The sequence below is a fragment of the Kitasatospora sp. NPDC086009 genome (assembly GCF_044540385.1).
Taxonomy (GTDB): Bacteria; Actinomycetota; Actinomycetes; order Streptomycetales; family Streptomycetaceae; genus Kitasatospora.
The window spans coordinates 1,137,523-1,194,384 of record NZ_JBITSA010000001.1 but is presented as its reverse complement, the minus strand read 5'-3'; the positions used below and the strand labels follow the sequence as shown (position 1 = coordinate 1,194,384).

Below are 56,862 nucleotides of genomic sequence, written 5' to 3'. Positions count from 1 at the left end.
GATCACCAGCGGTGCGGGGCCGGGCCCGGCCGGGCGGCGGAGCCAGCCCACGAAGGACTCGCCCTCGATCCGCTCGGCCGTCGGTTCGAGGTGGGCCAGCGCGGCCCGCATCGCCTCGTCCGCCTCGGTGGCGGTCGCGCCGGCCGCCGCGCGGTCGGGGTGCGGGAGCAGGCCGGCGAAGTGGAACCAGCGGGCGGCCCTCCGGTAGGCCTCGCCGGCCGAGACCGACCGGCCCTCGGCGGCGGCGCGGTCGGCGGCGACGCGGTGCCGCCGGCCGGCCGCCCGGAACGCCTCGGGCCACTCCTGTGCGGAGCGCAGCGCCGAGGTGACCCGGGTGTACTCGTGCGGGTCCAGGCCGGCGCCGGTGGCCCGCGGGCGGTTCTCCTCGACGAGGGCGGCCGGCAGGTCGGGGTGGTCGAGGAAGGACAGGTCGGGGGAGCCGGTCATCGGGGAGCACGCTCATCTCATGGTCGGTGGTGCACGGTCGGGCGGAGTCAGGACGGGCGGTCAGGGCTCTCGGGGCGCGCTCAGGGCGCTCAGGGCGCTCAGGGCTCTCAAGGGTGCTCAGGGCAGGGTGAGGACGGCCTTGCCCCGGATCCGCCGCTCCCGCAGATCGGTGAGCACGGCGGCGGTCCGCGCCCAGGGCGCGACCCGGCCGACCTCCGGGGTCAGCCGCCCCTCCCCCACCAGGCGGACCAGGGTGGCGAGGTCCTCACCGTCGGGTACGTCGGAGTCCGTGTAGTGGAAGTGCCGGAGCGTGGCGGACTCCGGCCCGGCGAAGAAGTCGAAGAAGTCGAGCGTCACCGGGGTCCGGGAGGCCTGGCCGAACCAGATCAGCGTGCCCCGGCGGGCCAGCCGGGCGAGCGCGAGCGGCAGGTCGGCGCCGCCCGTCGACTCCAGCACCAGGTCGTACGGGCCGCGGGCCGCGCCCACCGAGTGGACCACCTCCGCCGCACCCAGCTCGACCAGCCGCCGCCCGCGCTCCGCCGAGGCGGTGACCGCGGTCAGCTCCGCACCCGCCGCCGAGGCCAGCTCGGTGACGTAGTGGCCGACGCCCCCGGAGGCGCCGGTGAGCAGCACCCGGCGGCCGGCCAGCGCACCGGCGGTGCGCAGCAGCCGCAGCGCGGTGAGACCGGCCAGCGGCAGGGCGGCGGCGCGGACGGCGTCCAGCCCGTCCGGGATCTCGGCGAGCGAGCCGACCGGCACGCACACGTACTCGGCCCAGCCGCCGGCCGGCGGGTGGCCGACGACGCGGCGGCAGACGGCCGGCCCGGAGCCGTCGGCGGCGGCCTGCACGACCAGGCCCGCGATGTCCTTGCCGGGGCGCCAGCCCGGCCGGGGCGCCTCCAGCTGGAACGTCTCGCCGCGGTTCACCGCGAACGCCTCGACCTTCACCAGGGCCTCGCCCGGTCCCGGTCGCGGCTGCGTCACCTCCGTGAACGCCACCGTCGCGTCCGCCCGTCCGGTCGGTGTCAGCGCCCTCATGGCCTTCGCCCTCCCTCTCCCCTCGCCGGCCGGTCCGGCCGAGCTCGTGGTCCCAGCAGACCGCGACCGCCCGGAGCCGGTCCAACAACCGCTCGGCGATCCCGACAACCGACCGTTGTCGGGGCCTTCCGGGCAGCGGCAGGCCGTGGGCGGGCCGGGAGGCCCTAGGGTGGGCGGCCATGGATCTCGATCTCTCCCAGGTCCGCGCCTTCACCACGGCGGCCGAGGAACTGCACTTCGGCCGCGCCGCCGCCCGGCTGGCGATCAGCCAGCAGGCCCTGTCCAAGCGGATCGCCCGGCTGGAGGCGGCGCTCGGCGCCCGGCTGCTCGACCGCGACCCGCGCGGCGTCGGGCTCACCGGGGCCGGGCACCGGTTCCTGGAGCCCGCCCGGCGGCTGCTCGCCCAGGGCGACCGCGCCGTGGCGGCGGTGGCCCGTACCCGGCGCCCGCTGCGCGTCGACGTCTGGGGGCACCTGTACGCGCCGATGCGGACGGTCGCCCGGGCCGTCGACGGGGTGCCCGGGCTGGAGGTGGAGCCCGTCCCGGGGCGGGACCTCCCCTCGGTGGCGGCGGCTCTGCTGCGCGGCGAGTCGGACGCGGGCTTCGGCCGGGTACACCCGCTGCCCGACGGCCGGGACGCGGGGCTGGCGCACCGGCTGGTCCGGCTGGAGCCGGTGGACGCGCTGCTGAGCACCGACCACCCGCTGGCCGACCGCGACGTGCTGCGCCCGGAGGACCTGCGCTCCGGCGTGCTGCGCTACCCGGCCGCGGTGGACCGGCTGGACTTCCTGACCCGGTTCGCGGACCGCTTCGGCATCGCGGAGCGGGCCGGCTCGACCAATCTGGGCCTGGAGAGCTTCGCCGAACGGATCCGCACCGACCCGTCCTGCTTCTCGCTGCTCCCCGCCGACTGCCCGCTGCCCGGCCCCGCGGGCGGCCCCGGCCGCCCCGGCATCCGGACCGTCCCGCTGGTCGACCCCACCCCGCTCTACGCCTGGTCGCTGCTCTGGCGCGACGGCGACGAACCGGCGGCCCGGCTGGACCCGCTGCTCGGGGCGTTCACCGAGGCGGCCCGGCGCAACCGCTGGCTGGAGTACGACCCGGCCCGTGACTGGCTGCCCGGCCCGGACGAGGCGGCCCTGGACGGCTGACGGCCTCCGGGCGGGCCGTCCTCGGCGCCCGGCGCCCGGAGCACCGACCGCCGCCCCGGTCCGCCGCGGTTCTCCGGGCGCCGCCCCGGGCGGGGTTCGCCCGGAGGCCGTGGCGGCTGTGACACTGGAGGGGCTCGAAAACCGAGGTGCGCGCCGCCGCATCTCCTTGCGAACCTAGAGGGATGCCCGCAGTGAGTTCTCCCGCAGTCCAGTCCGCCGACGCGTCCACGGAGGGCGGCGGCCCCGGTATCGGCGAGCTGGCCGCCCGTCTGCCCGAACTGACCCTGCGCGACCAGGTGCGGATCGGGCGGCGGCTGGAGGGCGCCCGGCGGGTCCGCAAGCCCGAGGCCCGGCAGAAGGTCGCCGCCGAGATCGCCCGCGACGTCGAGCGCGCCGAGCTGCTGGTCGCGCAGCGCCGGGCCGCCGTCCCCGAGATCACCTATCCCGCCGAGCTGCCGGTCAGCCAGAAGAAGGACGAGATCCTCGCCGCCATCCGCGACCACCAGGTGGTGATCGTGGCGGGTGAGACCGGCTCCGGCAAGACCACCCAGATCCCGAAGATCTGTCTGGAGCTGGGCCGCGGGGTCCGCGGCCTGGTCGGGCACACCCAGCCCCGCCGGATCGCCGCCCGGACGGTGGCCGAGCGCGTCGCGGAGGAGATGCGCACGCCGCTCGGCGAGGCGGTCGGCTGGAAGGTCCGGTTCACCGACCAGGTCGGCCCGGACACCCTGGTCAAGCTGATGACCGACGGCATCCTGCTCGCCGAGATCCAGACCGACCGTGAGCTGCGCCAGTACGACACCCTGATCATCGACGAGGCGCACGAGCGCAGCCTCAACATCGACTTCATCCTCGGCTACATCAAGCAGCTGCTGCCCCGCCGGCCCGACCTCAAGGTCGTCATCACCTCGGCGACCATCGACCCCGAGCGCTTCGCCCACCACTTCGGCGACGCCCCGATCGTCGAGGTCTCCGGCCGCACCTACCCGGTCGAGGTCCGCTACCGGCCGATCGTCGAGGACGCCGACGACGCGGACGGCGACCACGGCCCCAGCGACGCCGACCGGGACCGCGACCAGATCCAGGCGATCTGCGAGGCCGCCGAGGAGCTCCAGGCCGAGGGCCCCGGCGACATCCTGGTCTTCCTCTCCGGCGAGCGCGAGATCCGCGACACCGCCGACGCCCTCAACAAGCTGAAGCTGAAGTTCACCGAGGTCCTCCCGCTCTACGCGCGGCTGAGTTCGGCGGAGCAGCACAAGGTCTTCCAGCGCTCCAGCTCCCGCCGGATCGTCCTGGCGACCAACGTCGCCGAGACCAGCCTCACCGTCCCGGGCATCAAGTACGTGATCGACCCGGGCACCGCGCGCATCTCCCGCTACAGCCACCGCACCAAGGTGCAGCGGCTGCCGATCGAGGCGATCAGCCAGGCCAGCGCCAACCAGCGCAAGGGCCGCTGCGGCCGTACCTCGGACGGCATCTGCATCCGGCTGTACTCGGAGGAGGACTTCCTCTCCCGCCCCGAGTTCACCGACGCCGAGATCCTGCGCACCAACCTGGCCTCGGTCATCCTCCAGATGACCGCCGCCGGTCTCGGCGACATCGCCGCCTTCCCGTTCCTGGACCCGCCGGACTCCCGCAACATCAAGGACGGCGTCAACCTCCTCCACGAACTCGGCGCCCTCGACCCCGACGAGAAGGACGTCCGCAAGCGCCTCACCCCGCTCGGCCGCCAGCTGGCGCAGCTCCCGGTGGACCCGCGGATGGCCCGGATGGTCCTGGAGGCCGACAAGAACGGCTGTGTCCGCGACGTCATGGTGATCGCCGCCGCGCTCTCCATCCAGGACCCGCGCGAACGCCCCACCGAGAAGCGCCAGGCCGCCGACGACCGGCACCGCCGCTTCCAGTCCGAGACCTCCGACTTCCTCTCCTACCTCGCCATGTGGCGCTACGTGCGGGAGCAGCAGAAGGAGCTCTCCTCCTCGGCCTTCCGCCGGATGTGCAAGGCCGAGTTCCTCAACTACCTGCGGATACGGGAGTGGCAGGACATCTACTCGCAGCTCCGCACGGTCGCCAAACAGCTCGGCGTCACCATCGAGGAGCCCCATCCCGACGCCGAACCGGACGCCGACCGGATCCACCAGTCGCTGCTGGCCGGCCTGCTCTCGCACCTGGGCCTCTACGACGTCGAGAAGCGCGAGTACGGCGGCGCCCGCGGCGCCCGGTTCGCGGTCTTCCCCGGCTCCGGCCTGTTCAAGAAGCCGCCGCGTTGGGTGATGTCCGCCGAGCTGGTCGAGACGTCCCGGCTCTGGGCGCGGATCAACGCGAAGATCGAGCCCGAGTGGGTGGAGCCGCTGGCCGGCCACCTGATCAAGCGCAGCTACAGCGAGCCGCACTGGGAGAAGAAGGCCGGCGCGGTGCTGGCCTACGAGAAGGTGACCCTCTACGGGATGCCGATCGTCGCCCAGCGCAAGGTCAACTACGGCCGGATCGACGCGGAGCTCTGCCGCGAGCTGTTCATCCGCAACGCGCTGGTCGAGGGCGACTGGGAGACCCACCACCGCTTCTTCGCCGAGAACCGCAAGCTGCTCAGCGAGGTCGAGGAGCTGGAGAACCGGGCCCGCCGCCGGGACATCATGGTCGACGACCAGACCCTGTTCGACTTCTACGACAGCCGGCTGCCCGAGGACATCGTCTCCACCCGGCACTTCGACTCCTGGTGGAAGAAGACCCGGCACGACCAGCCGGACCTGCTCAGCTTCGAGAAGTCGATGCTGATCAACGACTCGGCGGACGGCGTCACCGAGGCGGACTACCCGGACTACTGGCAGCAGGGCAAGCTCCGCTTCAAGCTGACCTACCAGTTCGAGCCGGGCAGCGACGCGGACGGCGTGACCGTCCACATCCCGCTCCCGGTGCTCAACCAGGTCACCGCCGAGGGCTTCGACTGGCAGATCCCCGGCCTGCGCGAGGAGCTGGTCACCGCCTACATCCGGGCGCTGCCGAAGGCGATCCGCCGCAACTTCGTCCCGGCCCCGGACTACGCCAAGGCGGCCCTGCGCCAGGTGAAGGACCGCCAGGAGCCCCTGCTGCCCACCCTGGAGCACGTCCTGAAGCGGATGACGGCGATCACCGTCCCGCCGGAGGCCTGGGACGACGAGCGGGTGCCGGACCACCTCAAGGTCACCTTCCGGGTGGTCGACGGCCGCAAGAAGCTCGCCGAGTCCAAGGACCTGGAGGACCTCCGGCTGCAGCTGAAGCCCAAGCTCAAGGAGACCCTCTCCTCGGCCGCCTCGGGCCAGGGCATCGAGCAGTCCGGGCTGACCGCCTGGCCGGCCTCGCTGCCGGTGCTCCAGCGCACCTTCGAGCAGCGCTCGCGCGGCCATTCGCTGCGCGCCTACCCGGCCCTGGTGGACGAGCGGGACACGGTCGGGATCAAGCTCTTCGACACCCCGCAGGCGCAGGCCCAGGCGATGTGGGAGGGCACCCGGCGGCTGCTGATGCTGACCACCAACTCGCCCGCCAAGTCGATCCAGGGGCGGCTGGGCAACCAGGCGAAGCTCGCCCTGTCGTACAACCCGCACGGGTCGATCCCGGCCCTGTTCGAGGACGTGGTGGCCTGCGCCACCGACCGGCTGATGACCTCGGCCGGCGGACCGGCCTGGGACGAGGCCGCCTTCGGCAAGCTGCACGAGAAGGTCCGCACCGACCTCTACGAACTGTCGGCGGACACCACGCTGAAGACGGCCACCGCGCTGATCGCCTTCCACCGGGCCTCGACCCGGCTGAAGGCGGTGAGCAGCCCGGTGCTGCTGACGGCGGTCAACGACATCCGGCTGCACCTGGCCTCGCTGGTGCACCCGGGGTTCGTCACCGAGGCCGGCTGGCAGCGGCTGCCGGACCTCAAGCGCTACCTGCTGGCGGTGGACCGCCGGCTGGAGGCGCTGCCCAACCATCCGCAGCGGGACGCCCAGCAGCTGCTGAAGGTGCAGCAGGTGCAGCAGGAGTACGGGGAGCTGCTGGCGGCCGTGCCGGCCGGGCAGCAGCCGTCCCCGGCGGTGCTGGCGATCCGCTGGATGATCGAGGAGTTGCGGGTCAGCTTCTTCGCCCAGTCACTGGGTACGCCGACCCCGGTCTCGGAGAAGCGGATCTCCAAGGCGATGGAGGCGGCCAGGGCCACGCTCTGAGCTGGGAGGGGCCCTCAGGAGCCAGTTCGACCTGGGGGCCCACCATGGGCTACAGTCTGTCTTGTTCGCAGCGCAGCAAAGCGAGTGAACAAGATCAGAACACTCTGGTCCTGTGGAGCAGTTGGTTAGCTCGCCACCCTGTCAAGGTGGAGGTCGCGGGTTCAAGTCCCGTCAGGATCGCCGTAGCCGAGAGGCCCGGAACCGTTTGGTTCCGGGCCTCTCGCGTTTGCCCCGGGAGGGATCCTTACCCCGGACTAGGTCTAGACCACAAGCAACGACCCGCGTGATCGTCGTCACTTATCTTTTCCCGAGACCGGACACATGGCACCCCTTCCCCAGGGGTGCCAATTTAATATGTAAAATTGCACAGCTATGAACTGTATATCCCCCCCGCCCCAGGGGCCTCGAATCGTTATCCGGAGTTCAACATTCCGGCCGCCCGGCACGATCTCCGGGAGCGCCCGCGGGCATGCAAAGGGGCTGCTTACCGGACCCGGCGGAGTCCGGTAAGCAGCCCCTTTGAAAGAGCCTTCGGCCTATCAGGCCTCGGTTCGCTGGGCGGGAATACCGGCCAGCAGGGCGCGCACCTCCGCCTCGCGGTAACGACGGTGCCCGCCAAGCGTGCGAATGGACGTGAGCTTGCCTGCCTTGGCCCAGCGGGTAACCGTCTTCGGGTCCACGCGGAACATGGTGGCGACCTCTGCCGGCGTCAGCAGGGGTTCAGCATCAGGGGTACGAGCGGTCATGAGCGGCCTCCTCGGGAGAACCGAACCAGGGCGGTTCTATCCTTCAAATTCTGCACCTTGGCCCGCGATGCCCGAAATGGCATAGACGGGCCGAGTCGGTTATAGGACGAACGGCTTGTCCTGGTGTCTACAACTACACCATCCGTCCAGCCCTATCGACCAAACCGCCAAAATTGACCCCTCACGGGTTCAAGGCTGACGGATGGCGATGGACCACCCCATAACGGGCAGTCACCTTATAGTGACATCCGGTTACGAGGAGACCAGACCCGCTGTTTCCTCGCAAGGTACGCATCGGTTCCAGAACCACCCAAAAGTGGGCACGCTCATGTGAAGTTGGGCTGGTTGTCCCATTTTTGCACATAGGGGTAAGTTCGCGTCAACGGTGAGTAGTGTCACGTTCGATAGCTATTGACCCGAACCAGGACCTTGGTCATACGGCCCGGGCCGTAGGACTCTTCCAGTCTTACAAGTACCACCGACACCCCGCCCCGCCAGCACTGACGCCCCGTCGACCGGGCCCCCGCGGCACCGCGCACCCCTCCTCGCACCCCTCCCCGTGGCCCTCCGACGCCTCCCCCGGGCCGGACCGACCCCCCTCCCCTACCCGCTGACTCAGTTCGCGTACCGCAGTGCCAGGACCCGCCGCCAGCGCACCGTCAGTTCCTCGTACACCCGCAGCGCCTCCGCCGCCTCGCCGGCCCGCAGCGCCCGCAGCCCGTCCTCCAGCTCCCCCGCCGAACGGTCCGCCAGCAACTGCTCCGGCCCCAGCAGGTGCACCAGCCCCCCGTAGTCCAGCTCCACCAGGGAACGCGGGTGGAACTCCTCCAGCCACCGCCCCACCAGCTCCGCCCCGCGCACCAGGTCCCCCTCCGGCACGGCCTCGCGCAGCGCCCGGTAGGCCCGGGCCACCCGGCGGCGCGCCTGCGCCATCGGCGTCAGGTAGAACAGCGCCGCCTGCTCCCCCTTCTCCCCGCGGTCGAACCCGGCGCCGCCCGCCGAGGCCGCACCCGGCCGCCCGGCCGCGCCACCGGGCTCCGCGGCGCCCCCGGCCGGCTCCTGATCGCCCGTCCCGCCCGGGCCGCCCGCCGGCACGAAGCAGCGGTCCTCCTCCCCGAACGGCAGGAACCAGCGCACCGGCACCTCCCATCGGCTGGTCACGATCCACGGCCGGGCGTCCGGGTGCTCGGCCCGCCAGCGCTCCCGGTCGGCCTCGGCGGCCGCCCGGGTGGCCGGCGGCAGCGCGGTGTCCAGCAGCGCCACGGGCGCCGCCGCCCGCAGTTCGTCCAGCGCCTGCCAGGTGCGCAGCCGGGTCGCCCAGGGGCAGACGTACAGCACCCCGTCCACCGACCGCACGAAGGCCCGCTCGCTCTCCCGCTCCGGCAGGGCGCGGGGGGTCCGGCCGACCAGCTCCGCCAGCGCCGCCCGCTGCTCCTCCAGCGCCGCCACCGCGACCGGACGGCCGGCCTCCGCGGCATCCGGCCCGTGCGCCGCGGCGTAGGCCTGCCAGCGCGCGCGCTCGGGCTCCGGGTAGGCGGCCAGCGGCTCGTAGACCCGCAGGTGGGCGGCGTAGGGCGGCAGTACGGAAGTGCGCACGACGGTCACGTTCTGCATCGTCGCACGCACCGGCCCCCGCCCGGGAGGCCTTCGGCCGGGAGCCGTGCGGGAACGCGCTCCGCCCGCCCCCGTCTCAGTACGCGGACAACCCGCGCAAGCTCGTACAAGAGGGCAGATCGAGGACGACCGCGCGACTACGCTTCGCCTTAGGCGCCCGCACCACAGCAGCGGGCCTCGGATACTGGAGTCACCACAGTGACCGACGTACAGACCGCATCCGCCGCGTACCCCGCACCCGGAGTGCTCAGCAGGATCTTCCGTACCGACCAGGACGGCGCCGCTCCCGGCGACGGCCACGAGCAGGTCGTCCTCTGCCACGACCGCAGCTCCGGCCTCAAGGCCATCATCGCCATCCACTCCACCGCCCTGGGCCCGGCCCTCGGCGGCACCCGCTTCTTCCCGTACGCCTCGGAGGAAGCGGCCCTGGAGGACGCGCTGAACCTCTCGCGCGGCATGTCGTACAAGAACGCGCTGGCCGGGCTCGACCTCGGCGGCGGCAAGGCCGTCATCATCGGCGACCCGAACAAGGACAAGAACGAGGCGATGCTGCGGGCCTACGGCCGCTTCGTCGAGTCCCTGCGCGGGCGCTACATCACCGCCTGCGACGTCGGCACCTACGTGCAGGACATGGACGTCATCGCCCGCGAGACCGGGTTCGTCACCGGCCGCTCGCCCGAGAACGGCGGCGCCGGCGACTCCTCCATCCTGACCGCCTTCGGCGTCTTCCAGGGCATGCGCGCCAGCGCCCAGGCCCGCTGGGGCCAGCCCACCCTGCGCGGCAAGCGGGTCGGTGTGGCCGGCGTCGGCAAGGTCGGCCACTACCTGGTCGGCCACCTGGTCGCGGACGGCGCCACCGTCGTCATCACCGATGTCTCCGAGGCCGCCGTGAACCGCGTGCGCGCCGCTCACCCGGAGGTCGAGGTGGTGGCCGACAGCGCCGCCCTGCTCCAGAGCAAGCTGGACGTCTACGCCCCCTGCGCCCTCGGCGGCGCCCTCACCGACGACACCGTGGGCACCCTCGGCGAGTTCGGCACCTCCGTCGTGTGCGGCGCGGCCAACAACCAGCTCGCCCACCCCGGCGTCGAGAAGGACCTGGCCGACCGCGGCATCCTCTACGCCCCGGACTACCTGGTGAACTCCGGTGGCGTGATCCAGGTCGCCGACGAGATCGAGGGCTTCAACTTCGACCGGGCCAAGAACAAGGCCACCCGGATCTTCGACACCACCCTGGAGATCTTCACCCGGGCCGCCGCCGACGGCGTGCCGCCGGCCGTCGCCGCCGACCGGCTCGCCGAGAAGCGGATGCGCGAGATCAGCGCGCTCCGCTCGGTGCTGCTGCCGGGTGCCCGCCGGGGCTGACCCCCGAGCGGCCGGAGCCGCTCCCCGGCGCGTCGCGGACTCCGTGACGCGCCCGGGGGGCGGCTCCTCCGTCTCCGGCCCGCCACGGGGCCCCGAAGGCCCTCCCGGCCCCGCCGCGGGGGCCCGGGCCGACTCGTCCCGCGCGCATCACGATGTGGAACCGGATTCTCACTTCTGCGCCCGATCGGGTGATCCACCACCCCCCTTGGGGGGATAATCGATCCCGGAACGACGGACCTCAGCTACCTCCGGACAGCGCGCAAACTGCCGCAAAACCTCCCGTGACCTGGGAAGACCTGGTCTCGGGTGCGGCCGGTGCGCGCCACGTCACACCGACGACGTACCGTCCAGCGGCAGAAACAGGTACCGTTAATGCTCCAAGGGACGGTTCTCCCCATTCGGGCAGGCCGCTCTTGATCATGAACACGTGTCAGACTCGGGGCCGTGAGCCCCATCGTTGAGGGGGTCGACCCATGGGGCGCGGCCGGGCCAAGGCCAAGCAGACGAAGGTCGCCCGCGAGCTGAAGTACAACAGCGGCGGGTTCGACGCCAATCGTCTGTCCAACGAGCTGGGCGTATCGCCCTCTACCGCCTCGATCGAGCCTGAGCCGATCGAGGAAGAAGAGGACGACGACCCCTACGCGGAATACGCGGCTCGGTACGCCGACGACGACGAGGACGATGACAGCACGTCGGGGACCGGGCCTTCGCAGGCCCGCCGCCGCGCGTAGTCACAGTCTGGCCTGACCGGCCCGTGCGCCCAGAGCGCCGGGCCGGTTTTCGGCGTTCCCCGAGTGCGGGCGCTCCGCTCCGGCCCTGCCGGTCCCGTCACGGCTCTCCAGACACGTGAAGGGCCCCTCCCGCGGTCTCCCGCCGGAAGGGGCCCTTCGTCATGCCGCTCAGCCCGCGGTGAAGGCCTCGTAGGCGTTGTAGAGCGCCGCGCCGCCCTCGTGCTCGCCGGAGCGCTCGACGATGTCGCCGAGCAGCCAGGACTCGACGCCGCGGTCCTCCAGGATCGACAGCACGACGTCCACCGAGTGCGGCGGGACGACCGCGACCATGCCGACGCCCATGTTCAGGGTCTTCTCGATCTCCAGGGTGGCCACCTTGCCGACCTCGGCGACGGTCTGGAACACCGGCAGCGGCGTCCAGGTACCGCGGTCCAGGCGGGCGTGCAGGCCGTCCGGGATCACCCGTGCCAGGTTGGCCGCCAGGCCGCCGCCGGTCACGTGCGAGAAGGCGTGCACCTCGGTGGCCCGGGTGAGCGCCAGGCAGTCCAGCGAGTAGATCCGGGTCGGCTCCAGCAGCTCCTCGCCGAGCGTGCGGCCGAACTCCTCGACCTTGCGGTCCAGCTTCCAGCCGGCCTCGTTCAGCAGCACGTGGCGCACCAGCGAGTAGCCGTTGGAGTGCAGGCCGGAGGCGGCCATCGCGATCACCACGTCGCCCGCGCGGACGCGGTCGGCGCCCAGCAGGGCGTCCGCCTCGACCACACCGGTGCCGGCGCCCGCCACGTCGTACTCGTCCGGGCCGAGCAGGCCCGGGTGCTCGGCGGTCTCGCCGCCGACCAGGGCGCAGCCGGCCAGCGCGCAGCCCTCCGCGATGCCCTTGACGATCGCGGCGACCCGCTCCGGCACGACCTTGCCGACGCAGATGTAGTCGGTCATGAACAGCGGCTCGGCGCCGCAGACCACCAGGTCGTCCACGACCATGCCGACCAGGTCGTGGCCGATGGTGTCGTGCTTGTCCATGGCGGCGGCGATGGCGACCTTCGTCCCCACGCCGTCGGTGGCCGAGGCCAGCAGCGGCCGCTCGTAGCGCTTGAAGGCGGACGCGTCGAAGAGCCCGGCGAAACCGCCGATGCCGCCGACCACCTCGGGGCGGCTGGCCTTCTTCACCCACTGCTTCATGAGCTCGACGGCGCGGTCGCCCGCCTCGATGTCGACGCCGGCGGCGGCGTAGGTGGCGCCGTTCTGGTTCGTGGTCACTGCGGTGCGGCCCTTTCGGGTCAGTGGGGGTTGGAACAGCGGTGGGGCCCCGGGTTCCGGGACCCCACCGTCAGGTCGTTACGGGCGGCGCAGGGCGTCGGCCGCGCCCGCTCCGCCGAGCAGGGACTGGACGCCGTCCAGGTCGCTGCCGCTGGTCGGCTTGCCGCGGACCGCGGGCGGCTGCTGGCCGCCCTTGATCTCGGCCTCCAGCAGGAGCTTCCCGAGCAGCGCCGGGTCGGGCAGCTCCATCGGGTACTCGCCGTCGAAGCAGGCCCGGCAGAGCCGGTCCTTCGGCTGCTTGGTGGCCTCGATCATGCCGTCGATCGAGATGTAGGAGAGCGAGTCCGCACCGAGCGTGCGGCCGATCTCCTCGATGGTCATGCCGTTGGCGATCAGCTCCGCGCGGGTGGCGAAGTCGATGCCGAAGAAGCAGGGCCACTTGACCGGCGGCGAGGAGATCCGGATGTGGACCTCGGCCGCGCCGGCCTCGCGGAGCATCTTCACCAGCGCGCGCTGGGTGTTGCCGCGGACGATCGAGTCGTCCACGACCACCAGGCGCTTGCCCTGGATGACCTCGCGCAGCGGGTTGAGCTTCAGCCGGATGCCGAGCTGGCGGATGGTCTGGCTGGGCTGGATGAAGGTGCGGCCCACGTAGGCGTTCTTCACCAGGCCCGAGCCGTACGGGATCCCGCTGGCCTCGGCGTAGCCGATGGCGGCCGGGGTGCCGGACTCCGGGGTCGCTATCACCAGGTCGGCCTCGACGGGCGCCTCGGCGGCCAGCCTGCGACCCATCTCCACGCGGGAGAGGTGCACGTTGCGGCCGGCGATGGAGGTGTCGGGGCGGGCCAGGTAGACGTACTCGAAGACGCAGCCCTTGGGCTTGGCCTCGGCGAAGCGGGAGGTCCGCATGCCGTTCTCGTCGATGGCGATGAGTTCGCCGGGCTCGACCTCGCGGATAAAGGAGGCGCCGCAGATGTCCAGCGCCGCCGTCTCGGAGGCGACCACCCAGCCGCGCTCCAGCCGGCCGAGCACCAGCGGGCGGATGCCCTGCGGGTCGCGGGCGGCGTAGAGCGTGTGCTCGTCCATGAAGACGAGCGAGAACGCGCCCTTGACCTTGGGCAGGACGAGCTTGGCCGTCTCCTCGATGGAGAGGTCCGGGTGGCCCGCGAGGAGGGCGGTCACCAGGTCGGTGTCGTTGGTCGCGGCGGACCGGCCCGAGCGGGAGACGTGCTCCTCACCGGGCAGTTCGGCGACCATGGCCGCCAGTTCGGCGGTGTTCACCAGGTTTCCGTTGTGCCCGAGGGCCAGCGAACCGTGAACGGTCGCGCGGAAGGTCGGCTGGGCGTTCTCCCAGACCGAGGAACCGGTGGTCGAGTAGCGGGCGTGTCCGACGGCGATATGCCCGTGCAACGACCCCAGGGAGGCCTCGTCGAAGACCTGGGAGACGAGTCCCATGTCCTTGAAGACGAGAATCTGGGAGCCGTTGCTCACTGCGATGCCCGCGGATTCCTGACCGCGGTGCTGCAGGGCGTAAAGGCCGAAGAACGTGAGCTTGGCGACCTCCTCGCCGGGAGCCCAGACACCGAAGACGCCGCAAGCGTCCTGGGGGCCTTTCTCGCCGGGAAGAAGATCGTGGTTGAGTCTTCCGTCACCACGTGGCACGCCTTCGAGTCTAGGGCAGTTGGCACAGGCTTCCGGAACCAGGGCGGCGCGGATTCTTGGGCGATCGCTCGGCAACGCGCGTAGACAAAACCCCTTACCGGGGGCGGATTTCGAGGGCGCGGAATTCGGTCGAGGGGCGCTTGGCCTTGTGGGTCGCGCCCGTTGGGGCCTTTCCGCCCGCGGACGGCCCGGAGGTTAACGGCGGGCAACGTGAGCCTGCTCACCCAGGGGCCGACGGGGGCCGGGCGGGGCCGCCGGGCCTCGCGGGGCCGTCTTCGGCCCTCCGCTTCGACCCCTTCGGGCCTCGGTTCAGTCCTCGGTTCAGTCCTCGGTTCAGTCCTCGGTTCAGTCCTCGGTTCGGCTCTCCCCTGGCCTCCCCCGGCCTCAGGCGCTCGGGAGCAGGAGCCCCCAGGCGCCCGGGTGCACCGTCCAGGTCCGGTCCCGGACCGGACCCACCGGCTGGCCGTCCGCCTCGTAGCCGAACCCGCGCCCCGTCACCGCGAGGGTCGCCGCCCGGGCGCGCACGAGTGCGCCGGGCGTGCGGACCACGATCTCCATCACGCCGCCGATCGCCTCCCCGCCCGGCAGGGTCACCTCGACCACCCGGACCGGCTGGTGGACGTCGGCCAGCAGCCGGCCGTCCGCCTCGACCCGGAGCAGCGCGCTGTGCTCGCCCCGGCCGGCCTCGACCGTGAGTGAGGTCCCCTGCTCGGCCGCAGCCAGTTTCGCCCATAGCGAACGCCAGCCACCCGTACGGCCCGCTATCCGGCGCGCTCCGCTGCCGGAGATCCGCACCTTGCCGAGCGCCACTCCGCCACCGTCGTCCACCAGCAGGTCCAGCTTGCGCGGCACGCCGCCGAGCACCGCCCGCGCGGCCGGCACCGGCTCGCCCGGCACACCGAGCGCGCGGGCCGCCACCAGCTCGTCGGCCCGGCCCACCGGGACCATGCCGACCGGGTCCGCACCCAGCTCACGCTGGCGGTAGAGGGCTTGGAGCACCCGTTGCATCGCCAGGTCGGAGCCGATCACCACCGGTCGGCGGCGGCCCCGGTGCGAAAGCACCCGGTCGAGTTCGGAAGGGCTCTCCGGGTAGGCCACCTTGGCGTCCGCCCCTCCGCACAGGACGTCCCTCGCGATCCGCACCGACTCGCCGTCGGTCTGCCGGGCCGCCGGGTCGAGGAGCAGGAGGAGCGGTTCGGGGCCGCCGGTTGCGGGCGTGGACAGGGACGACACGACCGGTCCTTCCTCAGGTAATCTCTCGGTGCAAGAGCCCCTTGCGCTATTGCGCCAGGGGCTTCGTCTATCTCGGGGCAGACTGCGGCCTTCGCAGGATGCCCCAACCGGAAGGGGTGTACGCCTGTGCCGGCACTCGTGCTCGTTGGCGCTCAGTGGGGGGACGAGGGCAAGGGGAAGGCGACCGACCTCCTCGGCGGCTCCGTCGACTACGTCGTTCGCTACCAGGGCGGCAACAACGCCGGTCACACGGTGGTCATCGGCGACCAGAAGTATGCCCTGCACCTGCTGCCTTCCGGCATCCTCAGCCCGAATGTGACGCCGGTGATCGGCAACGGCGTCGTCATCGACCCGGGCGTGCTGCTCTCCGAGCTCAGCGGGCTGAACGAGCGCGGCATCGACACCTCCAAGCTGCTGATCTCGGGCAACGCCCACCTGATCACGCCGTACCACCGCACCCTGGACAAGGTCACCGAGCGCTTCCTCGGCAAGCGCCGGATCGGCACCACCGGCCGCGGCATCGGCCCGACCTACGCGGACAAGATCAACCGCGTCGGCATCCGGGTCCAGGACCTCTTCGACGAGTCGATCCTGCAGCAGAAGATCGAAGCCGCGCTGCACGACAAGAACCAGCTGCTGGTGAAGCTCTACAACCGCCGCGCCATCCCGGCCGAGCTGGTCCTGGAGGAGTACCTCGGCTACGCGGACAAGATCAAGCCGTTCCTGGCCGACACCACCCTGGTGCTCGACGAGGCGCTGAAGGCCAACAAGGTCGTGCTGCTGGAGGGCGGCCAGGGCACCCTGCTCGACGTCGACCACGGCACGTACCCCTTCGTGACCTCGTCGAACCCGACCGCCGGCGGTGCCTGCACCGGCGCCGGCATCGGTCCGACCAAGATCGACCGGGTCATCGGCATCCTGAAGGCGTACACCACCCGCGTCGGCTCGGGCCCGTTCCCGACCGAGCTGCTGGACGCCGACGGCGAGGCGCTGCGCCGGATCGGCGGCGAGCGCGGTGTGACCACCGGCCGCGACCGGCGCTGCGGCTGGTTCGACGCCGTGATCGCGCGCTACGCGACCCGGGTCAACGGCCTGACCGACTTCTTCCTCACCAAGCTGGACGTGCTGACCGGCTGGGAGCAGATCCCGGTCTGCGTCGCGTACGAGATCGACGGCAAGCGTGTCGAGGAGCTCCCGTACAACCAGTCCGACTTCCACCACGCCAAGCCGATCTACGAGACGCTGCCGGGCTGGACCGAGGACCTCAGCAAGGCCCAGACCTTCGCCGACCTGCCGAAGAACGCGCAGGCCTACGTGAAGGCGCTGGAGGAGATGTCGGGCGCCCCGATCTCCGCCATCGGCGTCGGCCCGGGCCGGTACGAGACGATCCAGATCAACTCGTTCGTCTGAGCCTGAGCATGTGAGGCCCTGCGGGACACTGCGTCCCGCAGGGCCTTCTTCTTGGCATTTCGGATCTGCACTAGTGCAATAATCTCTTGCATCTAGTGCAGAGTTTGGCTACTTTCGGGATCATGACTGCGAAACTGCCTGCCCCCGTCACCCTGACCGGCCGCCACGTCCGCCTGGAGCCGCTGAGCCGGGACCACGCGTCCGACCTGTGGGCCACCGTCGGCCCCGACCCGGACGTCTGGCGCTGGATCCCGTTCCACCCGCCGACGACGGAGGAGGAGCTGGGCGAGGTCCTCGACATCCGCCTGGCCGAGGTGGCGGCCGGCACCGCCGTGAAGTTCGCCGTGATCGACCTCGCGAGCGAGCGGGCCGTCGGCATCACCGGGTACTACGACTTCAGCGCCCAGAACGAGCTGGTCGAGATCGGCGGCACCTGGTACGCCCGGTCGGCCTGGCGGACGGCGATCAACACCGAGGCCAAGCTGCTGCTGCTCGTCCACGCCTTCGAGGACCTGGGCATGGGCCGGGTGTTCTGGAAGACGGACGCGCTCAACGACCGCTCCCGCAACGCGATCCTGCGGCTGGGGGCTCAGTACGAGGGCATTCACCGCCGGGAGAAGCTGCGGGCCAACGGGGTCTGGCGCGACAGCGCCTACTTCTCGATGCTGGCGGACGAGTGGCCGGCGGCCAAGTCCCGCCTGGTGGAGCGCCTTTCCCGCGGCTGACGGTGCGCGATGAGCTGCGCGACGACGCCGACGAAGAGCACCGACGCCAGCAGTCCGGCCAGCAGGACGACGCCCATCAGCCGCCGACCGCCACCACGGCCCACACCGCTTTGCCGTACGACCCGATGAGTTTCACACCCCACTCATCGGCAAGCCCGGCCACGAGGTCAAGCCCCCGTCCGCTTGTACGGGAGTCGTTCGGATCCGGGCGGACGACGGGGGCGGCGGAGGCATCCGAGACGGCGATGTAGAGCCTGCCGCACCGGAGTTCGAGCACGACGGTCGGCGGGCCGTCACCGTGGACCAGGGCATTGGCGACCAGCTCGGAGAGGACGAGGCAGGGGGCGTCGGAGTCGAGGCCGATGCTGCGGAGGGTGTCGCGCAGGAGGCGGCGGAGCGCCCCGACGATCTCCGGCAGGGCCGGCGGGAAGAGGTCGAGCCTGAACTCGACAGCCGGGTCGGAGGCCGGCGGGCGAAGGAGCGGGAGCAACATCGACTGTCTCCAGTCCAGTTGAGGTGAGGGTGCGGAGGAGAGGGCCACCCCCCGTGGCTTGCCCCCGCCGACGATGAGGAGGGCAGGCGTCGGCAGCCTGCACGCCCACCCGGGGTGCACTTCGGAGTTCCTGTCAGTTCGTCAGGCCCTCTAGGAGTGAAGGTAGGCTCAGAGGGTCAAGATTTGCTACTGAAGCTCGCTCTCTTCACTCCAACGAGGGACCCTCCTTGGCCCGACACCCCCACAGGTGGACCCGCTGAGAGTGGGGCGGCAGACTGCACCGGAAGCAGCGACCGAGGGGAGAAAAGCGTGCCACCCCGCCTGTCCCCGACCGTGCGCCAGCAGCGGCTCGGAATCGAGTTGCGCAAGATGCGCGAGCACGCGGGCATGACCCCCAAAGCCATGGCAGCAGCCCTCGGCACCGACGTACCCAAGATCTCCCAGATAGAGAACGGCAAGTCCGGGATCAGCGCGGACCGCCTCAACTCCTGGGCTGTCAACAGCAAGTGCAGCAACACCGCGCTCATTGAGGCATTGACGCTGATGACCCACGATCGCGGCAGGCACTGGTGGCACAGCTTCCGCGGCAGGGTACCCAATGGCATGCTCGACATCGCCGAACTTGAGCACCACGCCGAGTCCTTGCTGGTGCTGAACACGGTCTCGATTCCAGGACTGCTTCAGACCGACCGATACTCCGCCGCCATGTTCACCCGGCTCCGTCCGCCACTTCCCCGCCATGACGCCGAGGTACGGACGGCCTTCCGTGCCCAGCGCCAGCGGATCCTCGCCGACGGTGCCAGCCCGTTCACCGCCTTCATCCATGAGGCCGCTCTCCGGATGCAGTTCGGCGGGCCCGCTGTCCTCCGCGGCCAGCTCGCGAGGCTGCTCGCTGACGCCGACCGCCCCGGAATCACCATCCGGGCGATCCCCTTCAGCGTCGACACCTACCCCGGATCGGGCGAGGACCTGTTCTTCGCGCAGGGCGCGGTACCCGAACTGGACACGGTACAGATCGACCTCACACAGGGTCCGCAATTCATTCACGCGGAGGCAGAGTTGGACTCGTACCGCGCCATCGTCGCCGAATCCGAGACCATCGCGCTCGGCCCGTCGGAGACCAGCGAGTTCATCCGCCACATAATGACCGACCTGAAGGGCTAGCGGGCCATGAGCGACTGGCAGAAGTCCTCCGCAAGCGGGAACAGCAACCAGTGTGTCGAGGTCCGCGTGGCAGGCAACGGCCTGATCGAGATCCGCGAGTCCGACGACCCCGACTCGATCGTCGTCACCACGCCCAGGAAGTTCGCCCTCTGGCTCGAAGGCGTCAAGCGCGGCGAGTTCGACCACTTCGGCCGCGCCTAGACGAATCGTTCCGGCGGCCCCTCGCAGGCCGCGAGGGGCCGCCGGGTCAAGTCCACCGATCTGAAGGGTTGAGGAGTATGAACGACTGGAAGAAGGCCTCACTCGGCGGCGAGGCCCACGAGTCCCTCGAAGTCCGCACCGCCGACGACATGGTCGAAATCCGTGATCCCGGCACCGGCGACATCATCGTCCGCACCACCCCACGCAAGTGGGCCGCCTTCCTCCTCGGCGTGAAGGCCGGCGAGTTCGACCACTTCGTCGCCTGAGCGAATCGTTCCGGTGGCCCCTTGCGCGCGCAAGGGGCCACCGGAACAGCCCGTGATCAGGCGGTCGCCTCAATGTGTTCGAAGATGTCCGCGTCCGTCTTCTGCTGCCACTCCGGCAGCGCGTCCCAGTCCGCGACATAGCCCGGCTTCGGATTCTCGATGTGCTTGTGGATCTGGGCAATCCAGCAGAGCGCGACGAACCTGCCCTTCTGCTCGCGGCTGAGCTTCGCCGTATTGCCGGCGCTCACCTCGCCCGCAGCCTCGTCGTCACTTCTCGATGAGCCGGTCCATGGGGCCGAGGAGCTGCGCCCGTCGCTGCATTCCGACGACGGGCCGGCCCTGGAACTCCCGGACGCGGACCACATCAAAGCCCTGGGACTTGTCATACCGGACCAGGCCCTCTTCGGAGGTGACGCGCCGCACCCACGCCTTGCCCTCACGGCCGGCCCGGTCCACCGCCCACCAGGCGATACGGGAGCCCAACCCTTCTCCGATCGTGGCCGGGTCCGTGAGCGTGCTCACGAGGACCAGCGATTCCTCGGCGCGCTCCTCGTCGGTGAATACGGCCCGCCCCAGGCTGTCCAGAACGATGGTGCACCCCAGGGCGATGTCGTCGGCTCCGGTGATGACCCACATCGGGGCGACCCCGTCACCGGCCCTGCTGGCGATCAGCTCCGCAGTCTGTGGCCACGGCTCGTGTCCGGCCCGCTTCATCCAGACGAAGCGGCGCGAGGCAAACTCCTCGATCCGTCCTCGATCGCTGAGAGCTGCGGGGCGCATGCGATACACGAGTGCTCCGATGGCCTCGGGGAGCACCCAGGCTAGACGATCCACACCCCACGCAGGGGGAAGCATGAGCGACACCAACGGCCTTGCCACTACGTACTTGTTGCACTACTGCGCGGTCCGCAGGAGTTGGCCGTGTTCGGGGAACGGACAAGGACGACCGGGCTACGAACTAGGTGGTTGAAGCGTCATCGTGGGCGCCGGGCCCGGCTGCACAGGAAGTCGGGCCGGCCGACTTCCTGGGCAGCGAGCAGGGACGCTGGTCACCCGGCGGGCCCGGATGGTCCGGGGCCGCCGGACTCGGCAGGACGGCGGCCAACGACGTCGGCTCCTGCGAGCGCCGCGCGGTTCCTCCGGTGGGAGCGGGCCCCGCCCGCCAGGGCTACATCCGATCCGGGGCCTGGAGGCCGAACAGGTCCAGGCCCCGGGCCGACGTCCGCGCGGTCAGCCGGCACAGGGCCAACCGGTTCGCCCGCACGGCCGAAGTCTCTGCCCGGTGTGCTCCCGTAGAAGTCGGTGGAGCCGGTTCCGGGACCCGGACTACGCTCGGGCGAACGACGTACTCGAAGCCGGGAAGGCGCTGTGGCCTCGAACGATCTCTACTCCCGTACCTCCGTGCGGCCATCGTGGGAGGCGCTTCCGGCGGCCGTCCGGGACTCCGTCGAGTCCGTGCTCGGCTCGCCCGTCGCCGCGGCCGTGACGCAGGCGGGCGGGTTCAGCCCGGGGCTCGCCGTGCGGGCCGGGCTCGCGGACGGGCGGGCGGTGTTCCTCAAGGGCGTCGCCGCCGACCACCCCGTCCACCCGACGTACGCCACCGAGGCGACCGTCAACCGCAGCTTCGGGCCCCGGGTGCCCGCGCCGCGGATGATCGACTCCTGGGAGGGCGGCGGCTGGCTGCTGATGGCCTTCGAGGACGTGGCCGGGGGCCACCCCGACCTCGGGCCCGGCTCGCCCGACCTCCCGGCGGTACTGAAGCTCCTCGACCTGCTCCCCGCGACCGTCGACCCGTCCCCCGTACCCGACGGGCCGACCGTCGCCGCCTCCCTCGGGGACCGCTTCCACGGCTGGCGGCTCCTGGCCGAGGAGCAGGCCGAGCTCGATCCGTGGTCCGCGCGCCACGTCGAGCGGTTGGCGGCCGTCGAGCACGACTGGTTCGACCACTCCGGCGGCGCTTGCCTCCTCCATGTGGACCTGCGCGCCGACAACATGCTGATGCGCGACGGGGCTGCCCTCGCCGTCGACTGGACCTACCTCCACCAGGGCGCCGCCTGGATCGACCCGGCCTTCCTCGTCCCGCAGCTGATCCGGGCCGGCCACACCGCCGGCCGGGCGGAGGAGCTGATCGGGCGCGCCGCCTCCTGGCACGGCGCCCCGCCGGAGGCGGTCACCTCGTTCGCGGTCGCCCAGGCCGGATACTGGGAGCGCAACTCCCGCCTCCCGGCCCCGCCCGGTGTGCCGTACCTGCGCGACTACCAGGCCCGCATGGCGGCGGTCGGACGGGCCTGGATCGCCCACCGGACCGGGTGGCGCTGACCGATCGACAGAGACGAGCCGCCCGTGCCGACCAGCGCGCCCCTGATCCGCAGTGACGTCCCCGGCTCCTTCCCCTGGAGCGTGTTCCACGAGCGCCACCCGAAGCTCCTGGGCCAGGTCCTCGACGCGCTGCCGTACGGTCCCGGCGAGCGGGCGGCGGTGGAGCGGCTGCTGGTGGAGAGCACCGCGGGCGTCCTGACGCCGCCGGGCGCGGGCGTCCACGACCGGGAGCGGTGGCTGGCGTGGGGCGAGGGGCTCTGGGGCCGGCCGTGGGGCGAGGCGCCGTTCCTGTGGGCGGAGAACTGGTTCTACCACCGTCTGCTCGACGCCACCGGCTACTTCCGCCCCGGGGCCTGGCAGGGCATCGACCCGTTCGGCCCGTTCAAGGCCGCCGAACTGGCGGGCCCGGCGGTGGACGACGAGCTGGCCGCGCTGGAGCCGCTGGGCGAACTGCCACCCCGGCAGCGGGCGCGCGCCCTGGTGACGTCGGCCCTGTGGGGCAACCGCGCGGACCTGAGCTTCGGGCTGACGGCGGCCGACGACGGCCCCGTCGCCGAGCTGGTCGCCGACGACAGCGCACTGTTCTGGACCGAGCTGGAGCGGACCCGCGGCGGCCGGGTCTGCGTCGTCGCGGATAACGCCGGCCGGGAGCTGCTGCCGGACCTGGTGCTGATCGACCACCTGCTCGACGACGGCCTGGCCGCCGAGGTGGCGCTGTACGTGAAGCCCCGGCCGTACTTCGTGTCGGACGCGACCCCGGCCGACCTGCTCGCCACCGTCGAGCGCCTGCGGGCGGCGCCCACGCCCCGGGCGGCGGCGATCGGCCGGCGGCTGTGGCGGGCCCTCGGCACGGGTGAACTCACCGTCCGCGCCGACGCGTTCTTCTGCGCGCCGCTGACCTTCCACGACCTGCCCGCCGGCCTCCGGGCGGAGTTCGCCGGGGCGGCCATGACGGTCTTCAAGGGCGACCTCAACTACCGCCGCCTGGTGGGCGACCGGCTCTGGCCGCCGACCACGCCGTTCGCGGCGGCGGTGGCGCACTTCCCGTCCTCCGTCGCGGCGCTGCGGACGCTCAAGTCGGACGTGGTCGTCGGCGTCGAACCCGCCGTCCTCGCCCGGTTGGAGGCCACCGGCGCTCCGTGGCGCACCACCGGCCGGCACGCGGTCGTCCAGGTGCACCGCCGGGCGGCCGCGGGCTGACGGCGGCCGCGCGCCGTCCGAGCGGTGAAAAGGGCGGGAGGAGGTCGCCCGGGCTTCGATACACTGCGCACGCCCACAGTGGACCTTCGCTCTGTGTGGCAGCCCGGAGTCCGGCCGCGCGTGCCGGGACTCCGTTGCGGCCCCCAGACCCTGCGCCTGTCACGGCACTCCGGGCTGGGGTGCGTGCGGGAGAAATTGGAGCATCCGAGGATGGCTCGGCACCTGATCACCAGCGCCCTTCCGTACATCAACGGGATCAAGCACCTGGGCAACATGGTCGGGTCCATGCTCCCGGCGGACGTCTACTCCCGGTACCTGCGCCAGCGCGGGCACGAGGTGCTGTACATCTGCGCCACCGACGAGCACGGGACGCCGGCCGAGCTGGCCGCGCAGGAGGCCGGGCTGCCGGTCGCCGAGTTCTGCGCGCAGGCGCACGACCAGCAGAAGGCCGTCTACGACGGGTTCCGGCTGTCGTTCGACCACTTCGGGCGCAGCTCCTCGCAGCAGAACCGGGAGATCACCCAGGAGATCGCCCGTGAGCTGCACGCCAACGGGTTCATCGAGGAGCGGGCGATCCGCCAGGTGTACTCGGTCACCGACGGGCGGTTCCTGCCGGACCGGTACATCGTCGGCACCTGCCCGCACTGCGGCTACGACAAGGCGCGCGGCGACCAGTGCGAGAACTGCACCCGGGTGCTCGACCCGACGGACCTGCTGGAGCCGCGCTCGGCGATCAGCGGCAGCTCGGACCTGGAGGTGCGCGAGACGAAGCACCTCTTCCTGCTCCAGTCGAAGCTGACCGACCAGGTCGAGGAGTGGGTCGACGCGCACGGCGACCAGTGGCCCGTCCTGGCGTCCTCGATCGCCCGCAAGTGGCTGACCGAGGGGCTGCAGGACCGCGCCATCACCCGTGACCTGGAGTGGGGCGTTCCGGTGCCGGCCGACGTGTGGCCGGAGCTGGCGGCCGCGGGCAAGGTCTTCTACGTCTGGTTCGACGCCCCGATCGAGTACATCGGCGCGACCAAGGAGTGGGCGGACTCGGCGGTCGGCGGCGAGACCCGGGACTGGAAGTCCTGGTGGTACGAGGCCGACGACACCGTCCGGTACACGGAGTTCATGGCCAAGGACAACGTCCCGTTCCACACGGTGATGTTCCCGGCCACCCTGCTCGGCTCGCGCAAGCCGTGGAAGAAGGTCGACTACGTCAAGGCCTTCAACTGGCTGACGTACTACGGCGGCAAGTTCTCGACCAGCCAGAAGCGGGGCATCTTCACCGATGTCGCGCTGGAGCTGCTGCCGGCCGACTACTGGCGCTACTTCCTGATGGCGCACGCCCCCGAGTCGGACGACTCCAGCTTCACCTGGGACCTCTTCTCCTCGGTCGTCAACAAGGACCTCGCCGACACCCTCGGCAACTTCGTGAACCGTGTGCTCTCCTTCAGCCGCAAGCGGTTCGGCGGCGACGTCCCGGCCGGGCACGCGGCGGGCGAGGCGGAGCAGCGGCTGGGCGCGCAGATCGCCGACCTGCTGGCCGAGTACGAGACCCAGCTGGAGGCGCTGAACTTCCGCAAGGCCGCGCAGAGCCTGCGCACGCTGTGGAGCGCCGGCAACGCCTACCTGGACGAGAAGGCGCCCTGGCTCCAGGTGAAGACCGACCCCGAGGCCGCCGCGCTGACCCTGCGGACGGCGATGAACCTGATCCACCTCTACGCCGTCGTCTCCGAGCCGTTCATCCCGGCGGCGGCGCAGGCCATGCGCGAGGCGTTCGCGCTCGCGGACGACGCCCCGGCCCGCACCCGGGCGTGGGTGAGCGCCGAGGAGGCGCGCGCGCTGGACTTCGTGCCGGCGGGCACCGCGTTCACCGTGCCGCCGGTGCTGTTCGCCAAGATCACCGACGAGGACCTGGCCGCCTGGACCGCCCGCTTCGGCGGCGGTGAGTAGCGGCACACCGTAGGCGTGGTGGCCCCCGTCGCCGGTCGGCGACGGGGGCCGCTCCTGCGAGGACGGCCGGTCAGGGGCCCGTTTCGGCGGCCACCCAGGCGAGGTAGTCGCCGCTGCCGGAGACCACCGGGACGGCGACGACCTCGGGGGTGTCGTAGTCGTGGTGCTCGGTGATGAACGCGGTGAGCCGGGTGGTGAGCCCGGCGCGGGTCTTGAGGTCGACGCGCCACTCGGCGCTCTCCCGCACCTCGCCGTCCCAGCGGTAGACCGACCGGACCGGGTAGAGCTGCGCGCACGCGGCCAGCCGCTCGCGCACCGCGGCGGCGGCCAGGGCGCGGGCCTTGGACTCGTCGTCGTGGGTGGTGGTGACCACGACGACATCGGGGTTCGAAGCTGCCATGCGGCGACCGTACCGCCCGGCGTTCGGCACCGGGCCGCGCGGCGTGTGGCACCGTCGCGCCCGGCGTTCGGCACCGGGCCGCGCAGGAAGTCGGCCGGGCCGACTTCCTGCGCGCGAGGGTGAGCGGGGTGCGGGTGCGGGAGCGGCCGGGTGGTGCGCTCAGCCGAGGGAGCGGCGCGCCGTACCGAGGAGCGGGGCGAGGTCGGGGGCGGCGGCGGCCTCCTCGTCCAGGGCGGCGCCGAGGGTCTCCTCGTAGGTGGCGCGGGCCTCCTGGTGACGGGCGCGGCCGGCGGTGGTGATCACCGTGTAGACGCCGCGCTTGTCGTCCGGACAGAGGTCCCGGTAGGTGAAGTCCGCGGTGTGCAGGCGGGCGACCAGTCGGGTGACCGAACTCTGGTTGAGGCCGAGGACGGCGGCGAGGTCCTGCATGCGCAGCTCGCCCTTGGGGGCCTCGGAGAGGAAGCCGAGGGCGCGGTACTCGGACAGGCCGAGCCCGTGCCGGCGCTGGAGGGCGGTGGCGAGCCGGCCCTCGACATGGGCGTGGAGGGCGGTGAGCCGGCTCCACATCCGGGAATCCGACGGCCCGGCGTCCGGGTCGCCGCTGGTGGGGCTGGGTTCCGGGTCCATGGGCTGCTCCTGGCACAGGCGGGGCGGATTGACACAGGTTACTTGTACATGCATGCTCTTGCCCAGTCGACATCAATTTGCACATACATGCAATCACTTATCCGCGACGAACCCGGGGGTTCTCCCATGGCCTGGATCTACTTGCTGATCGCCTCGCTCTTCGAGGTCGTCTTCGCCCTCGCGACGAACGCCACCCACGGCTTCACCGTGCTGGTCCCGTCCCTGCTGACCGCCGGGGCGGCGGCGGGCGGGATCTTCTTCCTCAGCCTCGCCCTGAAGACCCTGGACGTCGGGGTCGGCTACACGGTGTGGACCGGGATCGGCTCGGTCGGCACCGTCGTCCTCGGCTCGGTGATCTTCCACGAGTCGATGAACCCCGGGAAGGCGGCGGCCTTCGTCCTGATCATCGGCGGGGTGCTCGGCCTCAAGCTCTCCGACCGCCCCGGCGGCGCGGAGCAGCCGGCGGGGAGCGCCGGGCAGCCGACCGGGGGCACCGGCCGGCCGGCCGGGAAGGCCGAGCGGCCGGCCACCGCCTGAGCCCGCGCAGCCGACCGACCCCGCCCTCCCCCGCCGCCCCACCACCCAAGGAGCCCACCGTCATGGCCTGGACCTTCCTCGCGATCGCCGTCGTCTTCGAGATCGTCTTCGCCCTCGGCACCAACGCCACCCACGGCTTCACCAAGCTCTGGCCGTCCGTCCTCACCCTGCTGGCCGCCGCGGGCGGCATCTTCACACTCAGCCTGGCGCTCAGGACGCTGGACGTCAGCGTCGGCTACACCATCTGGACCGGCCTCGGCTCGATCGGCACGGTCGTCCTCGGCGCCGTGCTCTACAAGGAGCGGATCACGCTCCCCAAGCTGCTCTCCTTCGCTGCGATCATCGCCGGCGCCGTCACCCTGAAGCTGGCCTCCGGCCTCTGACCGGCGGCGGGCGCGCCGTCCGCGCGCCCGCCCGGGCGGTCCCCGTCAGGCCGTGCCGGCCGCCCGGGCGGTGTGGACGGTGATGGCGGTGAGGTAGAAGGCGTCGGGGCGGTTCAGGATGCCGGTCGGCGCCTCGCGGTCGAGCAGGGCGTCCAGAGTGGCCAGGTCCTCCGCGTCCAGGCCCGCGTCCACCTGGGCGCGGCGGCGCTCCACATGGGCGTACAGGTGCTCGCGCCCCGGGGCGGCGAGCGGGGCCGGCCACTCCGCCAGGAAGGTACGCGAGCCGGCCGGGGTGAGGCCCGCGCGGGACAGCATGCCCGGCCAGTCCTCCACCTCCGCAACGGAGCCCGGGAGTTGGGCGCGCATCGCGGCGAAGACGTCCTCATGGGTCGCGTCCAACCGGGCCTGCAGGCCGGGGCGGCCGAGGCCGAGGTCACGCGGCAGGAAGCGCAGCGGCAGGCCGCGCTCGGCGACGGCGAGCAGACCGCCCGGACGCAGCGAGCCGGCCAGCTCGGTCAACGCCGCCTGCTGGTCGCCGAGATGGTGGATCGCCTGGGAGGACCAGATCAGATCGGCCGTGCCCAGCCCGCCGAACTCGGCGGGCAGCTCGGCCTGCCGGGCGGTGACACGGCCGGACGAACGGGCCACCGCGCGCTCCAGCAGGGCGGCGGACTGGTCGACGGCGACCACCTCGGCGGCCGGGAAGGCATCGGCGAGCACGGTCGCGACGACCCCCGGGCCGCTGCCGATGTCGAGCACCCGCCCCACGGGGATGCCGTCCATCAGCTCGCCCAGCCACCCGGCGGCCCCGACGAACGCGGGGGTGTTCAGCTCGCCCTCGCGCTCCAGGTAGGTGACGAGCGCCGCCCAGTCCGGGTCGGACCCGGAGCCGTGGTGGCCGTGATCGTGGCTGTGGCCATGGCCGTGCGCGTCGGCGTTCGCCGACTCGGGAGCGGGGGCGGGGGCGGGAGCGGGGGCGTCGTGGTGGTGCGGGCGGTGCATGGGGTGCTCCGTTCAGGTCGGTGGCGGCTTCGGCGTCGGCGTCGGGTCCGGCGAGCCCGGCAGCGGGTCCGGTGGCGGGCCCCGGCGGCGGACCCCGGCGGCGGCCCCACCGGTGCGGTCGCCGGCACCGCCAGCCTGCGACGGGCCCCGCATCATCGGCAAGCTTTGTTGCCGGTTCCGCAAACCGTGCCCCGGCCGGTCCCCGGTGCGACACCGGACGACGCGCGGCGACCACCGGGGTCACGCCGGAGCCGGTCACCGACGGGACGCCGCCGCCCCTTGCCCTGGAGTGCACTCCAAGATCTACCGTCGGGGGCGAGCGACCCGGCTCCCGGCCGGGGACGGCCACCCACCACAGCAGGGGGACCAGCACCATGCGCTACCGCATCCTCGGCGGCACCGGCATCGAGGTCAGCGCCTACTGCCTCGGCACCATGATGTTCGGAGCGGTCGGCAACCCCGACCACGACGACTGCGTCCGCATCATCCACACCGCCCTCGACCAGGGCATCAACTTCGTCGACACCGCCGACATGTACTCGGCGGGCGAGTCCGAGGAGATCGTCGGCAAGGCGCTGCAGAGCCGCGGCAACCGCGACGACGTCGTCCTCGCCACCAAGGTGCACTTCCCGATGGGCGAGGGCCGCAACCGGGGCGGCAACTCGCGGCGCTGGATCATCCACGAGGTGGAGGAGAGCCTGCGCCGGCTGCGCACCGACCGGATCGACCTCTACCAGGTCCACCGGCCCGACCACACCACCGACATCGAGGAGACCCTCTCCGCACTCGGCGACCTCGTCACGGCCGGCAAGATCCGCGCCTTCGGCTGCTCGACCTTCCCCGCCGCGGAGATCGTCGAGGCGTACCACGTCGCCGAGCGGCGCGGCCTGCCCCGCTTCCGCACCGAGCAGCCGCCGTACTCGCTGCTCGCCCGGGGCATCGAGCGGGACGTGCTGCCGACCGTCCAGCGGCTCGGCATGGGCGCGCTGACCTGGAGCCCGCTCGCCTCCGGCTTCCTCACCGGCCGCTACCGCAAGGGCCGCCCGATCGACCTCGGCACCGGCCGGGCCGCCCTCCACCCCGGCCGCTTCGACCCCGCGCTGCCGGTCAACGTGGCCAAGCTGGACGCCGTCGAGGAGCTGACCGCGCTCGCCGAGGACCTCGGCCGCACCCTGCCCGAACTGGCCCTCGCCTTCCCGCTCGCGCACCCGGCCGTCACCTCGGTGATCATCGGCCCGCGCACCGGGGAGCAGCTGGCGGCGGCCCTCAAGGGCGCCGACCTCACCCTGGACGACGCCGCCCTCGACCGGATCGACGCCATCGTGGCGCCCGGCACGAACGTCTACCACCCGGACGGCGTCTGGCAGCCGCCCGCCCTCACCGACGCGGCGCTGCGCCGCCGCCCCGGGACCGACCGCGCGGCGGGCTGAGGGCGGCGAGCGCCGGCCCGCCCGCCCGCTCCGCCTACCGGCGCAGCAGGTCGACCACGCCGGTCAGGTCCTCCGCCCCGGCGCCCTCCGCGAGCCGGCGGGCCATCAGCGCGAAGTACGGGGCGAGCAGCTCGGCGCTGACACCCTGCTCCTCGGCGGTGCGCAGGAAGGTGGGCGTGCCGGCGACCTGCATCGCGAGGTTGGAGACCACGCCCACGGTGTAGTCACCGCTCTCCAGCTGCAGGGCGGTCCCCGTCACCGAGTCGGCCATCGCCCGGAGCCAGGAGGTCAGCAGCGGCGCGAGGTCGCTCGGGGCCACCGCCTCCCCGCCGATCAGCGCGAAGGCGTGCGCCACCCCGGCGAACATGCCGTACATGGCACTCAGCAGCGCCACGTCGTACAGGGCGGCGAACCCGGCGTCCGCCCCGACGAAGCGGGTGCCGGCCGGGACGGACAGGGTGTCGCGGTGCTCCTCGAACAGCGCCTGCGAGCCGCTGTAGAAGACGTACGGACCGGCCTCCGGAACGCCGATCATCGGCGGGACGGCCATGATCCCGCCGTCCAGGTAGCGGCCGCCGCGCTGCTCGACCCACGCGGCGCGGGCGCGGGCCAGGCCGGGGGTGCTGGTGACGAGGTCGACCACGTCCCGGCCGGCCAGGTCGACGCCGTCCAGCGCCGCCTCGACGGAGGCGTCGTCGAGCAGGCAGACGACCACCAGGCGGTTGGCCGCGACCGCCTCGGCGGGGGTGGCGGCGACGGTGGCGCCCAGGGCGGCGAGCGGTTCGGCCCGCGCGGCGGTGCGGTTCCAGACGGTCAGCGGATGCCCGGCGGCGAGCCAGGCCCGGGCCAGCGCGGTGCCCATCGCGCCGAGGCCGAGCAGGGTGAGGGAGGGAGCGGGGGTGGACTTCGACACGGGGTCAATGCTGTTCTCTGCCATGCCGATCAGGCTCGTCGCCCGGGCCGCCGGCGGACAAGTACGCACCTCGAAGTGGGTGGTTACCCTGGGGTGAGCGAGCAGGTCGGAAGGGGTGGGCATGGCGACGGTGCCGAGGCCGGGCGGGTACGTCTGCGGGATCGACGCGGCGATGGACGTGATCGGCGGCAAGTGGAAGGTACTGATCCTCTGGGCGCTGGACGAGCGGCCGAACCGCCGCTTCGGCGAGCTGCGCCGCCTGGGGCCGGGGATCACCGAGAAGGTGCTCGCCGCCCATCTGCGCGAGTTGGAGGCCGACGGAATCGTGCGCCGCGAGGCGTACGACGAGGTGCCGCCGCGCGTCGAGTACTCGCTGACGCCGGTCGGGGCGCGGCTCAACGCCGCGCTGGCACCGCTGGGGGCCTGGGGCCGCGAGCACGTCCTCGGCGGGGCCCCGCACCCCGGCGGGGGAGCCGCGTAGGGCCCGGACGGCGCGGGCCCGTACGGCGCGCGGGCCCGTACGGCGCGCGGGTCGAACGGCGCGCGGGTCGGACGGCGTGGTCCCGAGCCCGCGGGGGGGGGGGCGGGCGCGCGGGCCTCCGACGGCGGCTCAGGCGATCGCGGCCGCCACGATCGCCGCCACCGCGATGTTGCAGCTGGCGGTGACCCAGACCGCCGGGTGCGGCTCGGGGTCGACCAGGATCGCGCCGAGCTTGCCGGGCGTCAGGACGTCCACCGCCCAGAACGCGACGGCCATCAACACCAGGCCCAGCAGGCCGAAGCAGGCCGTGGAGACGAGGCCCTTGCCGAAGTCCTCGTAGGTGTACATGATCGCCGTGAAGACGATGCCGCCGATGCCGAGCAGCGCGGAGCTGAGGACCGCAGCGGCGTTGCGGTTGCGCTCCACCCAGATCTGGTGGCCCAGCCTGCCCGGCGTCAGGACGTCGACCAGGCCGACGCCGAGGAGCAGCAGCACCACACCGACGGCGCCGAAGGCGGCCGCCGCACCGAGGCCGTGCAGGATGTCGTTCATGGGTGTTCGTCCCCCGTGTCCGCTCACTGGAGGCCGCCCGGTCCGGCTCGGCCCGGTCCGACCGTCAAGGATCGGCAAAACATATCCCATCGGGCGTGGCCGGAACAGGAATCCGGGGCCCCTCCCGTACCATCCCGGCCCACGCGTACCATCGGGCGCCATGACGCCGTCCCAGTCCCCCACCACAGCCACCGGCACCGGCAGCCCGGGGCCGGACGCCCGGCGCCGCTCGGGCTTCGTCACCCTCGGCATGGTCGGCACCCTCGCCCTGGCGCTCTCCGGCTGCTCCTCCGGCGGCGGCACCCCGCCGAGCCGCTGCGTCGACCCGACGACGCTCAAGGTGCTCGACAGCCACGCGTGCACGGGCGGCACCACCACCGCCGCCGGCCGCTGGTACTACTGCGGCTCCGGCGGCACCACCGCGCTCGGCGGCACCTTCGACAAGGCCGCCACCAAGCGCGGCGGGTTCGGCTGCCCCGCCGGCTCCAGCGGCTCGGGCGGGGGCTGACCGCGGTGCGCCGCAGAACCATCGCCCCGCGCCCGGACTGGCTGGCCACCGTCGAGGGCCAGGGCCTGATCTACGCCATGTGCTCCGACCCCTGCAACCAGGGCGGCCCGCACGCCTACTGGGACGAGAGCGGGTACTACGAGTTCTCGCTGCCCGAGGTGGAGGCGCTGGAGGAGGTGGTCGAGGAACTGCATGTGATGTGCCTGGCGGCCGCCGACCACGTGGTCCGCACCGGCCGGTTCGCGGACTACGGGATCACCGACCCCCGGCTCGCCATGACCGTCGCCGAGTCCTGGCGGCGGCGCGCCGAACAGCCGGCCCTCTACGGGCGCTTCGACCTCGCGTACGACGGCACCGGACCGGCCAAGCTGTTCGAGTACAACGCCGACACCCCGACCTCGCTGATCGAGGCGGCCGGCCCGCAGTGGTTCTGGATGGAGGAGCGCTTCCCCGCCGCCGACCAGTGGAACTCGCTGCACGAGCGGCTGGTCGCGTCCTGGGCCCGGCAGAAGCACCTGCTGCCGTCCGGCCCGGTGCACTTCGCCCACTCGCGCGGCGACACCGAGGGCGAGGACTGGATGACCACCCTCTACCTCCAGGAGTGCGCCGAACAGGCCGGCATCGAGACGGTCGGCATCGCGATGGAGGACATCGGCTGGGACGGCCTCTCCGGCCGGTTCGTCGACCTCGAACACCGCTTCATCCGCTCGGCGTTCAAGCTCTACCCGTGGGAGTGGCTGGCCGAGGACGAGTTCGGCGAGCAGCTGCTGGACGTCATCGACCACGGCGGCGGCACCGGCTCCACCCTCTGGATCGAGCCGGCCTGGAAGATGCTGCTCTCCAACAAGGCGCTGCTGGCGGTGCTCTGGGAGCTCTACCCGGGCCACCCCAACCTGCTGCCCGCCTACCTGGACGGCCCGCGTGAACTCGCCGACCCGGGCGGCCCCGGGTACGCGGCCAAGCCGCTGCTCGGCCGGGAGGGCGCCGGCATCCGGATCGTCGGACCGGACGGCGCCGAGACCCGGCTCGCCGACTGGGCCGGCGACCCGGACCGCTACGGCGCCGAGGGCCACTGCTACCAGCAGTACCACCCGCTGCCCGACTTCGACGGCAACCGCCCGGTACTCGGCACCTGGGTGATCGACGGCGAGGCGGCGGGCCTCGGCATCCGCGAGACGGACGACAGCCCGATCACCCACCAGGGCGCCCGCTTCCTGCCGCACGTCATCGTCTGACCGGCCCGTGAGGGGTGCGGGTGCGGGACCGGCCGGTCCCGCACCCGCCGCGGACCACCCGGGTCAGTCCTGCGCCGTCAGGTGGTCCACGCAGGCGGCGACGGCCAGCAGCAGCCCCACGTCCGCGCCGTCGGCCACCTCCACGCCGTAGGTGTCACGGATCCGGAACCACTTGCGGGAGATCCGGGCGAGCTCGTCGCCGTGCTCGTCCTCGATCCGGTAGTCCTTGTCGATCAGGTCCCCGTGGACCTTCAGCTCGCCGCCACCGGCCAGCTCCACCAGGTACTTGTCGCGGAACGGCGTGAACAGCTTCTCCCGGACGGTCGCCACCACCTCGCCGTCGGCGTCCTCGATCCTCATCGCGTCCCGGACGGTGAACGCCTTCTCCTTCACCACCGCGACCAGCCGGCCGTCGGCGTCCTTCAGCTCGAAGGTGTCGCGCAGCCGCAGCACCTTGCCGTCCACCAGGAACGCCTTGTGCCCCTGATCGTCCTCGATCCAGTAGTCGTCACCGATCGCGAACAGCTTCTCCCTGACCAGGTACCGCATACCGCCTCCTTCGCGTGGACGTGCGATCCATTCGACCCGATCGGCCTCCCCGTGCGAAGCACCGCCACACGACGGAGTTGAATGGGCCCGTGGACCGCTCCGATCCGTCCGACGTCACCGCTGCCGCAGCCGTCACCGACGACACCGACGTCACCGCCGCCGTCCTGCGTACCGAGCGCCTGGACCTGCTGCCGATCGGCCCCGAGCACGCCGAGGGGATGGCCGCCGCCCTCGCCGACCCGGACCTCTACACCTTCACCGGCGGCGGACCGGCCACCGCCGACGCCCTGCGGGCCCGCTACGCCCGGCTCGCGGCAGGCTCTCCCGATCCCGCCGAGGCCTGGGGCAACTGGGTGCTCCGGCTGCGCGCCGACGGCCGGCTGACCGGCTACGTCCAGGCCACCATCGGCCCGGACACCGCCGAGATCGCCTGGGTCCTGGGCACCCCCTGGCAGGGGCGCGGCCTCGCCACCGAGGCGGCGCGCGCCCTGCTCGACCACCTCCGGGCGTCCGGCGTCACCACCGTCCTCGCCCACGTCCATCCCGACCACCGGGCCTCCGCCGCCGTCGCCCGGGCGCTCGGCCTGCGCCCCACCGACGAGCGGCAGGACGGCGAGGTCCGCTGGCGCTCGGCGCCGCTGTCCTGAGCGCGGCCCGGTCCTGAGCGGATCCACTCCCGAGCGCGGTCCGGTCCCGAGCCGGCTCCGGGCACACGGAACCGTCACACTCCACCACCGGATGGTCAAGAACGGCCACGGTCGGCCATGATGTCGCTGCCCTGACCGGGGTGCCCGCACGGGTGCCCCGGCGACGACGCCCGCCCGGAGACTCCCCATGCGCCGACTGACCCATGCCGAATTCCTCGCGATGCGGCGGTTCGACGCGCTGGACGGGCTGCGCGCCGTCGCCGCCGTGATCGTCGTCTTCTTCCACTACGGCGGTCCGCAGTCCCGGTTCCTCTCCGGCTGGATCGGGGTGCACGCCTTCTTCGTACTCTCCGGCTTCCTCATCACCACCCTGATGCTCCGGGAACGGGACCGGACCGGGCGCATATCGCTGCGGAACTTCTACATCCGGCGGGTGTTCCGGATCGTGCCGCTGTACTACCTGGGGCTGCTGATCACCATGGTCGCCGTCTACCGCTCCGGCCACGGCTGGGCGGTGCTGATGGACCACCTGCCGAACTACCTCGGCTTCATGAACGAGTACCACCTCGCCGGCGACACCCCGTACCTGCACACCTGGACCATCGGCATCGAGCAGAAGTTCTACCTGGTCTGGCCGCTCGCGCTGATCCTGGTCGGCCTGATCTCCGACCGGCTCCGCATCCCGCTCGCCGTGGCCGCGATCGCCCTCGTCCTGGTGCCGTACAACGAGACCTGGAAGGGCATGGGCCTGCACTACTCGGTGCTGCTGATCGGCGCGCTGCTCGCCGTCCTGCTGCACAGCCGCCGCGGCTTCGCCCTGCTCAGCCCGCTGACCCACCCGGTGGTCGGCGCGGTGGCCGGGGCCGGCTTCCTCGTCCTGCACGCCCACCTGCCGGACCTGACCGACCACTTCGGCAGCGAGCAGCCCACCATCTTCCTCTTCGGCCTCGGCGTCGCCCTCCTGCTGCCCACCCTGCTCGGCCCCGGCCCGGGCCGCCTGCTGCTCTCGCTGCGCCCGCTGGTCTTCGTCGGCGAGCGCTCCTACGGCCTCTACCTGCTCCAGGCCTCGGCCGTCAGCCTCACCGCCGCCCTGGCCCCGTGGCTGCCCGGCGGCACCCCCACGTTCGCCGCCGCCGTCTGCCTGGTCGCGCTGGCCGCCGCCGACCTGCTGCACCGCCGCCTGGAGACACCGATGATCGAGGCCGGCCGCCGTCTGATCACCTGGTGCGACACCGTCTCCCGACGGGCCCGCCCCACCGTGCCCGCCCCGGCCGTCGCCCCCGACGCCACCGCCGACCCCCCGGCCACCCCCGCCCTCGCCGGCAGCCCCCGCCCGGAGTGACCACCCGCCGGAAGCCCCCGGCCCCCGGGCGCAATCCCCCGCCGACCACAGGAATGAGGAGCACCCCACGTGCGGTTTGATGGGGGTATGGCATCTCGTGCACGTGTACGCGCCCCCGAGCTGGTCGGGGCAGGCGGTTGGCTGAACACCGGCGGCAAGGACCTCACCCTCGCCGACTTCCGGGGCAAGATCACCGTCCTGGACTTCTGGACCTTCTGCTGCATCAACTGTCTGCACGTCCTGGACGAGCTCCGTGAGCTGGAGGAGAAGCACCGCGACACCGTGGTGATCGTCGGCGTGCACTCGCCCAAGTTCGTGCACGAGGCCGACCACCAGGCCGTGGTCGACGCCGTCGCCCGGTACGAGGTGCACCACCCGGTGCTGGACGACCCGGCGCTCGCCACCTGGAAGCAGTACGCGGTGCGCGCCTGGCCGACGCTGGTGGTGATCGACCCCGAGGGGTACGTGGTCGCCCAGCACGCCGGTGAGGGCCACGCGCACGCCATCGCCCGGCTGGTGGAGGAGCTGGAGGAGGAGCACGCCGCCAAGGGCACGCTGCGCCGCGGCGACGGTCCGTACGTGGCGCCGGAGCCCACCGCGGGGGACCTCAAGTTCCCCGGCAAGGCCGTCCGGCTGCCGAACGGGCACTTCCTGGTCGCCGACTCCGGGCACCACTCGCTGGTCGAGCTGGCCGAGGACGGCGAGAGCGTCGTCCGCCGGATCGGGGACGGCGTGCGCGGCCTGGTCGACGGCACCTCCCCCCGGTTCAGCGAGCCGCAGGGTCTCGCCCTGCTCCCCGAGGGCTCGGCCTACGACGTGATCGTGGCCGACACCGTGAACCACGCGCTGCGCGGCGTCCGGCTGGCCGACGGCAGCGTCGACACCCTGGCCGGCACCGGCCGGCAGTGGTGGCAGGGCTCGGCCACCGAGGGCCCGGCCCGCGAGGTCGACCTCTCCTCGCCGTGGGACGTCGCCTGGTTCGACGGCGAGGTCTGGATCGCCATGGCCGGTGTCCACCAGCTCTGGGCGTACGACCCGGCGGCCGGCACCGTCCGGGTCGCGGCCGGCACCACCAACGAGGGCCTGGTCGACGGCCCCGCCGCCGAGGCCTGGTTCGCCCAGCCGTCCGGCCTGGCGGTCTCGGCGGACGGCGAGCGGCTCTGGGTGGCCGACTCGGAGACCTCGGCGCTGCGTTCGGTTTCACGTGAAACGAAGGCGGTCGAGACCGCCGTCGGCACCGGCCTCTTCGACTTCGGGCACCGCGACGGCGAGGCGGGGCAGGCGCTGCTCCAGCACCCGCTGGGCGTCACCGTGCTGCCCGACGGCTCGGTGGCCGTCAGCGACACCTACAACCACGCGCTGCGCCGCTTCGACCCGGCCGGCGGCGAGGTGACCACGCTCGCCACCGACTTGCGCGAGCCCTCCGGCGCGGTGCTGGTCGACGACGACATCGTGGTGATCGAGTCCGCCCGGCACCGGCTCACCCGGCTGCGGCTGCCCGAGGAGGCCGTCCGGGTCGAGTCGGTGGCGCACCGCACCCAGCGGGCCGCCACCGAGGTCGCCGCCGGCGCGTTCCAGCTGGACGTGGTCTTCTCGGCGCCCACCGGCCAGAAGCTGGACGAGCGCTACGGCCCGTCCACCCGGCTGCTGGTCAGCTCCACGCCGCCCGAGCTGCTGGTCTCCGGCGCGGGCGCGGACTCCGCGCTCTCCCGCGAGCTGGTGCTCTCCGACCAGGTGGCCGAGGGCGTGCTGCACGTCTCGGCGATGGCCGCCTCCTGCGACGACGACCCGGAGATCGAGTTCCCGTCCTGCCACGTCCACCAGCAGGACTGGGGCGTGCCGGTGAAGCTGACGGCGGACGGCACGCGCCGGCTGCCCCTGGTGCTCGCCGGGATGGAGTAGCCGCGTTCCGGGCGACGCCCGGGAACGCCGAAGGGCCCGGCCACCCGGCCGGGCCCTTCGGCGTCGGGGTCCGTGGACCCCCGGGGCGTGCTCAGCCCTCCAGGAAGGCCTTGATCGCGGACGCCAGCAGGAACGGGTCGTCCGCCCCGCACAGCTCGCGCGCCGAGTGCATGGACAGGGCCGCGATGCCGCAGTCCACCGTGCTGATCCCGAGCCGCGCCGCGGTGATCGGGCCGATCGTCGTACCGCAGGGCATGGCGTTGTTGGAGACGAAGGTCTGCCACGGCACGCCGGCCTTCTCGCAGGCCGCCGCGAAGACCGCCCGGCCGATACCGTCGGTCGCGTACCGGTTGTTGACGTTGACCTTCAGGATCGGTCCGCCGTTGGGCATCGGGTGGTGCCCCGGCTCGTGCCGCTCGCTGTAGTTCGGGTGGACGGCGTGGCCCATGTCGGAGGAGAGGCAGACGGTGCCGGCCAGCGCCCGCGCGCGGTCCTCCGGGCTGCCGCCGCGCGCGTAGACGCTGCGCTCCAGCACGTTGCCGAGCAGCGGGCTCTGCGCGCCGGTGTCCGACTCGCTGCCGGTCTCCTCGTGGTCGAAGGCGGCCAGCACCGGGATGTACGGCAGGTCGTCGCCGGCCACGGCGGCCAGCGCGGCGGTGGCCGCGTGCACCGAGAGCAGGTTGTCCAGGCGCGGTCCGGCCAGCAGCTCGCGGTCCCGGCCCAGGTAGCTGGCGGGCTGCACGTCGTGCGTCATGAGGTCCCAGCCGGCCACCTCGGCGGCGTCCACCCCGGCGCGCTGGGCGACGTAGTCGATCAGCGAACCCTCGTCGACCGGGCCGAGGCCCCAGATCGGGGTCAGGTGGCGCTGCTTGTCGAGCTTCATCCCCTCGTTGACCTGGCGGTCCAGGTGGATCGCCAGCTGCGGCACGCGCAGCAGCGGCTCGTCCAGCTGCACCAGCCGCGAGCTGCCGTCCCGCAGCGCGAGGCGCCCGGAGAGGCCGAGGTCCCGGTCGAGCCAGGTGTTCAGCGGCACGCCGCCGTAGATCTCCACCGCGACCTGTCGCCAGCCCGCCGACCCGGTGTCCGGCACCGGCTTCACCCGCAGGTTCGGGGAGTCGGTGTGGGTGCCCACGACGCGGAACGGCGTCTGCGGACCGGCGCCCTGCGGCACGTACCAGGCGATCAGCGCGCCGCCCCGGATCACGTAGCGGCCCCCGGCCGTCGCGTCCCAGGCGTCCGTCTCGGCCACCTGCCGGAATCCCGCCTTCTCCAGCCGCTCGGCGGCGCTGGCGACCGCGTGGTAGGGCGACGGTGAGGTACCGAGGAAGGCAATCAGATCATCGGTGTGCGTCCGGTCGAAGAAAGCCTGACGGGCGGCGGTCGACATGCTGCTCCTGAGTCGAGGGAGGGCTGAAGCCGGATGGGGGGTCGGCTTCGCACCTTGAGCATATGCCCGTACACGGACAGGACACTCGGATCCCCCCAACGGATGCAGAACGCGGACAGAAACGTGAACTGACGCCGCGCCGGGCCCCGCGCACCCTGCGACCGCGCCCGGTAGCGGACCGTCATCCCGGGCCCGTGACCGGGGGCGGCGGCCCGCCGGGGCGGCCGGGCCGGGCACACCGAAGGGCCCGGTCGAGGAACCGGGCCCTTCGGTGTGAGGGTGGGGTCAGGCGGTCATCGGGGGTGCGGGCGTCAGAACGCCTCCTCCGCCAGGTCCATGATCTCGTTGTCGATGCCCTCGGCGATCAGACGCTGCGAGCCGACGGTCGGCAGGATGTTCTTGGCGAAGAAGCGGGCCGCCGCGACCTTGCCCTGGTAGAAGGCGATGTCCTTCTCCGAGGCGCCGGCCTCCAGCTTGGCCAGGGCCACCGCGGCCTGGCGCAGCAGCAGCCAGCCGACCACGACGTCGCCGGAGACCATCAGCAGGCGGGTGGTGTTGAGGCCCACCTTGTACATGTTCTTGACGTCCTGCTCGACCGAGGAGAGGTCCGCCAGCAGCTTGCCGACGATCGCCTCCAGGTCGCCGGCGGCCTTGGCGAGCAGCTCGCGCTCGGCGGCCAGGGCGTCGCCGCCCGCGGCCGAGCCGAGGAACTTCTGGATCTGCTCGGACAGCGCGGTGAGCGCCTGGCCGCCGTCCTTGACGATCTTGCGGAAGAAGAAGTCCTGGCCCTGGATCGCGGTGGTGCCCTCGTAGAGGGTGTCGATCTTGGCGTCCCGGATGTACTGCTCGATCGGGTACTCCTGCAGGTAGCCGGAGCCACCGAAGGTCTGCAGGGACTGGGCGAGCTGCTCGTAGGACTTCTCCGAGCCGTAGCCCTTGACGATCGGCAGCAGCAGGTCGTTCAGGCGCTCGGCGGCCTCGTCGCTCTCGCCGCGCAGGCGGGCGGCGAGCACGTCGTCCTGGGTGGAGGCGGTGAGCAGGACCAGCGCGCGCATGCCCTCGGCGTACGCCTTCTGGGTCATCAGCGAGCGGCGAACGTCCGGGTGGTGCGTGATGGTGACGCGCGGGGCGGTCTTGTCCAGGAACTGCGAGATGTCGGCGCCCTGCACGCGCTCCTTGGCGTACTCCAGCGCGTTCAGGTAGCCGGTGGAGAGGGTGGCGATGGCCTTCGTGCCGACCATCATCCGGGCGAACTCGATGATCTTGAACATCTGGCGGATGCCGTCGACCTTCTCGCCCAGCAGCCAGCCCTTGGCCGGGTGCTTGGCGCCGAAGGTCATCTCGCAGGTGTTCGAGGCCTTGAGGCCCATCTTGTGCTCGACGTTGGTCGCGTAGACGCCGTTGCGCTCGCCGAGCTCGCCGGTCTCCCAGTCGAAGTCGTACTTCGGCACGATGAAGAGGCCGAGGCCCTTGGTGCCCGGCTTGCCGCCCTCGGGGCGGGCCAGCACCATGTGGATGATGTTCTCGGACATGTCGTGCTCGCCCGAGGTGATGAAGCGCTTCACACCCTCGATGTGCCAGGAGCCGTCCTCCTGCTTGACCGCCTTGGTGCGGCCGGCGCCGACGTCCGAACCGGCGTCCGGCTCGGTCAGCACCATGGTGGAGCCCCAGAGGCGGTCGGTCATCCGCTTGGCGACCTCCAGCTGCTCCTCGGTGCCCTCGTCGGCGATGACGCCGGCGAAGGCCGGGCCGGAGGAGTACATCCAGATGGCCGGGTTCGAGCCGAGGATCTGCTCGGCGAAGCCCCAGATCAGCGAGGACGGGGTGACCTGGCCGCCGATGGACTCCGGGATGCCCAGGCGCCACCACTCGGCGTCCATGAAGGCCTGGTAGCTCTTCTTGAACGTGTCCGGGATCGGCGCGGTGTTCGTCTCCGGGTCGAAGACCGGCGGGTTGCGGTCGGTGTCGGTGTAGGAGGCGGCGAGGTCGTTCTCGGCAAGGCGCGTGATCTCGCTCAGGATGTTCTTCGCGGTCTCGACGTCCATGTCCGCGAACGGTCCGGTGCCGTAGACCTGCTCGCGGCCGAACACCTCGAAGAGGTTGAACTCCACGTCCCGCAGGTTGGACTTGTAGTGACCCATCGCCGTTTTCTCCGGTTCGTCGCTTCCGGGAGACCGCCGCGTTCGGGCGCCCCGTACCCACCAGTAGGCATCATGATGCTACCCAGCGGTAACATGTTTCAAGCCCCTGACCGTGAATCCGCTATGAACGTGGTCACGTCCCACAAGGCGGGACGGCCACTCCTTGTCAGGATCGACGCCCGCACGGGCGGGTGCGCTCCCGCTAGCCTGTCCGTGTGTACGGCTATGACCAGAACGCATACCCGGGTGATCCCTACCAGCAGCAGGCGGGACCGCAGCCGGGCATGAACGGCATGCCCGGCGCCGGCCCCGGCCCGTACGGCGAGCAGCCGCAGGCGGCGCAGCAGCAGTCCCTCTACCCCGAGCCGTCCCCGCCGTCGCTGGCGGACGCGGTCCGGGCCTTCACCACCGGCTCGATGGCGGTGGAGGACTTCCAGGCCATCTTCATCACCTCCAAGGTGCACTGCCCGCGCGGCGAACGCCCCGGATTCCTGGCGCTGCACAACACGCCGACCCCGGTGATCCCGATGTTCAGCTCGCTGAAGGAGCTGCGCCGCTACGCCGGCAAGGACTCGAAGCACTTCACCGTCACCGGTGCCGAGGTGCTCGACCTGCTGCCGACCGGCTACGGCTTCGCGCTGGACATGGAGGGCGAGCACCGGATGGTGTTCGACGCCAAGGCGGTCGAGCAGATGGTCGACTTCACCATGCGCCGCATGTACGGCTGACGGCCCGCCCGGCCGCCGGCGCCACCGCCGCGGCCGGCGGGCCCCCGCGCAACGGGCCCCGGCCCTCCCGTCGGGACATAGTTCAATGTTCAACTTGCTTCTTGTTGAGAGTTGAACTAATCTCGTGGACGTAGGCAAGAGGAACCCCCGAAGGAGGCCGACATGCCAGCCGTGACCGTCGAAAACCCGCTCGTTCTGCCGCGTATCGCGGCGCCCGCCGCCGACTCCCGGCCGCGTCCCGTGCTGGCCGTGTCGACCGCCCCCAGCGGCTTCGAGGGCGAGGGCTTCCCGGTCCGCCGCGCCTTCGCGAAGATCAACCAGAAGTACCTGGACCCGTTCATCATGATGGACCAGATGGGCGAGGTGGACTACGCGGCCGGCGAGCCGAAGGGGACCCCCTGGCACCCGCACCGCGGCTTCGAGACGGTCACGTACATCATCGACGGGACCTTCATCCACCAGGACTCGCACGGCGGCGGCGGCGTCATCACCGACGGCGACACCCAGTGGATGACGGCCGGCTCCGGCCTGCTGCACATCGAGACTCCGCCGGAGTCGCTGGTGATGTCCGGCGGACTCTTCCACGGGCTGCAGCTCTGGGTGAACCTGCCCGCCGCGGACAAGATGATCGCGCCGAAGTACCAGGACATCCGCGGCGGCAGCGTGAAGCTGCTCGCCTCGGAGGACGGCGGCGCGCTGGTCCGCCTCATCGCCGGTGACATCGCGGGCCACCAGGGCCCCGGCGCCACCCACACGCCCATCACGATGATCCACCTGACCGTGAACCCCGGCGCCCAGGTCACCCTGCCCTGGCGGGCCGACTTCAACGGCCTGGCCTACGGCCTCGCCGGCAGCGGTTCGGCGGGCACCGAGCGGCGCCCGTTCCACCTGGGCCAGGCCGTCGTCTTCGGCGAGGGCGACTCCCTCACCATCCGGGCCGACGACGCCCAGGACTCCCGGAGCGAGGGCTTCGAGGTCGTCCTGCTCGGCGGGCTGCCGATCCGGGAGCCGGTCGCCCACTACGGCCCGTTCGTGATGAACAGCCACCGCGAGCTCCAGCAGGCCATGGAGGACTTCCAGGCCGGCCGCCTCGGCACCATCCCCGCCGGCGCCAACTGAACACCGCGGGACCGGCGTACGACCGCGGCGGCCCGCCGAATCCCGTACGGGGTTCGGCGGGCCGCCGCGCTGTCTCCCACCGCCGCCGGTACGGCGATGTGAGCCATCGTCGGATTCGGACGGACCGTCAGTCCCAGCCGTTGTTCATGGCGACCGTGACGGCCCCGCCCCGGGCACCGGTCGCCGCGTCGATCAGCGAGACGGCCGGCGCGACCAGCAGGGTGACGGACAGCACGACCGCGGCCGGAGCGATACGGCGGACGATGGCCATGGCGTTCATTGGAATTCCCCCAATTACCTGCCCGCGAGATGGCGCGGGCACTGACGTGTGAATTCGTGGCGAGCCTGATCCGGCTCGGCACTTTCGGCGGCTTCTCCTTGGTTTCCGAGGAGCTCCCCCTGCCGACACCTCTACTCTCACACGGTCGAGATGGCCTGACCATGGAATCGGTAGGCCAGGGTGTTGCCATGTCACGTTGCTGCCGTCGTCACCCTTCCGCGTCCGGCTCGCCGGACAGCAGGACCTCCCCGAACTGCGGGACGAGCGTCGCCCCGACCCGGACCAGGTGCCCGCCCCGCAGGCCCGAGCAGTAGGCCAGGCAGAGCTCCCGGGCGGCCTCCTCGGCCTCCCGGACCAGGGCCCGGGAGAGGAAGAGCACGGCGCGGACCGCCCCGTCCCGGGGCTCGGCGTAGACGTGCCGCAGCCCGTGCCCGGGCTCGGCGCAGCGCAGCAGGCCGCCGCGGACCTCCTCCGCGGAGGGCCCGTCGGCCGGAATGGCCAGATCGGCCAGGACGATGTGCATGGCTACCCAGGGAGGGATGGCGGGAAGCGGCCGCTGTCGGGGGACCGGCGACCGCCTCCCACCGCGGCGGTCAGTACAGGACCAGGCCGTTGTCGGCCCGGTGGCCGCGGCTGCGGCGGTGGTCGAGGTGCACGAAGGTCCGGTGCAGCCAGCGGTCGTGGCCGTCGTAGCGGGCCTCGAAGGAGGTCCGCCCGTGCACCGACAGGCGGTTGTCCACGAAGGCCAGCTCGCCGGGCTGGAGCACCAGCATCGCCGAGACGTCGAGCAGGGCGCCGCGCAGGATCTCCAGGGCCGCCGTGGCGGTCTCGTCCAGACCGGTGGTGGCGCTGAAGTCGACCCGGATGTTCGGGTCGTCCGCCGCGCCCTCCAGCACCGGGTGGTACTCGGTCCCGGCGCCGGTGTGGAAGGACGGCGGCGGCTGCGTGACGAAGCGCGGCTGCATCAGGACCTCGATCACGTTGTCCGGGATGATCAGCAGCGCCCGGCGGATCGACGACACCAGGGTGCCGGCGGTGCCGCTGTGGTCGTTGCGCAGGCAGAACAGCCCGACGTAGTCCGGACGGTGCGGGTGGAAGGCGTTCTCCACGTGCAGTTCCAGCAGCGTGCCGGAGCCGGCGTTGCTCTGCGACTCCTCGCGCCCCGGCACCGGGACGACGTTCTGCACCAGGGCGCCGGACTTCTCCTCGCGGTACGCGACGACCTCGCCCAGGGCCAGGCTGACCAGGGCCGAGATCGCGGCCGGAACGGTGGCCACGCGCTCGACCGACTCCGGGACCGTCGGGGTCACCGGCAGCGCGTCCACGTCGTTCGGCAGGTTGCGCAGGATCAGCAGGCCGTCCGGGCCCGGGTCGTGGCGGTAGCGGCGGACCGCCTCCCGGACGCGCAGCGGCAGCCGCGCGGAGAGCTTGCGGGCGGCTCCCATCCACGCGATCTCGTCGACCATGCCGCGCTCGACCCCGACGAGCTGCACGGCCAGGGCGTACACCTCGTCGCGCTCGGCGTCGGTCAGGGTGACGGCACTGGTGGTGTGGATTGACGACGACAACACCGTGGTCATCGGATGACCCCTTTCAGGCTTCTTCGCCGGTTCTCAACCGGAAGTCAGTCGGACATCGCCACGAGGACCCGGCGTGCCCCCGTGAACGGGCGGCGGCCGTGGCCGACCAGCAGGTTGTCGATCAGCAGGACGTCGCCTTGGCGCCAGTCCACGTCCACGGCCGCCGCCAGACCGCGGTCGCGGACCTGCAGGACGTGCTCGGCCGGGATCGGCGACCCGTCGGCGAAGGCCACCGACTGCGGCAGGTCCTCCTGCGGCATGACCTTGGCCAGGGCGGCCGCGGTCTCGTCCCCGAGCGCGGCCGGGTGCCACTGGTCGGACTGGTTGAACCAGACCTCGGCGCCGGTCCTCGGGTGGCGGACGGTCGCCGGGCGGTTCTGGACGATCCGCAGACTGCCGTCCCGCCGCCACTGGCTCACGGCGTGCGAGGCGGCCAGGAACGCGTCCACCTCGTCCCGGTCACCGGTCTCGAAGGTCTCCTGCCAGCTCTTGCCGAGGCCGAGGCCGCCGTGCAGGTTCTGGGTGTACCGGACACCGTCGGCGAAGCGCTCGCGCACCTCGTCGTCGAGCAGCTCCAGCCAGAGCGCCGCGTCGACCACCGGGGTGGCCCCACCGGTCGCGGCGGCCGTGACGCAGCAGAACAGCAGCCGCGCGGGCCACTGGTGCGCGTACGAGAGCTCGTTGTGCATCGAGATGGTGAACTCGGCCGGGTACTCGGTGGAGGTGTAGACGTTGTCACCGACCTTGGTGCGCGGCGAGTTCCCGTGCACGTAGGCGAGGCGGTTCGGCAGCAGCCGGTCCATGACCGGTGCGAGCCGCTCCTCGGTGGCGCCGAAGCCCCGGAACACCAGGGCCTTCTCCCGGTCCAGCAATGACTCCAGATCAGGGCTGGAATCGAGCCATTCGAGCAGCCCGTCGAGGCCCGAGTCTTCGGACACGGACAGTGATTCCGGGCTGATCTCCAACGGCTTCCAGGCGGGACGTGCGCCCAATGCCGCGACCCCCTTCCAGGTCGACAGACGGCCACGCGGAAATCCGTGGCAGGAGGACGGTCCCGAAAGGTCCTATATTCCAGCGATATTCGCACCGCCCGGACCGCGCCCGGGCCGGGGTATAGGGAATCGATAGCAGGCGGCCCAAGGCTGGCGAGCCAATGCCGGAAACGGTCCGATGGCAGCGAGAGGGCCCCTCATGACCATACCGACAGCGACCGACGCGCGCGGGCGGCCCGACCGAACCGGGCCGACGGCCGGCACCGAAGGAACGCCGGTCGACGGAACACCGGCCGACGAACCGGAGGCCGCCGAACCGGGAGCCCACAAGCCGGGGGCCGCAGGCGGCGCCGACACCGCCGCCGCCGGGGCCGACGCGCCGTCACCCGCCGTGCCGCTGCGCCGGAACATGGACTTCCTGCGGCTCTGGGTCGGCGCCGGCCTGTCGAAGTTCGGCTCCACCGTCTCGATGGTCGCCTACCCGATGCTGGTGCTCTGGCAGACCGGCTCCGCCACCGCCTGCGGCTACGTCGCGTTCGCCGCGGCGCTGCCCAACCTGCTGGTCCAACTGCCCGCCGGGGCGCTGGTCGACCGCTGGGACCGGCGCAAGGTGATGCTGGTCTGCGACGCCGTCCGGATGCTCGCCTTCGCCGCCGTCGCGCTGGCCGCCTACCACCACTGGGTCTGGGTGCCGTTCATCATGGCCGCCGCCTTCGTGGAGAGCGCGCTCGGGATCTTCTACTCGACCGCCGAGCAGGTGACCGTCCGCAACGTCGTCCCCGTCGAGCAGCTGCCGGCCGCCCTCGCCCAGAACCAGGCCCGCGGTGCGGCCATCGGCCTGCTCGGCCAGCCGCTCAGCGGGCTGCTCTTCACCGTGCTGCGCTGGCTGCCGTTCGCCGTCACCGCCGTGGCCGACCTGGTCGCGCTGATCTGCCTCACCTTCATCCGCCGCGACCTGCGGGCGGCCCCGACCGGTCCGCCGCAGCGGCTGCACCACGAGATCAAGGACGGCGTGGTCTGGCTCTGGCGCCAGAAGTTCCTGCGGATCATGACCGCGGTGTTCGCCGGCAGCAACCTGCTCTTCCAGATGCTGAGCCTCACCGTCATGGTGGTGATCAAGGAGCACGGCGGCAGCCCCGCGGTGCTGGGCCTGGTCTCCGGGGTGGCCGGGGTCGGCGGCCTGCTCGGCGCGCTGGCGGCCGGCTGGTGGGCGAAGCGGGTCGGCCTGTACGCCACCGCGGTGCTGGGCCACCTGGTCTGGCTGGTGCTGATGCCGCTGGTCGCGCTGCTGCACCAGCCGGTGGCGATCGGCCTGGTGGCCGCCGGGATCATGTTCGTCGCCGGGCTGTTCAACGTCTGCGGCGGCGTCTACATGGCCCGGAACACCCCGAACGAGCTGCAGGGCCGGGTGACGGCCACCTCGGCCTTCCTGACCTCCGGCGCCAACGCGCTGGGCTCACTGGCCGCCGGCTACCTGCTCGCCCGCGCCGGGACCACCTGGACCGCGATCGTCATGGCCGCCGTCCTGCTGCTGCTGACCGCCGCCGTGACGCTCAGCCCGGCCGTCCGGGCGGCCGGGCGGGAGGCCCCGGCGTAGCAGCGCGCGGGAGCCTCCCGGCCGAGCCCGCCGGGAGGCTCCCGCGGCGCCGCCGCCGTCAGCCGGCCAGCAGTTGCGGGGTCCGGGACCGCGGCGCCCCGCGCTGGCTCGGCACGCCGCCCGCGCCCGGCGCCGACACCAGCAGCACCACCAGCTCGTGCAGCCGGTACCCGCCCCGCTCGGAACCGCCCGCGCCGGCCGTCTCCAGCAGCCGGATGTCCACCAGCTCCTCCAGCACCTGCTCCGCCGTCGCCTGCGGCAGCCCCAGCTCCCAGGCGGCCGCCTCGGCGGGGAAGACGCCCGTCCCGAAGGGCGCGAGCCTGCTCAGCACCTGCCGGCCGCGCAGGCTGACCTCGCGCAGCGAGCGCCGGATCGTCTCGCGCACCCGCAGCTCGCCGAAGCTCAGCTCGTCCAGCCGGGTGCTCTGGTCGGCCAGCCGCCCGGCCAGCCGGGACAGCGGCCAGTGCGGCCGGGCCGCCAGCCGCACCCCGGCGATCCGGACGGCCAGCGGCAGGCCCGCGCAGCTGTCCACGATCGCCCGGGCCGACAGCGGGTCCGCGGCGACCCGCTCCGGCCCGACCAGCGCGGCCAGCAGCGCCATCGACTCCCCGTCGTCGAAGACCGGCAGCGCCAGGGTGTCCCGCCCCGAGGCGGCCAGCAGGTGCCGGCGGCTGGTGACGATCACCGCCGACTCGGGCCCGTTCGGCAGCAGCGGGGCGATCTGCGCGTTGCTCACCGCGTTGTCCAGCACCACCAGCAGGCGCGCCCCGGCGCAGTGCGTGCGGTACAGCCGGATCAGCTCCAGCAGCCCCCGGTCGGGATCGGCGGACTCGACGCCGAGGGCGTGCAGGAAGGAGGTCAGCACGGTCTCCGGGGAGCGCGAGGTGCCGTCCTGGTCGGTCAGGTCGGCGTAGAGCTGACCGTCCGGGAAGTGGTCCCGCAGGCCGTGCGCCCGGTGGACGGCGAGCGCCGACTTGCCGACCCCGGCCATCCCGGTGATCAGCGCGCGCCGGGGGCCGGCACCGGCCGCGTCCGACGCCACCAACCGCTCCAGCTGGGCCAGCTCCGCCCGGCGGCCGGTGAAGTCCGCGACGTCCGGCGGCAGCATGGCCGGCGCCGGCCGCCCGGCGGCGGGCAGGCCGAGCCGCACCGGGCCCGACGGCGCCGGGCCGGCGGCCGGCAGACCCAGGGTGCCCTCCAGGACCGCCTGGTGGACGCCGGTCAGGGTGGCCCCCGGGTCGATCCCCAGCTCCTCGGCCAGGATCCGGCGCCCCGCGTGGAAGACCGCGAGGGCGTCCGACTGCCGGTCGCACCGGTACAGCGCGGTCATCAGCTGGGCCCTCAGCCGCTCCCGGGTCGGGTGCTCGGTGGCCAGCGCGGTCAGCTCCGGCACCAGGCGCTGGTGCCGGCCGAGCGCGAGCTCCACCTCGACCAGGTCCTCCTGCGCGGCCAGCCGCAGCTCCTCCAGCCGGGGCCGCTCGGCGTCCGCCAGGAACTCGGTCACGTTGCCGAGCACCGTGCCGCGGTAGCGGGACACGGCCGCCCGCAGGTCGTCGGCGGCCTGCGCCAGGTTCCCCCGGGTCAGCGCGTCACGACCGCGACGGGCCAGCCGCTCGAACGTCGTCAGGTCCAACTTGGCCTCGTGCATGACCAGTTGGTACCCGCGCGGGCGGCGGACCAGCTCGACGTGCGGCCCCAGGCGCTTCCGCAGCCGGGAGACGTAGGTGTAGATCTGCGCGGTCATCGTGGTCGGCGGGTCCCAGGCCCACAGCATGTCGCTCAGGTGCGTGTCGGAGACGGTCTGGCCGTTCGCCAGCAGCAGGCTGGCGAGCACCGTCTGCGCCTTGACGCCCGGCAGTTCGATGTGGAGGCCCTGGTCGTCGAGGACCTCGACTGGGCCTAGGACGCGCAGTTCCATGATTCCCCCTGTGCTGTGCCGAATGCGTGCGGACGGCCGCGTCCGCGGCGGACCCGCGATCCGGCGCGCCGACACCGGCCGGCGGCCCCCCTCTGGATTCTGGGCCGGTCGGGGGGCCCAGTCAGCGGTCCGGCGACGTCAGGACGCTGCACTGGCACGATGTGGTCATGCCCGGGAGGGCGGGCCCGGGGCGATTCGGGGTAGGCCCGGGGGCCGGTCCGGGGCCATCCGGGGCTTCGGCAACCCGCGTCGGACCGGGGCTCCGGCCACGGCCGCCGCACGCGGACCGGCCCCCGCCCGCCCCGCGCGCGGCGGGGGGACGGGGGCCGGCGGCCGGGCCCTCAGCGGCTCGGCCCGGCCGGGGCTCAGCCCAGCCGCGACTCCGCCTCGGTGGCCTCGTCGATCGCCTGCTGCCAGAGGTGGGCCAGCCGGTTCTGGCCGGTCCACACCGTGGCGAGCAGGTGCTTGACCAGCTCGCGCCCGGTGACCGCGTTGGACAGCAGCACCACGCCGGTGCCGGAGTGCACCCGCAGGCCGGTCATCGCCTGGAACCCGACGGCCTGGCCCCCGTGCCCGAACTCGAGGTCGCCGCTGGTGTCGTCGACGATGGTGCTCCAGCCGTAGGAGCGGCCGGACTGCGGGGCGAGCATCCGCCGGACCAGCTCGGCGCCCACCAGGCCGCCGGGGTGCCCCAAGTGGCAGCGCCGCACCTCGACGGCCAGCCTGGCCAGATCGGCCGCGGTGGTCCACAGGCCGCCGGCCGCCAGCTCGGGATTGAGCACGTACCCGCCGGACACCGGGGTGCCGTCGGCGTGGTGGCCGCGCGCGTACGGCCGGCCCAGCTCGTCCGGGACGGCCACCCCGAAGCCACTGCCGGTCATCCCCAGCGGCGCCAGTACCAGCCGGTGCACCAGGGCCGGGAACTCCTCGCCGGTGGCGTCCGCCATGGCCTGCTGGAGCACCGAGTAGTTCAGCGGGATCTGCCGGAAGGTGGCGCCGGGCTCGTCCAGCAGCCGGGCCGGCGGGGTGATCGCCGGCGGGCGCCCGTTCAGCACGTCGAGCACCGTGGGCACCGGGTCGTGGCGGTGGTAGTTCCCGTCGACGTCCGGATGGGGGGCGATGCCGGACAGGTTGGCGATCAGCAGCCGGGGCGTCACCGGGGTCGACACCCCGGGCAGCGCGGGGACCTGCCAGGAGGTGAGGTACTCGTTGACGTCGCGGTCCAGCTCGATCACGCCCGCCTCGACGAGGCGCAACAGGGCGAACGTGGTCACGTGCTTGGAGATCGAACCGGCCGGGAACAGCGTCTCGGCGGTCACCGGTGCGGGGTCCTCCACCCCGAGCACGCCGAACTGCTGGACCGCCGCCAGCTCGCCGTTGCGGATCAGCGCCAGCGAGGCACCCGGGATGCCGTGCCGCGCCATCACCTCGGCCACCCCGGCGACACCCGCCGGGGCCGCCGCGGACCGGCCGCGCGGGGCGGCCGCCGGCCGGTCACCGGCCTGGTCCAGCAGCTCCGCCACGAAGCGCAGCTGCTCGGCGGCGAGGCGCTGGACGGTGGCCGGCTCGTGGACGGCGGTGTTGTACGTCCAGTGCAGGTACAGCCGGCCGTCGTAGACCTCGGCCGCGATGTCGAGCAGGTGGGTCGACGGCGCGTCCGGGGCCGCCCGCAGCTCGATCCGGCCCGGGACGAACACCAGCGGCGGCTCGCCGTCCCGCTCGGCACCGGTGAGCGGCGGCGCGGCGGCCGTCGGCGCGGCCGGGGTGAAGCCGAACCGGACCTCGCCGGTCGGCAGCTCCGCCAGCTCGGCCGCCAGCTCGGCATCCGGCGCCAGGTAGCGGAGCAGGCCGTAGCCGTGCGCGGGCGCCGGCACCGACCGCAGCCGGCGCGCCACCGCGGTGTGCACGGCGGACAGCTCACGCCCCTTCGGGATCCGCAGCACCACCGGGTAGAGGTCGGCGAGCGGGCCGACGGTGTTCGCCAACTCGGATGCCAGCGCCTGCTGATGGCGCGGATCGGTGACGACGTCGAGCAGGATCCGGTCGCCGCCGGCCCACTGCGCCAGGGTCTGGCCGAGGGCGGTCAGCAACGGCTGCTCGGGGCGCGGACCGGCCAGCAGCGCGGCCGTCCGCTCGGCGGGGAGCACGACCGTGACGGTCTCCTCGGTGGCCCGGCACGGCGCCTGGTCCCCGACCCGGTCCACCGGCAGCGACACGGCCTCGGCCCGGTCGAGCCAGTACTCCGCCTGCTCGGCCACCCGCTCGGAGCGCGCCTGCTCGCCCAGCTCCTGCGCCCAGGCCCGCCACGGCACCTCGACCGGGGCCGTCAGTACCGGAGCACCCGCCGCCGATTGCGCGTAGGCCGCGTTCAGATCGGCGAGCACGATCGGCCAGGAGGCGGAGTCCGCCGCGAGCTGGTGGATCGTCAGCCACAGCTCGTGACGCTTCTCGTCGTCGAAGCGGACCAGCGTGGCGCGGAGCATCGCACCCTCGGACGGGACCAGCTCGGCCCGGTCCCGGGCGAGCGCGCCGTCGAGCTCGCCGGCACGGTCGGCGGGCGCCACGGTACCGAGATCGAGCACCGAGAGCAGGGCCGTCCCGGCGGGCGCCGGGACCGGCTCCGCCGACCGGCCGTCGGCGGAGATCCGCAGCCGCAGAGCCTCGTGGCGGGCCACCAGCGCGCCGAGCGCGGCGGCGAGCACCGCTGCGTCGGGCAGCCGCCCGAGCGCCAGCCGGACCGTCCGGGCACCGCCGTCGGCCGAGGCCAGCAGCCGGTGCTGGCTGGGGGTCAGCGGCACGTCCTCCCCGGCCGGACCGGCCGGCTCGGCGTCGATCATGCCCGCCACCTCGGCCAGGCTCTTGGCCTGGAGCATCATCCACAGCGCCAGCGGCACGCCGGCCTCCCGGCACTTGGCCAGCACCTGCACGGCGCGGATGGAGTCGCCGCCGAGGTCGAAGAAGCTGTCGTGGATGCCGATGCGGGGGAGGTCGAGGGTCTCGGCCCAGATGGTGGCGAGGCGTTCTTCGAGGGGGGTGCGGGGGGCGGTGTAGTGGGTGGTGGTGAGGGTGTCGAGGTCGGGGGTGGGGAGGGCGCGGTGGTCGATCTTGCCGTTGGGGGTGAGGGGGATGGCGTCGATGGTGAGGTAGGTGGTCGGGATCATGTAGTCGGGGAGTGTGTCGGCGAGTTGGGCGCGTAGTGCGTGGGTGTCGATGGTGGTGTGGGTGATGAGGTAGGCGGTGAGGCGCTTGTTGCCGGGGCTGGGTTCGCGGACGGTGACGACGGTGTCGGTGATGTGGGGGTGTTCGCGCAGGCGGGCTTCGATTTCGCCGAGTTCGATGCGGTAGCCGCGGATCTTGACCTGGTTGTCGATGCGGCCGAGGGTTTCGAGGGTGCCGTCGGGGAGGTAGCGGGCGAGGTCGCCGGTGCGGTAGAGGCGGGTGCCGGCGGGGCCGTGGGGGTTGGGGAGGAAGCGTTCGGCGGTGAGGTCGGGGCGGTGGTGGTAGCCGCGGGAGATGCCGGTGCCGTCGATGTGGATCTCGCCGGGGACGCCGACGGGGACGGGGTGGAGGTGCTCGTCGAGGACGTGCATGCCGGTGTTGGGGAAGGGTGTGCCGAGGGGGACGGCTTCGAGGGTGAGGGTGGTGTCGACGGGGCAGCCGGAGTTGCCGATGGTGATCTCGGTGGGTCCGTACTCGGTGGCGAGGCGGGTGCCGTGGGGGCCGGCGAGGTCCTGCCAGCGCTGGGCGAGGGTGAGGGGGAAGTTGTCGCCCGCGGCGATGACGATGCCGGCGAGGTCGCGGGCCTGGGTGGGGGTGAGTTGGTGGGTGAGGAGGTCGAGGTGGCCGGGGGTGAGCTTGACGAAGGAGAACGGTCCGGCTTCGACCAGTGCCGTGCCCAGGCTCGCCGTGTCCAGGCCGTCCGGGAGGAGGGTGAGGGGCTGGCCGGTGAGGAGGGGGGTGAAGAGGTTGGGGATGCCGAGGTCGAACGCGATGGAGGAGAACAGCGGCGCGCCGCCGGTTCCGGCACTGGCGTAGAGGCCGGTGGTGTGGTTCAGGTAGTTGACCAGGCCGTGGTGGTGGACGAGGACGCCCTTGGGGCGGCCGGTGGAGCCTGAGGTGTAGATGGCGTAGGCGAGGTTCTGGCCGTCGAGGGTGCGCTGGGGTGTGGTGGTGGGGTGGCGGTCGATGCGGCGGTGGTCGCGTTCGAGGACGACGAGGGTGGCGTCGAAGACGGGGGTGAGGGTGGCGGTGAGGGCGCCGGAGGTGACCACGATCGGGGTGGCGGTGTCGGTGAGGACGTAGGCGAGGCGGTCGGCGGGCCAGGACGGGTCGAGGGGGAGGTAGGCGGCTCCGGCCTTCCAGACGCCGAGGAGGGTGGGGACGAGGTCGGGGCCGCGCTCCAGGCAGACGCCGACGAGGACGTCCGGTCCGGCGCCGAGGGTGAGCAGGTGGTGGGCGATGCGGTTGGCGCGTTCGTCGACCTCGCGGAAGGTGAGGCGGACGTCCCCGGCGATGACGGCGACGGCGTCGGGAGTCGCGGCGGCCTGGGCTTCGATCAGGTCGACGGTCAGGCCCTGCGGCCAGTCGACGGGGTCGCCCGCGGCCCAGGTCGTGAGCTGGGTGCGCTCGGTCTCGGGCAGGTGGGAGAGGGTCGCGTCGCCGTTGGGGTCGGCGGCCATCGCCTCCAGCACCAGCCGGTAACGCTCACCCAGCAGGGCCAGCCGCGACCGGTCGACGGCCGCACTGGTACCGGCCAGCGTCAGATGGTCGCGCCGGGCCAGCACGTTGAGGGCGAACTCGTTGGCGCCGTCGCCCATCGACCCGTCCAGGTCGACGGAGTTCTCGTCGACGACGTGGAAGTCCAGGTACTCGAAGAGGATCGAGACCAGATCGCCCGAGCTGCCGGCGGCGCGCTGGACGGCGGGCAGCGGGTAGCGGCGGTGGGACCAGATGGCGGTCTCGGTGGCGTAGGTCCGCTCGACCAGCTCACGCCAGGTCTTCGCACCCCGAGTGGTCGGGAACGGCAGGGTGTTGAGGTGCATGCCGAGCACCCGGTCCGCGCCGGGCGCCTCCAGGCGGCCGTGGTAGACCACGCCGGTGTGGAAGGCGTCCTCGGCGGTGAGGCTGCCCATCACCTTGAGATGCGCGGCCAGCAGCACGCTCTTGATCGACGTCTTCGCCTCGGTGGCGAGCCGACGCAGACCGTCCTCCAGGTCGCCGTAGTGGACGATCCGGCCGACGGGCGTACCCGGGGTCGCCGGATCCGCCCAGCTGCCGGGGAGGGCGAGCGGGCTGTGGGTGTCGACCAGGTGCTGCCAGAAGGCCTGGGTCTGCGGGTCGGAGAGCGCGGTCTGCTCGGCGGCGATGTAGTCGGCGTAGCGGACGGCGGGAGCCTCGTGGACCGCCGGTTCGCGGCCGTCGCGCAGCGCCCGGTAGACCTCCAGGAGCTCCATCAGCAGCGAGTTGAGCGTCCAGCCGTCGGTCACGGTGTGGCTGTGGCTGGTGGTCACCCGCCAGGCCCGGTCGGACTCGATGTGCACGGCGATCCGCAGCAGCGGGGCGGCGGCCAGGTCGAAGCCCGCCGCACGCTCCTGCTCGACGTAGGCGGTCGTGCGCTCCGCCACCTCGGCCTCGGTCAGACCACGCAGATCGTGCACGGTGAGCGGGACCTCGGCGGTGGCGTGCACCGACTGCAGCGGCTGGGAGAAGTCCGCGAGGTGCAGCGAGGTGCGCAGTATCTCGTGCCGGGCGGTGACCAGGTCGAGCGCGCCGCGCAACGCGACGGCGTCGAAGGGCGCGGTGTCCGGGATCCGGAAGGAGTTCAGGTTGTGGTAGAGCCCGCGGTCCCCCGAACCCAGCAGTTCGACGAGCATGCCGGTCTGGACCTGGGAGAGCGGGTAGGCGTCGACGACGTCGGCCGGGAGGGCCGCGCGGTCGTCCTCGCCGATGAGGGCGAAGGGCTGGACGGCGGTGATCAGGGAGTGGCCGGTGCCGTCACCGATCCGGGTCGCGAGGGCGGTGATGGTGCGCTGCTGGAAGACGTCGGGGATGGTGACGTCGTAGCCGGCGGCGCGCAGGGCTCCGACGAGGCGGACGGCGCGGATGGAGTCGCCGCCGAGGTCGAAGAAGCTGTCCTCCACACCGACCCGCGGCAGACCCAGCACCTCGGCCCAGACCGCCGCCAGGCGCTCCTCGACCGGAGTACGCGGGGCGGTGTAGCCGCCGGTGACGAACGCGTCCAGGTCGGGGGCGGGGAGGGCGCGGTGGTCGACCTTGCCGCTGTTGCTCAGCGGGACGGCGTCGATCGTCACGAACGCGCCCGGGACCATGTACTCGGGCAGGGTTTCGGCGAGGCGGGCCCGCAGCTCCCCCGCGTCCACCCGGCCGCCGGCGGGCACGACATACGCGACGAGAGCCTCGTCGTGGACGGTCACGACGGCCTGGCGGACCTGCTCCAACCCGCTCAGGACCGTCTCGATCTCACCCAGCTCGATACGGTAACCGCGGACCTTGACCTGGCTGTCGATCCGGCCCAGGCACTCCAGACTGCCGTCCGCCAGGAACCGCGCCAGGTCACCCGTCGCGTACAGCCGCGAACCCGCCGCCCCGTACGGGTTCGGCAGGAACTTCTCCGCTGTGAGGTCCGCCCGCCCGTGGTAGCCCCGGGCCACCCCGTCACCGTCGATGAACAACTGACCCGTCACCCCCGACGGAAGCAGCCGCAGCCCCTCGTCCAGGACATAGACGCCGGTGTTGGCCAACGGGTGGCCGACGGCGATGGTCTCCGGCTCCTCGGGGACGTCCCAGAAGCTCGACCAGATGGTCGTCTCCGTCGGACCGTAGACGTTGACCACCCGCCGCGTGACCGCCGACAAGGCGGACGCGAGGTGTCCGGGCAACGGCTCGCCACCCGTCAGCGCGGTGACCGAACGCTCCTCGAAACCCGCCTCCAGCAGCAGCCGCCACGCCGACGGCGTCGCCTGCACATGGCTCACCCCACGCGCCCCGACCAGAGCGATCAGCGCCGCCGGATCCTTCACCTCATGGTCGCGCGCCAGCACCACCCGACCACCCGTGACCAGCGGCAGGTGCAGCTCCAGACCCGAGATGTCGAACGACACCGACGTCGAGGCCAGCCACACCGAACCATCCGGCACACCCAGGTCGTCCCGGACCGAAGCCAGCAGGTTGTGCAGCGCACCGTGCCCGATCATCACGCCCTTCGGACGCCCCGTCGAACCACTCGTGTACAGCACGTACGCCAACCGCTCCGGATCCGTCACCGCGCCCGAAGCGGGCACCGGCGGGACCTCGTCGAGCACCACCGTGTCCAGGTCGATCCTGGTCCCGGCGAAGTCCACCGACCGGCCGCTCACGGTCACCAGCACCGCCGCGCCCGAGTCCGCCAGCATGTAGTCGATCCGCTCACCCGGCAGCGCCGGATCGATCGGCAGATACGCCCCACCGGCCA

Annotated in this window: 48 protein-coding genes, 1 tRNA gene and 1 pseudogene (2 of these 50 cut by a window edge); 25 read left to right on the top strand and 25 right to left on the bottom strand. The window is 72.4% G+C overall.

Features of this window, described 5'->3' with window-relative positions; genetic code table 11:
• Together ACIF6L_RS05310 and ACIF6L_RS05305 are read right to left on the bottom strand one after the other, a co-directional pair.
• A protein-coding gene (locus ACIF6L_RS05310; RefSeq protein ID WP_396491227.1) for an alpha/beta fold hydrolase crosses the window boundary here: on the bottom strand, positions 1–447 show its beginning. The gene continues 639 nt to the left of window position 1, outside the view; 447 of the gene's 1,086 nt are visible here — the first part of the coding sequence; its start codon is at positions 445–447; the stop codon falls past the left edge of the window.
• Positions 448–564: 117 nt separating this feature from the next.
• Entirely contained in the window at positions 565–1,485 is a 921-nt protein-coding gene (locus tag ACIF6L_RS05305) for a zinc-binding dehydrogenase (protein WP_396491226.1), read from the bottom strand.
• Positions 1,486–1,664: 179 nt separating this feature from the next.
• Here ACIF6L_RS05305 and ACIF6L_RS05300 point away from each other — a divergent pair, with 179 nt between their 5' ends.
• The 3 genes from ACIF6L_RS05300 (at position 1,665) to ACIF6L_RS05290 (ending at position 7,000) form a co-directional block, all read left to right on the top strand.
• Positions 1,665–2,636 carry a LysR family transcriptional regulator gene (locus ACIF6L_RS05300; RefSeq protein ID WP_396491225.1) on the top strand — a complete coding sequence of 324 codons (972 nt, stop codon included), beginning with the start codon at positions 1,665–1,667 and terminating at the stop codon, positions 2,634–2,636.
• 182 nt (positions 2,637–2,818) lie between these two features.
• Positions 2,819–6,820, top strand: coding sequence for an ATP-dependent RNA helicase HrpA (gene hrpA / locus ACIF6L_RS05295; protein WP_380388307.1), 4,002 nt, complete (start codon positions 2,819–2,821; stop codon positions 6,818–6,820).
• 106 nt (positions 6,821–6,926) lie between these two features.
• Positions 6,927–7,000 (top strand) — tRNA-Asp (locus tag ACIF6L_RS05290).
• 359 nt (positions 7,001–7,359) lie between these two features.
• Here the strand turns inward: ACIF6L_RS05290 and bldC are convergent.
• Entirely contained in the window at positions 7,360–7,566 is a 207-nt protein-coding gene (bldC, locus tag ACIF6L_RS05285; RefSeq protein WP_014137253.1) for a developmental transcriptional regulator BldC, read from the bottom strand.
• Between the two features lie 615 nt (positions 7,567–8,181).
• Complete coding sequence (locus tag ACIF6L_RS05280) at positions 8,182–9,162, bottom strand: hypothetical protein (RefSeq protein WP_359805538.1); 981 nt, start codon at positions 9,160–9,162, stop codon at positions 8,182–8,184.
• Positions 9,163–9,378: 216 nt separating this feature from the next.
• Between ACIF6L_RS05280 and ACIF6L_RS05275 the strand changes: the two genes are divergently transcribed.
• Together ACIF6L_RS05275 and ACIF6L_RS05270 are read left to right on the top strand one after the other, a co-directional pair.
• The gene (locus tag ACIF6L_RS05275; RefSeq protein WP_396491224.1) at positions 9,379–10,542 is read left to right on the top strand and encodes a Glu/Leu/Phe/Val dehydrogenase dimerization domain-containing protein; all 1,164 of its coding nucleotides are present in this window, start codon (positions 9,379–9,381) and stop codon (positions 10,540–10,542) included.
• 473 nt (positions 10,543–11,015) lie between these two features.
• Positions 11,016–11,273, top strand: coding sequence for a DUF3073 domain-containing protein (locus tag ACIF6L_RS05270; RefSeq protein ID WP_329489015.1), 258 nt, complete (start codon positions 11,016–11,018; stop codon positions 11,271–11,273).
• A gap of 168 nt (positions 11,274–11,441) precedes the next feature.
• Here ACIF6L_RS05270 and purM read toward each other — a convergent pair whose 3' ends face one another.
• The 3 genes from purM to ACIF6L_RS05255 form a co-directional block, all read right to left on the bottom strand.
• Positions 11,442–12,527 (bottom strand): phosphoribosylformylglycinamidine cyclo-ligase, encoded by a 1,086-nt coding sequence (purM, locus tag ACIF6L_RS05265; protein WP_329489014.1) that lies wholly within the window; start codon positions 12,525–12,527, stop codon positions 11,442–11,444.
• A 78-nt stretch (positions 12,528–12,605) separates the two neighbouring features.
• Positions 12,606–14,189 carry an amidophosphoribosyltransferase gene (gene purF, locus ACIF6L_RS05260; protein ID WP_329489013.1) on the bottom strand — a complete coding sequence of 528 codons (1,584 nt, stop codon included), beginning with the start codon at positions 14,187–14,189 and terminating at the stop codon, positions 12,606–12,608.
• A gap of 384 nt (positions 14,190–14,573) precedes the next feature.
• Positions 14,574–15,422, bottom strand: coding sequence for a diacylglycerol kinase (locus ACIF6L_RS05255; RefSeq protein ID WP_396491223.1), 849 nt, complete (start codon positions 15,420–15,422; stop codon positions 14,574–14,576).
• 126 nt (positions 15,423–15,548) lie between these two features.
• Here ACIF6L_RS05255 and ACIF6L_RS05250 point away from each other — a divergent pair, with 126 nt between their 5' ends.
• Together ACIF6L_RS05250 and ACIF6L_RS05245 are read left to right on the top strand one after the other, a co-directional pair.
• Entirely contained in the window at positions 15,549–16,832 is a 1,284-nt protein-coding gene (locus tag ACIF6L_RS05250; RefSeq protein ID WP_359805533.1) for an adenylosuccinate synthase, read from the top strand.
• A 122-nt stretch (positions 16,833–16,954) separates the two neighbouring features.
• Positions 16,955–17,557 carry a GNAT family N-acetyltransferase gene (locus ACIF6L_RS05245; protein WP_396491222.1) on the top strand — a complete coding sequence of 201 codons (603 nt, stop codon included), beginning with the start codon at positions 16,955–16,957 and terminating at the stop codon, positions 17,555–17,557.
• 76 nt (positions 17,558–17,633) lie between these two features.
• Here the strand turns inward: ACIF6L_RS05245 and ACIF6L_RS05240 are convergent, their stop codons facing one another.
• Positions 17,634–18,050, bottom strand: coding sequence for an ATP-binding protein (locus ACIF6L_RS05240; RefSeq protein ID WP_396491221.1), 417 nt, complete (start codon positions 18,048–18,050; stop codon positions 17,634–17,636).
• 309 nt (positions 18,051–18,359) lie between these two features.
• Here ACIF6L_RS05240 and ACIF6L_RS05235 point away from each other — a divergent pair, with 309 nt between their 5' ends.
• The 3 genes from ACIF6L_RS05235 to ACIF6L_RS05225 all read left to right on the top strand — a co-directional run bounded on the left by ACIF6L_RS05235 (position 18,360) and on the right by ACIF6L_RS05225 (position 19,681).
• Positions 18,360–19,214 (top strand): helix-turn-helix domain-containing protein, encoded by an 855-nt coding sequence (locus tag ACIF6L_RS05235; protein WP_396491220.1) that lies wholly within the window; start codon positions 18,360–18,362, stop codon positions 19,212–19,214.
• A gap of 6 nt (positions 19,215–19,220) precedes the next feature.
• Positions 19,221–19,415, top strand: a complete 195-nt coding sequence (locus ACIF6L_RS05230) for a DUF397 domain-containing protein (RefSeq protein WP_396491219.1) — start codon at positions 19,221–19,223, stop codon at positions 19,413–19,415.
• A gap of 77 nt (positions 19,416–19,492) precedes the next feature.
• Positions 19,493–19,681: a DUF397 domain-containing protein gene (locus tag ACIF6L_RS05225; RefSeq protein ID WP_396491218.1), complete on the top strand. Its 189-nt coding sequence runs from the start codon at positions 19,493–19,495 to the stop codon at positions 19,679–19,681.
• A gap of 56 nt (positions 19,682–19,737) precedes the next feature.
• Here ACIF6L_RS05225 and ACIF6L_RS05220 read toward each other — a convergent pair.
• The 3 genes and pseudogenes from ACIF6L_RS05220 to ACIF6L_RS05210 all read right to left on the bottom strand — a co-directional run.
• Positions 19,738–19,974: pseudogene (locus tag ACIF6L_RS05220) on the bottom strand (hypothetical protein); the annotation flags it as partial.
• Entirely contained in the window at positions 19,949–20,470 is a 522-nt protein-coding gene (locus ACIF6L_RS05215) for a hypothetical protein (protein WP_396491217.1), read from the bottom strand. The gene ACIF6L_RS05215 and the pseudogene ACIF6L_RS05220, both read right to left, overlap by 26 nt.
• A 379-nt stretch (positions 20,471–20,849) precedes the next feature.
• The gene (locus tag ACIF6L_RS05210) at positions 20,850–21,092 is read right to left on the bottom strand and encodes a DALR anticodon-binding domain-containing protein (protein ID WP_396491216.1); all 243 of its coding nucleotides are present in this window, start codon (positions 21,090–21,092) and stop codon (positions 20,850–20,852) included.
• On the opposite strand from ACIF6L_RS05210, the gene ACIF6L_RS05205 reads away from it, so the two are divergent.
• The 3 genes from ACIF6L_RS05205 (at position 21,050) to metG (ending at position 25,141) form a co-directional block, all read left to right on the top strand.
• Entirely contained in the window at positions 21,050–22,000 is a 951-nt protein-coding gene (locus tag ACIF6L_RS05205; RefSeq protein ID WP_396491215.1) for a phosphotransferase family protein, read from the top strand. The genes ACIF6L_RS05210 and ACIF6L_RS05205 overlap by 43 nt on opposite strands.
• A gap of 24 nt (positions 22,001–22,024) precedes the next feature.
• A complete protein-coding gene (locus ACIF6L_RS05200) occupies positions 22,025–23,200 on the top strand; it encodes a damage-control phosphatase ARMT1 family protein (protein ID WP_396491214.1) in 1,176 nt (391 codons plus the stop codon).
• Positions 23,201–23,410: 210 nt separating this feature from the next.
• Entirely contained in the window at positions 23,411–25,141 is a 1,731-nt protein-coding gene (metG, locus tag ACIF6L_RS05195; protein WP_396491213.1) for a methionine--tRNA ligase, read from the top strand.
• A 70-nt stretch (positions 25,142–25,211) separates the two neighbouring features.
• Here metG and cutA read toward each other — a convergent pair whose 3' ends face one another.
• Both cutA and ACIF6L_RS05185 read right to left on the bottom strand, forming a co-directional pair.
• Complete coding sequence (cutA, locus tag ACIF6L_RS05190) at positions 25,212–25,541, bottom strand: divalent-cation tolerance protein CutA (protein WP_329489001.1); 330 nt, start codon at positions 25,539–25,541, stop codon at positions 25,212–25,214.
• Positions 25,542–25,700: 159 nt separating this feature from the next.
• On the bottom strand, positions 25,701–26,168 hold the full coding sequence (locus ACIF6L_RS05185; protein ID WP_396491212.1) for a MarR family winged helix-turn-helix transcriptional regulator: 468 nt from the start codon (positions 26,166–26,168) through the stop codon (positions 25,701–25,703).
• Positions 26,169–26,294: 126 nt separating this feature from the next.
• Here ACIF6L_RS05185 and ACIF6L_RS05180 point away from each other — a divergent pair, with 126 nt between their 5' ends.
• Positions 26,295–26,705, top strand: a complete 411-nt coding sequence (locus ACIF6L_RS05180) for a DMT family transporter (protein WP_396491211.1) — start codon at positions 26,295–26,297, stop codon at positions 26,703–26,705.
• Between the two features lie 62 nt (positions 26,706–26,767).
• The gene (locus tag ACIF6L_RS05175; protein ID WP_396491210.1) at positions 26,768–27,088 is read left to right on the top strand and encodes a DMT family transporter; all 321 of its coding nucleotides are present in this window, start codon (positions 26,768–26,770) and stop codon (positions 27,086–27,088) included.
• A gap of 45 nt (positions 27,089–27,133) precedes the next feature.
• Here the strand turns inward: ACIF6L_RS05175 and ACIF6L_RS05170 are convergent, their stop codons facing one another.
• Entirely contained in the window at positions 27,134–28,090 is a 957-nt protein-coding gene (locus ACIF6L_RS05170; RefSeq protein WP_396491209.1) for a class I SAM-dependent methyltransferase, read from the bottom strand.
• Positions 28,091–28,464: 374 nt separating this feature from the next.
• On the opposite strand from ACIF6L_RS05170, the gene ACIF6L_RS05165 reads away from it, so the two are divergent.
• Positions 28,465–29,520: an aldo/keto reductase gene (locus tag ACIF6L_RS05165; RefSeq protein ID WP_396491208.1), complete on the top strand. Its 1,056-nt coding sequence runs from the start codon at positions 28,465–28,467 to the stop codon at positions 29,518–29,520.
• 34 nt (positions 29,521–29,554) lie between these two features.
• Here ACIF6L_RS05165 and ACIF6L_RS05160 read toward each other — a convergent pair whose 3' ends face one another.
• Complete coding sequence (locus tag ACIF6L_RS05160) at positions 29,555–30,457, bottom strand: NAD(P)-dependent oxidoreductase (RefSeq protein ID WP_396491207.1); 903 nt, start codon at positions 30,455–30,457, stop codon at positions 29,555–29,557.
• A gap of 97 nt (positions 30,458–30,554) precedes the next feature.
• Here ACIF6L_RS05160 and ACIF6L_RS05155 point away from each other — a divergent pair, with 97 nt between their 5' ends.
• Complete coding sequence (locus ACIF6L_RS05155) at positions 30,555–30,914, top strand: winged helix-turn-helix transcriptional regulator (RefSeq protein ID WP_396491206.1); 360 nt, start codon at positions 30,555–30,557, stop codon at positions 30,912–30,914.
• A 129-nt stretch (positions 30,915–31,043) separates the two neighbouring features.
• On the opposite strand, the gene ACIF6L_RS05150 is transcribed toward ACIF6L_RS05155, so the two are convergent.
• Complete coding sequence (locus tag ACIF6L_RS05150) at positions 31,044–31,466, bottom strand: DUF350 domain-containing protein (protein ID WP_396491205.1); 423 nt, start codon at positions 31,464–31,466, stop codon at positions 31,044–31,046.
• 160 nt (positions 31,467–31,626) lie between these two features.
• Between ACIF6L_RS05150 and ACIF6L_RS05145 the strand changes: the two genes are divergently transcribed.
• Both ACIF6L_RS05145 and ACIF6L_RS05140 read left to right on the top strand, forming a co-directional pair.
• Positions 31,627–31,974, top strand: coding sequence for a hypothetical protein (locus ACIF6L_RS05145; protein ID WP_396491204.1), 348 nt, complete (start codon positions 31,627–31,629; stop codon positions 31,972–31,974).
• A 5-nt stretch (positions 31,975–31,979) separates the two neighbouring features.
• Complete coding sequence (locus ACIF6L_RS05140) at positions 31,980–33,209, top strand: glutathionylspermidine synthase family protein (protein ID WP_359840377.1); 1,230 nt, start codon at positions 31,980–31,982, stop codon at positions 33,207–33,209.
• 63 nt (positions 33,210–33,272) lie between these two features.
• On the opposite strand, the gene ACIF6L_RS05135 is transcribed toward ACIF6L_RS05140, so the two are convergent.
• On the bottom strand, positions 33,273–33,758 hold the full coding sequence (locus ACIF6L_RS05135) for an LURP-one-related family protein (RefSeq protein ID WP_359840000.1): 486 nt from the start codon (positions 33,756–33,758) through the stop codon (positions 33,273–33,275).
• Between the two features lie 164 nt (positions 33,759–33,922).
• Between ACIF6L_RS05135 and ACIF6L_RS05130 the strand changes: the two genes are divergently transcribed.
• The 3 genes from ACIF6L_RS05130 (at position 33,923) to ACIF6L_RS05120 (ending at position 37,649) form a co-directional block, all read left to right on the top strand.
• The gene (locus ACIF6L_RS05130) at positions 33,923–34,405 is read left to right on the top strand and encodes a GNAT family N-acetyltransferase (RefSeq protein ID WP_396491267.1); all 483 of its coding nucleotides are present in this window, start codon (positions 33,923–33,925) and stop codon (positions 34,403–34,405) included.
• A 187-nt stretch (positions 34,406–34,592) separates the two neighbouring features.
• Complete coding sequence (locus tag ACIF6L_RS05125; RefSeq protein WP_396491203.1) at positions 34,593–35,747, top strand: acyltransferase family protein; 1,155 nt, start codon at positions 34,593–34,595, stop codon at positions 35,745–35,747.
• An 87-nt stretch (positions 35,748–35,834) separates the two neighbouring features.
• Complete coding sequence (locus ACIF6L_RS05120) at positions 35,835–37,649, top strand: NHL domain-containing thioredoxin family protein (protein WP_396491202.1); 1,815 nt, start codon at positions 35,835–35,837, stop codon at positions 37,647–37,649.
• Between the two features lie 91 nt (positions 37,650–37,740).
• Here ACIF6L_RS05120 and ACIF6L_RS05115 read toward each other — a convergent pair whose 3' ends face one another.
• Both ACIF6L_RS05115 and ACIF6L_RS05110 read right to left on the bottom strand, forming a co-directional pair.
• Entirely contained in the window at positions 37,741–39,036 is a 1,296-nt protein-coding gene (locus ACIF6L_RS05115) for a M18 family aminopeptidase (RefSeq protein WP_352291224.1), read from the bottom strand.
• A 311-nt stretch (positions 39,037–39,347) separates the two neighbouring features.
• Entirely contained in the window at positions 39,348–41,177 is a 1,830-nt protein-coding gene (locus tag ACIF6L_RS05110; protein ID WP_396491201.1) for an acyl-CoA dehydrogenase, read from the bottom strand.
• A 215-nt stretch (positions 41,178–41,392) separates the two neighbouring features.
• On the opposite strand from ACIF6L_RS05110, the gene ACIF6L_RS05105 reads away from it, so the two are divergent.
• On the top strand, positions 41,393–41,905 hold the full coding sequence (locus ACIF6L_RS05105; protein ID WP_329488978.1) for an SseB family protein: 513 nt from the start codon (positions 41,393–41,395) through the stop codon (positions 41,903–41,905).
• A gap of 162 nt (positions 41,906–42,067) precedes the next feature.
• Entirely contained in the window at positions 42,068–43,024 is a 957-nt protein-coding gene (locus tag ACIF6L_RS05100) for a pirin family protein (protein WP_359840005.1), read from the top strand.
• Positions 43,025–43,151: 127 nt separating this feature from the next.
• Here the strand turns inward: ACIF6L_RS05100 and ACIF6L_RS05095 are convergent, their stop codons facing one another.
• The 4 genes from ACIF6L_RS05095 to ACIF6L_RS05080 form a co-directional block, all read right to left on the bottom strand.
• On the bottom strand, positions 43,152–43,304 hold the full coding sequence (locus ACIF6L_RS05095) for a hypothetical protein (RefSeq protein WP_329488976.1): 153 nt from the start codon (positions 43,302–43,304) through the stop codon (positions 43,152–43,154).
• A 208-nt stretch (positions 43,305–43,512) separates the two neighbouring features.
• Positions 43,513–43,827: a hypothetical protein gene (locus ACIF6L_RS05090; RefSeq protein ID WP_396491924.1), complete on the bottom strand. Its 315-nt coding sequence runs from the start codon at positions 43,825–43,827 to the stop codon at positions 43,513–43,515.
• A gap of 70 nt (positions 43,828–43,897) precedes the next feature.
• Entirely contained in the window at positions 43,898–44,884 is a 987-nt protein-coding gene (locus ACIF6L_RS05085) for a TauD/TfdA family dioxygenase (RefSeq protein WP_396491925.1), read from the bottom strand.
• Positions 44,885–44,928: 44 nt separating this feature from the next.
• The gene (locus tag ACIF6L_RS05080) at positions 44,929–45,822 is read right to left on the bottom strand and encodes a TauD/TfdA family dioxygenase (RefSeq protein WP_396491926.1); all 894 of its coding nucleotides are present in this window, start codon (positions 45,820–45,822) and stop codon (positions 44,929–44,931) included.
• Between the two features lie 253 nt (positions 45,823–46,075).
• Here ACIF6L_RS05080 and ACIF6L_RS05075 point away from each other — a divergent pair, with 253 nt between their 5' ends.
• A complete protein-coding gene (locus tag ACIF6L_RS05075) occupies positions 46,076–47,473 on the top strand; it encodes an MFS transporter (protein ID WP_396491927.1) in 1,398 nt (465 codons plus the stop codon).
• A gap of 58 nt (positions 47,474–47,531) precedes the next feature.
• On the opposite strand, the gene ACIF6L_RS05070 is transcribed toward ACIF6L_RS05075, so the two are convergent.
• Together ACIF6L_RS05070 and ACIF6L_RS05065 are read right to left on the bottom strand one after the other, a co-directional pair.
• Entirely contained in the window at positions 47,532–49,391 is a 1,860-nt protein-coding gene (locus tag ACIF6L_RS05070) for a BTAD domain-containing putative transcriptional regulator (RefSeq protein ID WP_396491928.1), read from the bottom strand.
• Between the two features lie 365 nt (positions 49,392–49,756).
• Positions 49,757–56,862 carry the 3' portion of an amino acid adenylation domain-containing protein gene (locus tag ACIF6L_RS05065; RefSeq protein WP_396492467.1) on the bottom strand. The gene runs 9,742 nt beyond the window's last position, so only the last 7,106 of its 16,848 coding nucleotides appear in the window; its start codon lies beyond the right edge, outside the window; its stop codon occupies positions 49,757–49,759.

Coding starts and splice junctions, on each gene's coding strand:
- ACIF6L_RS05305 (WP_396491226.1), bottom strand. CDS start 1,485: ATGAGGGCGCTGACACCGACCGGACGGGCGGACGCGACGGTGGCGTTC.
- ACIF6L_RS05300 (WP_396491225.1), top strand. CDS start 1,665: ATGGATCTCGATCTCTCCCAGGTCCGCGCCTTCACCACGGCGGCCGAG.
- hrpA (WP_380388307.1), top strand. CDS start 2,819: ATGCCCGCAGTGAGTTCTCCCGCAGTCCAGTCCGCCGACGCGTCCACG.
- bldC (WP_014137253.1), bottom strand. CDS start 7,566: ATGACCGCTCGTACCCCTGATGCTGAACCCCTGCTGACGCCGGCAGAG.
- ACIF6L_RS05270 (WP_329489015.1), top strand. CDS start 11,016: ATGGGGCGCGGCCGGGCCAAGGCCAAGCAGACGAAGGTCGCCCGCGAG.
- ACIF6L_RS05245 (WP_396491222.1), top strand. CDS start 16,955: ATGACTGCGAAACTGCCTGCCCCCGTCACCCTGACCGGCCGCCACGTC.
- ACIF6L_RS05240 (WP_396491221.1), bottom strand. CDS start 18,050: ATGTTGCTCCCGCTCCTTCGCCCGCCGGCCTCCGACCCGGCTGTCGAG.
- ACIF6L_RS05230 (WP_396491219.1), top strand. CDS start 19,221: ATGAGCGACTGGCAGAAGTCCTCCGCAAGCGGGAACAGCAACCAGTGT.
- ACIF6L_RS05225 (WP_396491218.1), top strand. CDS start 19,493: ATGAACGACTGGAAGAAGGCCTCACTCGGCGGCGAGGCCCACGAGTCC.
- ACIF6L_RS05210 (WP_396491216.1), bottom strand. CDS start 21,092: ATGGCCGCACGGAGGTACGGGAGTAGAGATCGTTCGAGGCCACAGCGC.
- metG (WP_396491213.1), top strand. CDS start 23,411: ATGGCTCGGCACCTGATCACCAGCGCCCTTCCGTACATCAACGGGATC.
- cutA (WP_329489001.1), bottom strand. CDS start 25,541: ATGGCAGCTTCGAACCCCGATGTCGTCGTGGTCACCACCACCCACGAC.
- ACIF6L_RS05185 (WP_396491212.1), bottom strand. CDS start 26,168: ATGGACCCGGAACCCAGCCCCACCAGCGGCGACCCGGACGCCGGGCCG.
- ACIF6L_RS05180 (WP_396491211.1), top strand. CDS start 26,295: ATGGCCTGGATCTACTTGCTGATCGCCTCGCTCTTCGAGGTCGTCTTC.
- ACIF6L_RS05175 (WP_396491210.1), top strand. CDS start 26,768: ATGGCCTGGACCTTCCTCGCGATCGCCGTCGTCTTCGAGATCGTCTTC.
- ACIF6L_RS05170 (WP_396491209.1), bottom strand. CDS start 28,090: ATGCACCGCCCGCACCACCACGACGCCCCCGCTCCCGCCCCCGCCCCC.
- ACIF6L_RS05165 (WP_396491208.1), top strand. CDS start 28,465: ATGCGCTACCGCATCCTCGGCGGCACCGGCATCGAGGTCAGCGCCTAC.
- ACIF6L_RS05160 (WP_396491207.1), bottom strand. CDS start 30,457: ATGGCAGAGAACAGCATTGACCCCGTGTCGAAGTCCACCCCCGCTCCC.
- ACIF6L_RS05155 (WP_396491206.1), top strand. CDS start 30,555: ATGGCGACGGTGCCGAGGCCGGGCGGGTACGTCTGCGGGATCGACGCG.
- ACIF6L_RS05150 (WP_396491205.1), bottom strand. CDS start 31,466: ATGAACGACATCCTGCACGGCCTCGGTGCGGCGGCCGCCTTCGGCGCC.
- ACIF6L_RS05145 (WP_396491204.1), top strand. CDS start 31,627: ATGACGCCGTCCCAGTCCCCCACCACAGCCACCGGCACCGGCAGCCCG.
- ACIF6L_RS05135 (WP_359840000.1), bottom strand. CDS start 33,758: ATGCGGTACCTGGTCAGGGAGAAGCTGTTCGCGATCGGTGACGACTAC.
- ACIF6L_RS05125 (WP_396491203.1), top strand. CDS start 34,593: ATGCGCCGACTGACCCATGCCGAATTCCTCGCGATGCGGCGGTTCGAC.
- ACIF6L_RS05120 (WP_396491202.1), top strand. CDS start 35,835: ATGGCATCTCGTGCACGTGTACGCGCCCCCGAGCTGGTCGGGGCAGGC.
- ACIF6L_RS05115 (WP_352291224.1), bottom strand. CDS start 39,036: ATGTCGACCGCCGCCCGTCAGGCTTTCTTCGACCGGACGCACACCGAT.
- ACIF6L_RS05110 (WP_396491201.1), bottom strand. CDS start 41,177: ATGGGTCACTACAAGTCCAACCTGCGGGACGTGGAGTTCAACCTCTTC.
- ACIF6L_RS05100 (WP_359840005.1), top strand. CDS start 42,068: ATGCCAGCCGTGACCGTCGAAAACCCGCTCGTTCTGCCGCGTATCGCG.
- ACIF6L_RS05095 (WP_329488976.1), bottom strand. CDS start 43,304: ATGAACGCCATGGCCATCGTCCGCCGTATCGCTCCGGCCGCGGTCGTG.
- ACIF6L_RS05090 (WP_396491924.1), bottom strand. CDS start 43,827: ATGCACATCGTCCTGGCCGATCTGGCCATTCCGGCCGACGGGCCCTCC.
- ACIF6L_RS05085 (WP_396491925.1), bottom strand. CDS start 44,884: ATGACCACGGTGTTGTCGTCGTCAATCCACACCACCAGTGCCGTCACC.
- ACIF6L_RS05075 (WP_396491927.1), top strand. CDS start 46,076: ATGACCATACCGACAGCGACCGACGCGCGCGGGCGGCCCGACCGAACC.
- ACIF6L_RS05070 (WP_396491928.1), bottom strand. CDS start 49,391: ATGGAACTGCGCGTCCTAGGCCCAGTCGAGGTCCTCGACGACCAGGGC.